Raw genomic sequence first — 55,628 nt, 5'->3', positions numbered from 1 at the left:
GAATGCGAATCACGGCCGACCAGCTGACGAAATCACTGGAAAGCACGGGCATTCGTCCTGACACGCTGAAGGCGCGCGTGAGAGCCGATATGGTTTGGACCAACCTGGTCCGCGGCCGATACAAGGAAAGCCTCCAGGTCAGCGAAAAGGACGTTGCCGCCGCCGTCCAGGAAAAGGGCGGCGACGAGAAACCGGATACCCCGAGCTTCGAATACAAGATGCAGCCGATCGTGCTGATCGTCCCGCGAGGATCCGCGCCCGACGCCGTCGAAACAAGAAAAAAGGAGGCCGAGGCTCTGCGCGGACGCATACAGACCTGCGTCGAGGCGAACGCGTTCTTCAAATCGATGCAAAACGCGGCGATACGCGAGGCCGTGGTCAAGACGTCGGCCGACATACCGCCTTCGCTTCGTGAAGTGCTCGACAGCACTCCGGTCGGCCATTTGACTCCGCCCGAGGTGACCAAACAGGGCGTGGAGATGGTGGCGTTGTGCGCCAAGGACCCGACCACCGTCGACACGCCGAAAAAGAAAGAGATCCGGGAAAAGATGTTTGCCGAAAAATACGAGGCAAAATCGAAATCGTACCTGCGGGATGTCCGCGGAGCCGCAATGATCGAATATCGTTGACGTATGGCACCGCTCGCGCTGACATCCGGCGAACCCGCGGGTATCGGGCCTGATATTACCATCAAGGCGTGGCTCCGCCGCAACGAGCTGAAGCTCCCGGCGTTCTACCTGCGCGGCGATCCCGACCTGCTCCGGCATCGGGCAAAGGCGATTGGACTCGAGCTCAGGCTCGCTGAAGTTCGCGCGGAGGAGGCCTGCGATGCGTTCGCGGACGCTCTGCCGGTGGTTGTCACCGGCGATCCGGCGACGGCACAGCCCGGTATCCCGGACGGCACCAGCGCCGAGGCCGCCATGGCCTCGATTCGCCACGCGGTCGGCGATGTCATCGCCGGACGGGCCAGCGCGGTGGTGACCAATCCGATTGCCAAGAGCGTTCTTTATCGGGCCGGGTTCCGGCATCCCGGTCATACCGAGTACCTTGCCGAGCTCGCGGCGACGGACGGCCATTCGCCGCAACCGGTCATGATGCTGTGGTCCCCTGCCCTCGTCGTGGTGCCCGTGACGATCCATGTTTCGCTGCGTGAGGCGATCGCGCAGCTTTCCAGTGAGCTGATCGTCACCACGGCCCGGATCGTGGTCGCGGCGTTGAAAGCCCGTTTCGGCCTCGCCAATCCGCGCCTCGCAGTATCCGGTCTCAATCCGCATGCCGGCGAAGAAGGCTCGCTCGGGACCGAGGAAAAAACCATCGTGGCGCCCGCCATCGATATCCTGCGCGGCGAAGGCATCGCGATCAGGGGGCCGTTGCCGGCGGACACCATGTTCCACGAGGCGGCGCGCAAGACCTATGATTGCGCGATCTGCATGTATCACGATCAAGCGCTGATCCCGATCAAGACGGTGGCATTCGAGGATGCCGTCAACGTGACGCTGGGGTTACCGTTCATTCGGACATCGCCCGATCATGGCACGGCCTTTGACATCGCCGGAACCGGCAAGGCGAATCCGGCGAGTTTGATCGCGGCGTTGCGGCTGGCCGCCCGCATGGCGAATGCGCAGCCGGAATGAGCGCGATCGATGACCTTCCGCCGCTTCGCGAGGTCATTCGCCACTATGCCCTGTCAGCTCGCAAATCGCTCGGCCAGAATTTTCTGCTGGACCTCAATCTCACCGCGCGGATCGCGCGCGCCGCGGGGCCGCTTGAAGATGCAACCGTCGTCGAGATTGGCCCCGGCCCGGGTGGGCTGACCCGCGCCTTGCTGGCGTTGGGTGCGCGGCACGTGATCGCGGTGGAGCGCGACCAGCGCGCCGTTCCGGCTCTCGAAGAGATTTCAAGGCGATATCCGGGACGCCTGGAGATCGTCTGCGCCGACGCGCAGCATTTCGATCCGCGGCCACTGCTGGGGGCTACCCGCGCGAAAATCGTCGCCAACCTGCCCTACAACATCGCAACCGCGCTGTTGATCGACTGGCTGTCGATCGAGCCGTGGCCGCCCTGGTACGACATGATGGTGCTGATGTTCCAGCGCGAAGTAGCCGAACGCATCGTCGCGCGCGAGAACGACGAAGCCTATGGACGGCTGGGCGTGCTCGCGAACTGGCGCGCCGAGACCAAGATCCTGTTCGATATTTCTCCGGCCGCTTTCGTGCCGCAACCCAAGGTCACCTCGTCGGTGGTGCGATTGGTGCCGCGCCTCGCCCCGGAGGCGTGCGACCGCCGCGCGCTGGAGCAGGTGGCGGCGGCGGCATTCGGCCAGCGGCGGAAAATGTTGCGGCAAAGTCTCAAATCACTGGCGGTCGACCCGGCCCGGCTGGCCACGGCAGCCCACGTCGATTTGACCCGACGCGCCGAAACCATCCCGGTTGGCGGCTTTGTTGCCATGGCGCGGGAATTGACCGATATACGCAGTACTGGTTGAACGTCCCCTGAGGAGGAAACGCCATGGCGCTGATGCGTCGTCAATCGCTTGTCAAATTCGATGCGCCGCTGTGCGAAACCATCATCGAGACACCGAAGCCGATGGCCAGGGAAGTGCTGGTCCGGATAGAGCGCTGCGGACTGTGCCATTCCGACCTTCACATCCAGGATGGCTATGCTGATCTCGGCGGCGGCAAGAAGCTCGATACCACGCGCGGCATGACGCTGCCGTTCACGCTGGGGCACGAGATTGCCGGAATCGTCGAGGAAGTCGGCCCCGACGCATCTACGGACCTGATCGGCGCAAAGCGAGCGGTATTCCCGTGGATCGGCTGCGGACAATGCCGCGACTGTCTCCTGGGCAACGAAAATCTCTGCGCCAAGCAGCGCTTTCTCGGCGTCGCCATCGACGGCGGTTTCGCCAGCCATGTGCTGGTGCCCGATGCAAAATACCTGCTGGAGTACGATCCGCTGCCGGTCAATCAGGCGGCCACCTTGATGTGCTCCGGCGTGACCGCCTATGGCGCGCTGAAGCGCCTGGTCGATCGGCCGCGGCAGCGCAACCTGCTGCTGATCGGCCTCGGCGGCGTCGGCATGATGGGGCTGGCATTTGCCCATGCCATGTTCAAGCAGAAGGTCTCGGTGGCGGATTTGAGTCCTGCCGCGCGCGAAACGGCGCTGCAGAACGGCGCCGATGTCGCCTACGATCCCTCGGAAGCAGACGTGGCAAAGCGCATCCTCAGGGAAACCGAAGGCGGCTTCGACGAAATCGTCGATTTCGCCGGCAACGAGAAATCGATGGCATTTGCGGTTTCGGTGCTCGCGCGCGGCGGCAAGATCGTGGTTTCCGGACTGATGGGCGGCAATTTCAGCCTGCCGATGGTGCAATGGATCTACAAGCGCATGACCATCGAAGGCTTCATGGTGGGAACGCTGGCCGAGGCGCAGGAGTTGATGGCCCTGGCACGTGCCGGGAAAATCAAACCGACGCCGATGAAGGAGGAGCCGATGACCGATGTCCAGAAATGGATCGATGCATTGCGGGCTGGAAAGGTCGTCGGGCGCATCGTGCTGAAAAACTAAAGGTGGAGGGTTTCGCCGCCTCGCGACGGGCTCGCGAGCGAGTGACGCCGCCTCGACGCAACACAAAGACGCCCTTTTTGCGCCGCTGCCCGGCCCTTCGGAAATGACGGGAGGCCCGAATTAAGCCCCACACCGTCCGGATTTGCGGCGCATTGCGACCCAAGTTTTTGAGGAGATTTGGCATGCCAAGTATTGCGTAGGAGATGCACATGCCAAACCGAAGTGCGAGATTTGTGTCGGCCATCTTCGCCAGTATTCTGGCGGGCGCCCCGCTCACAACGACATCGCACAGCGAGACGGTCGCGGCCGATGATTGTCTTGCCGGTCCGAAAGGCCCGACGCCCGCGGGCAGCCATTGGTACTACCGCATCGAACATCCCACCAAACGCCATTGCTGGTATCTCCGCGAGGAAGGCGACAAGCTTTCGCAAACTGCACCTCAGAACACTTCGCCATCGGCGAGGCTGCCTCCGCCGGAAGCAGAAACGGCGATGCAACAGTCGGTGGCCAACGCCCACGCCGAGCTGCCCGCACAGTCCTACCGCAACGAGGCGCCGAACCCCGCTTTGCCGACGAATGCAGCCGGATTGAATGATGCCCTACGCACGAATGCTTCGGATGCGAACGGGCCGTTATCCGTGGTGGCTTCGCGCTGGCCCGAACCGTCGGGCGTGAGCCCGGCATCCGTTCCGCGGCCGGCGACCGGCAATGTGGCGGCAAACACGCCCACAAATGTAGTAGCCGCACCGCCGCCCGTGGTTGCCCCGGTTACTCTCGCCGTCGCGGATACCTCGCAAAGCCCGCCCGGTTCGATCCCGATGTTGCTGGCCGCTGTCGTCGGTGCCCTGGCTCTCGCCGGCATCTCCGCAAGCCTCTTCTTCAAATTCGGCCGCGCGCGACGAGGTCGGGTTCGTGCCCGGCGGCGCCCGATCCGGGATTCGACGGATGACGACCGCATTGCGCTGTCGGACCGGCGAGGCGCGCATGTCCTTCCGCACAGGGCCCGATTTTCCAGGGGTTTCGGCGAAGCTGGCGACCCGAACGACAGGTTTGCGGAATTTTTCTCGCGGATATCGGAGCGAGCGCCAAGGTGACGCCGAGCTATTTCTCCAGCTGCCGCTGCAGCTCCCGCACGAACGTCGTCAAACCGGTACGGCGTTCGCGCTTAAGCCGCTCGGCCTTCAGGATCGACTGCACCTCGGCGAACGCTTCGTCGACGTCGTGATTGATGACGATATAGTCGTACTCCGCCCAATGGCTCAATTCATGCGTCGCGCGGCTCATGCGCCCGCGTATCACCGCATCGCTATCCTGGGCGCGGGTATGAAGCCGCTTTTCAAGATCGGCCGCCGACGGTGGCAGGATAAACACGCTGACCACATCCGCCCGGGCCTTTTCGCGCAGCTGCTGGGTGCCCTGCCAGTCGATGTCGAACAGCACGTCCTGTCCGGCCGACAAGGCTGCTTCGACGGGCGCTCGCGGGGTGCCGTAGCGATTGTCGAACACCGTGGCCCATTCAAGCAGTTCGTCCCGCGTTGCCATCTGTTCGAAGCTGGATTTGTCGACAAACCGGTAATCGCGGCCCTCGACCTCACCGGGTCGCATCGGCCGCGTCGTCGCCGACACCGACATCTTCAGCCCGGGCATTCGCTCGATCAACAGCCGCGACAGCGTGGTCTTTCCCGCGCCCGATGGCGACGACAGCACGAACATCAATCCGCGCCGTTCCACCCTGTCAAAGCCGTGACCAGCCGCCGCCATGCCTCACTCCAGATTCTGGACCTGCTCGCGGAACTGCTCCACGACGTTCTTCATTTCGAGGCCGGTCTTGGTCAATTCGAGATCGTTGGACTTGGAGCAGCAGGTATTGACCTCGCGATTGAATTCCTGCGCCAGGAAGTCCAGCCGTCGTCCGACCGGGCCGCCTTTGCCGATCATCTCGCGGGCCTGCGCGATGTGCGAGGCAATGCGATCGAGTTCTTCGCGAATGTCGGCCTTTGCAGCGATCAGAAGCGCTTCCTGATTGAGCCGATCAGGATCGAACCGGTCGGATGAGTCAAGCAACGCGGCGATCTGCTCGGCTAGCCGCGCCTTGATGGCGTCGGGCTTGCGGCCGGGCGCGATCTCGGCCTGCTTCGCCAGCCGCTCGATCTCATCCATGCGCTGCGACAGGATCTGCCCGAGCGCGACGCCCTCGCGCTGGCGCATTGCAACGAGATTGGCGAGCGCCTGCTCGAACGCCGCCGCCGCGGCAGCCCTCGCCGCCGTGTCTTCCGCCTCGTCGCTTTCCGGCTCGACGACTTCGATGACGCCCTTGATGGCCAGCAGCCCATCGATGCTCGGCGCCACCGCGTCGATCTTGCCGGCGAGCACCCCTGCAACCTTCACGATCGACGCCAGAACCTCTTCGTTGATTCGAATGCCCGACGCCGCGTTGGCACGCTTGACGCTCAAATTGGCGTACACGGTGCCCCGCGACAGCACTTCGCCGGCCCGCTTCTTTGCCAATGCCTCGAGGTCGTCCCATCCGGGCGGCAGCCGCATGCGAAGGTCGAAGCCCTTGGCGTTAACCGACTTTAGTTCCCATTCGAACGCGTACGGTCCGCTGGCGCCGTGGCTTCGGGCAAAGCCGGTCATGCTCGACAGGGCCATCGCGTGAAATTCTCCGATAAGGCTTGGCGCTTGAGATTCGCAAGCGCGAACTGTGCGAGCTTAGCGCGTATTCGGCAAAAGTGGATACCGCTTTTGCGACCGGGACAAGCGCCAGTCAAACGGCAGGCGTGTTTTCGGGTCAGGTGGATTTTGCTACCGGCGTGCGGCCTGTACAACTATTGCTGAACCACCGGGGGCGACACCGTCGGGGGCAACACCGTCGATTGGGCCGCGCCCTGCCGGGCCGGCGAAGAACTACGCGCCGGTTTTTTTGCCGGGACCGGCTTTGCCGTCGTTGCCGTTGGGGCGGCGTCGCCCGGTGTGCCCGCCGCGGCCGGCGCGGGATCGTCGGCCGGTTCGACCGTATCGTTCTGGATCTGCTTTTCCATCGTCCGAAGCTTGGCGACGTTTTTCTGATGCAGATCGTACGTGTCGCTAAAGGCATGGCCACCGGTACCATCGGCGACGAAGAACAGATCGCGCGTTCGCGCCGGATTGGCAGCCGCTTCCAGAGAGGCGCGCCCCGGATTGGCGATCGGTCCAGGCGGCAGCCCGTCGACCACATAGGTATTGTATGGCGACGGCTGCTGGATTTCGCTGCGCTTGATCGGACGACCCAGCGTTCCCTTGCCACCGACCAGCCCATAGATGATGGTCGGATCCGATTGCAGCTTTATTTTCTGGCGCAACCGATTGACGAAGACCGCGGCAACCCGGCTGCGCTCGTCCGCCTTTCCGGTTTCCTTCTCGACGATCGAGGCCAGCGTCACCAGCTGCTCCGGCGTCTTGATCGGGATGTCCGGATTGCGGCGCTCCCAGATTTCCGCCAACACGCGTTTCTGCGTCTGTTGCATGCGCGCGATCACCTGATCACGCGGAGTGCCGCGCGGGAACTTGTAGGTTTCCGGCAACAACGTGCCTTCGCGCGGCACCTCACGCACCGAACCGGAGAAAATATCGTTGTCGGAGAGCCGGGCCACGATCTGTTCGGAGGTCAAGCCCTCGGGAATCGTGACGGCGTGCTGAACCACCTTGCCTTCCACCATGGTGCCGATGACATCGCGCAGACTGGCGTTCTTCTGAAACGAATATTCGCCGGGCTTGAGCTCGGAGCGCGCCTTCAGCGCGAACACGCTGCCGATGAACGCCCAGCGATTGTTGTCGATCACGCCTTCACGCTGCAGAATATCGGCAATGTCGGTCATTCCCGCCCGCGCCGGAATGTTGACGACCTTGTCCTCTTGCAAGGGGCCGGGAGCCTCGATCTTCTGCTTGCCGTAGATGTAGGTGCCACCGACGCCGATCATCAACACCAGCACGACGGTGATAATCGCGTTGCCGACGACGACGAATGGATTGCGGGCACGCTCGGATCGCTTCGGCGGCGGTGGAACCTGCTCTGGCTCCAGCGCGGCGCGCGGACTCCGTGGCGAAATGGGCGGCCTCTCACTCATCGATGCAACCTGAATCCTGTCGGTTCAATCGTGGCCTCGCAAAACTCCTGCATCGGCCGGTAGTTTACGCCCGCATCTAGGAATTATCACCGAATGCGGCGAAACGGTGGACTTCTACTTTGATAGAACGCGTCAGTTGGCCACGCGCTGCACGATCACGGACGCGTTGGTGCCCCCGAAACCGAATGAATTCGATAGCGCGACGTTGATTTCGCGCTTACGCGGCGTTTGCGGCACGAGATCGATCGCCGTTTGTACCGACGGATTCTCAAGATTGATCGTCGGTGGCGCGATATTATCGCGAATCGCCAGGATACTGAAAATGGTTTCGATCGCCCCGGCGGCGCCCAGCAAATGTCCCGTGGACGACTTGGTCGACGACATCGATACCCGCGAGGCGGCGTTGCCGAGGAGCCGCTCCACCGCACCCAGTTCGATTTCGTCACCGACCTGCGTCGATGTTCCGTGCGCGTTGATATAATCGATATCGGAAGAAGTAATTCCAGCGCGCTTCATGGCGGCGCTCATGCTGCGGAACGCACCGTCACCGTCCGGCGACGGCGAGGTGATATGATAGGCATCCCCGGACAGTCCGTAGCCGATCACCTCCGCGTAGATCTTTGCTCCGCGATTTTTCGCATGTTGATATTCTTCAAGCACCACGATGCCGGCGCCTTCGCCCATCACGAAGCCGTCGCGGTCCCTGTCATAGGGGCGCGATGCCTTCTCCGGCGTTTCGTTGAACGCGGTCGATAACGCGCGCGACGCGCAAAAACCCGCCATCGACAGCCGGCAAATCGGCGATTCGGTTCCGCCGGCCACCATCACCTCGGCATCCCCAAGCGCAATCAGCCGGCTTGCATCGCCGATCGCGTGCGCTCCGGTCGAACAAGCCGTCACCACGGCATGGTTGGGACCCTTGAGACCGTGCTCGATCGACACATAACCCGAGGCGAGATTGATCAGGCGCCCGGGAATGAAGAATGGCGATACCTTGCGCGGTCCGCGCTCCTTTAGAAGCAGCGCGGTATCGGCGATGCCTGACAAGCCGCCGATCCCGGAGCCGATCATGGTCCCGGTGGCGCAGCGATCGTCTTCGGTGACCGGATGCCAATTGGCATCATCAAGCGCCTGGCGCGCGGCACACATGGCAAAAATGATGAAATCGTCGACCTTGCGCTGATCCTTCGGCTCCATCCACTGGTTGGGGTTGAATGTGCCGTTCGTGCCATCGCCACGCGGAATCACGCAGGCGATCTGGCTGGTCAGATCGGAGACGTCGAACGTGTCGATTTTCTTCGCGCCACTCTCGCTGTTCAGGATACGTTTCCAGGTCGGCTCGACGCCGCAGCCAAGTGGCGACACCATGCCGAGGCCCGTGACGACAACCCGCCTCATATCGACCACTCCAGCTCACGATTCGCGGCCCCCGACGACAAGCGGATGGACCGCATAACTGCGGCCCATCCGGCTTCGTCAGCACCGCGCGGGGGCGTCAGCTTTTCGCGTTCTTTTCGAGAAATTTTGTCGCGTCGCCGACGGTCAAGATCGTCTCCGCGGCATCGTCGGGAATTTCACAGCCGAACTCTTCCTCAAACGCCATCACAAGCTCGACGGTATCGAGGCTGTCGGCGCCGAGGTCGTCAATGAAGCTCGCGTTGTCGACCACTTTTTCGGGTTCAACACCAAGGTGTTCGACCACGATCTTCTTAACCCGCTCGCCAATCTCACTCATCGTTCAACCTCGTGCTTGTTCCATTGGACCCGACCCCAAGACGTACGAGCCATCGTGGTCGTTAGATTTCCTTCGCAATCGCGCATAGTCTTGATTTGGCCCCGCCATGGCCGACACGGACCCAGCGAACGACGGCAGGCTCCGCACCGCCAATATACAGGGTTTCGATATCCTGCAATGGTGTTCTTTGCCCATCCGCCGGTGGTTCGGTTATCATACTTCCCATGCCTTGACTATAAGCCTGGATCGGCTGCCACCAGGGGCGTTTCGCCTCGCCGAGGGGACCGGCGACCGCCTCAGATCATGGCCATTCCGCCGTTGACGTGAATGGTCTGCCCGGTGACGTACGCCGCTTCGTTCGAACTGAGATAGACTGCCGCCGCAGCGATTTCCTGTGGCGTCCCGAGTCGCCCGGCCGGAACCTTGGAAAGGATCGTTTCGCGCTGCTTTTCGTTGAGCGCGTCCGTCATTGGGGTCGCGATGAATCCGGGGGCGATGCAGTTGGCGGTCACGTTGCGCTTGGCATATTCCGCGCCCAGCGTCTTGATCATCCCGATCAGTCCGGCCTTCGATGCGGTGTAGTTGCCCTGGCCGGGGTTGCCGGTGACGCCGACGACGGACGTGATCGCGATAATGCGTCCGAAACGCTTGCGCATCATCAGCCTGGTCGCGGCGCGGGCCAGGCGGAAGGTCGCGGTCAGATTCACCTTGATGACCTCGTCCCAGTCTTCGTCACGCAGTTGCACAAACAGATTGTCCCGCGTGATACCGGCATTGGCGACGAGAATATCGACCTGGCGCATGGCTTGTTCTGCCGACGGCACCAGCGCCTCGACCTCCGCGGCATCGGAGAGATTGCAAGGCAGCACATGAACCCGCTCGCCCAGGCTGGCGGCAAGCGTGTCCAGCGCCTCGCGCCGCGTCCCGGAAATGGCCACCGTCGCGCCTTGCGCGTGCAGCGCCTGCGCGATCGCGCCACCGATGCCCCCGGTTGCACCCGTGACGAGCGCCGTCCTGCCAGTGAGATCGAACATCATGTCTCCGCCCCCCGCTCAGGCCGTCTGCGCGGCAACGAGCGCGTCTTTCGCCGACGCAATATCGTTAGGCCCGCCGACCGAAATGCCGACCGCGCCGTCCGCGATGCGTTTGACCAGCCCGCTGAGCACCTTGCCCGCGCCGATTTCGAAAAATCGGGTGACCCCGTGGCTCGCCATGTAAGCCACCGACTCGCGCCAGCGCACCGTTCCGGTGACCTGCTCGATCAGCCGGCGGCGGATCTCTTCCGGCTCCGTGATCGGCGCGGCCAAGACATTCGACACCAGCGGCGACGCCGGTCGCCTGATGGTGACGCCGGCAAGCGCTTCCGCCATCGCGTCGGCGGCGGGCTGCATCAGCCGACAATGAAACGGCGCTGACACCGGCAGCAGCATGGCGCGCTTGGCGCCTCTGGTCCTGGCGATCTCGAGCGCGCGCTCGACAGCCGCTCTGTCGCCGGAGACCACGACCTGTCCGCCGCCATTGTCGTTGGCGGCCTGGCAGACCTGGCCTTGCGCGGCCTCGTTCGCCACCGCGACCGCGGCTTCGTAATCTAGGCCGAGCAACGCGGCCATTGCGCCGACGCCGACCGGCACCGCTTTCTGCATGGCAAGGCCGCGGGTGCGCAACAGCCGCGCAGTGTCGGTGATGCTAAGGCTACCTGCCGCAGCGAGGGCGGAATATTCGCCCAGCGAATGTCCGGCAACGAAGGCTGCGTCCGCCGCAACCGAAAAGCCGGCTTCGCTCTCCAGCACGCGAAGGGCGGCGAGCGAGACCGCCATCAATGCCGGCTGGGCATTTTCAGTGAGTTGCAAGGTCTCGGCCGGGCCGTCCCAAATGATGGCTGTCAGCTTTTCGCGGAGCGCCGCATCGACCTCGTCGAACACCGCGCGGGCGGTCGGAAAGGCCTCCGCCAGCGCCTTGCCCATGCCGATTGCCTGGGAGCCCTGCCCTGGAAATGTGAATGCTGCCGTCATCAATGCCCCTGGGCACCTCAATCCCCGCCTTGATCCGCGGGCGTTCGCAGATAGGTAAGAAGATCATGTGCTGTTTCAATAGTTTAGAGCGCAATCGGGCGCAAAGCCGAACTTCCCCTCGCCGATCACGCTCCAGAGTTGCGCCGAAAGACACCGCTGGAGCCGCTTGTGTCAAGCCACTGCCGGTTCCCGGCTTCGACCCACCGTCGACTGATCCCGTGCCTTTCCCTTGCCACCACGCTCAAAATCCGTATAAACCGCGCTATCCGCAGATCCCGGCCGGGAGCTGAACGGACGGTCTCACCAATTTCACCTTATCGGCGACGTTGATGTGGCAGGGCCAGTTGGCCCGTCGTCCCGTGCTTCCGCCTTCTGAGCATATCGAGTCCTTTCCGAAGGGTTCGAAGGGCTTGCCGCCGGGGACTGCGCCAACACTAGGAAAGGACACCCATGCCTCTTTATGAGCATGTTTTTCTCGCGCGTCAGGATGCGAGTACCCAGCAGGTCGAAGAACTGACCACCCAGATGACCGGCATCGTCGAGCAGCTCGGCGGCAAGGTCGTGAAGATGGAAAACTGGGGCGTACGCTCCCTCACCTATCGGATGAACAAGAATCGCAAGGCGCATTTCGTGCTTCTGAACATCGACGGCCCTTCGGCCGTGGTTGCGGAGATCGAGCGGCAGGAGCGAATCAGCGAAGACGTGATCCGCTATCTCACCGTTCGCGTCGAAGAGCACGAGGAAGGTCCCTCGGCGATGATGCGCAAGGCCGACCGCGACCGCGACCGGGACGATCGCGGCGGTGGTTTCCGCGGCGATCGTGATGGTGGATTCCGTGGCGACCGCGACGGTGGCGGCTATCGCGGTGACCGTCCACGCCGGCCGCGTGACGATGCCGACGCAGTGATCGAGGAGTAATAATCATGGCCGAAGCTGGTGCACGCCGTCCGTTTTTCCGCCGTCGCAAGACCTGCCCGTTCACGGGTCCGAACGCGCCGAAAATCGATTACAAGGATTCCAAGCTGTTGATGCGTTACGTGTCCGAGCGCGGCAAGATCGTGCCGAGCCGTATCACCGCCGTGTCTGCCAAGAAGCAGCGTGAGCTCGCGCGCGCCATCAAGCGTTCGCGTTTTCTCGGTCTGCTGCCTTACGTCATTCGCTAAGACCAATCCACGATCCGCGGCCCCGGCGCCGCGGATCGAAAATCTTCATAAGGCTCCGGGTCGTCCGGTTGCCGATGGTTGGGGTTCTCAAAAACCTCTAACCGCTCGGAAGGAGCGGGACAGCTGATGATCGCGATCGTTCTCATTGCCATAGCCGCCGGCTGCGCGTCGGCCCTGATGTTCGCCTCGATTGTCTCGGGCGCGCTGATTTCATTGCTGCTGTTTTATCTGGCGCCGCTGCCGCTCATGGTGGCCGCGCTCGGCTGGGGTCCGCTCAGCGCCACCATCGGCGGCATCGCCGCGGCGACGGTTCTCGGCGCGATCTTCGGGCTTCCCTATTGCATCGCCTTCGTTGTTGCCACCGCGCTGCCCGCCTGGTGGCTCGGTTACCTTGCGCTGCTCGGGCGGCCGCTCGCGACGGGCACCCAGACTGCCAACGATGCAGCGGCGCTCGAATGGTATCCCGTCGGTCGAATCCTGCTCTGGATCGTGATTTTTGCAACGTTAATGATAACCGCCACGCTGCTCACGATGGGCTCCGACGGACCCTCCATCACCGGGACGATGCGCTCCGCCTGGACGCACCTTCTGGAAACGGTGGGTGTTACACCCACCGATCGCGCGCTCAATGCACTGGTGGCGATCGCGCCGGCGGCAGCGGCGATCTTCGTCACGATGACGCTGACGCTCAACCTCTGGCTCGCCGCAAAAATCACCGCGACGTCGGGACGATTGCATCGCCCGTGGCCTGACCTGAGGAGCGCGGCGTTGCCCCCGTTGACGCTCGCAGCGCTGTGTGTCGCAATCGCATTTTGTTTTTCCGGCGGACTGCTTGCGATCCTGGCGCAGATCGTCACCGCAGCCTTGCTGATCGCCTTCGCCCTGACCGGTTTCGCGGTGCTGCATACACTGACGCTCGCGCTGAAAAATCGCGCCCTCTGGCTTATCTGCACCTACGCCATCGTGGTGATATTCAGCTGGCCGGTTCTCGCCATGGTGATTCTCGGGGTTGCCGACGCCCTGTTGGGAATCCGTCAGCGCTATCTGCAGGGGAGACCGCCGCCGCTCCCCGCGTCCTGAACCCTGCCCTTCAACCCAACCACTTAATTCCCGATTACATCAAAAGGAGAACGAACATGGAAGTCATCTTGCTGGAACGCGTCGCCAAGCTCGGCCATATGGGCGAAGTCGTCCGCGTCAGGGACGGGTTTGCCCGCAATTTTCTGCTGAAGCGCGGCAAGGCGTTGCGCGCCACCGCGGACAACCGCGCCAAGTTCGATGGCATGAAGGTCGAACTCGAAGCCCGCAACCTGCAGGCCAAAGGCGAGGCAACCAAGGTCGCGGAGAAGATTGACGGCCGCAACGTCGTCGTATTGCGTCAGGCATCCGAAACCGGCCAGCTGTTCGGTTCGGTGAGCGTTCGCGACATCATCGCGTCGTTCCAGAGCGATGGCGTCACCATCAGCCGCAGCCAGATCATGCTGGACGCGCCGATCAAGACCATCGGCAAGCACACGATCGCCATCGCCGTGCATCCGGAAGTCGAAGTCGGCGTAACCGTCACCGTCGCGCGAAGTGCGGATGAGGCCGAGCGCATCAACCGCGGCGAGGACATCTCCACGCGTCAGGAAGATCAGGATGCGGCCGCCGAGGCCATCGCTGCCGCCGGAGAATTCTTCGATCCCGAGGCCCGGCGCGACGACGTCGAGCCGCAGGAAACCGCCGCTTCCGACAAGTGACGCGGCCCTAAGTCAGGTTGTCTGCGCCAAAGCCCGGCCCGGTCAGGCCGGGCTTTGCATTGCCCGACGATCGGCGGCTGCTATTCGATCCCGCCGCGCCGTTTAGCCGACCGGGCCTCAAATGGGCGCTATTGCGAGATGGGCGGTACGGGCGGACCCGCGGCGGCAACGGGCGGTGCCGGCGGCGGTGCCGAAGTCGTCACCGCGGTTGGCGTGTCAGACGGCGCCGACGGCCGTACGGCAGCCGGCTGAGGCGCTGCGATGGGCGCAGCTGCGGACACCGCAGCTGAGGCCGTCGGCGGCGCCGGGGTGACGGGGGGCACGGGATCGGCCCGCAGCACGGGGGTCTCGCCGCCGCTCTCCTTCGGCGCCTCGATCCTGGCGGCCTCAGGCTTGGCTTCGCCCGCCGGTTTGGTTCCTTCGGGTTTGGTTCCCTCGGGTTTGCCGTTGTCTTCCTTGGCGGTTTCGGCCTTGGCCTTGTCGTCTGCCGACGGTTCGGCCTTTGGCGGCTCATCCTTGGCGGCGTCGGTCTTGGGCGATTCTTCACCGCCCGGCCTGGCGGGCTTGCTCAGCCTCTGCTTGGCGGTCAACTTGCGGCCGTCGGGGCCGCGCTCGATCGCCGCCTGGGCCGGTGCTTGTCCATCCACAGCGGGTCTCGCCGCGTCGGGCGCCTCCCCCGGCCGGGCCAGGCGCTTGCCATTGCGGCCCTGGCGCCCGGCCTCGCCCTGCGCCGGAGGTTCCGCGGAATCGGGCCTGACGGCCTCCTGCGAGGGCGCCGGCCGCAATCTGCGGCCCTGCCGGTCGAGCTGTTCGGTTGCACCAGCGGGTTTCGCATCGCCCCCCTGCTTTGCCTGATATCGGGTATCGCTCGCGCCGTTGGAGATCAGGAAGCTGCTGAGCAGCGAGGCCATATCGCCGCTGGTCGTGTAATGTTGCCGCAGGAAACCCGGCAGCGATCCGGCCGACACCGTCTTCAGCAGGCCCCGAGGACTCTTGTGACAAGCGTTGCAGGTGCCGGCAAAAATCTGCGAAGGACTCTTGCCGGCCTCAAGATTTTGCGCCTGCGCCCACGCCGGGAACACCGCCCAACAATTGATCAGAAGCGTCACCGCCGCTAAACTGAGCGCTCGGCTCAACATTCCCTATTCTCCAGATGCGGAATTCGCTCCCAGCGCCCCAAAATCGGGCACCGGCGGCGGTCAACCTTTTAGCCGATTATCGCGCGAATGGAAGCGCGCTTGTGACGCAACTGCGTGAACGCGGCGTTCCGGAATATCCGCTTTGTGTACAATGCACTAGCGCGCAGGTTCCATCACCCCTATGATCCCCAAACACGCGGAACAATTCTGTTCCCCGTGCGTCGGGTGTGACGGCCGGGACGTTAGCTTCTACGGGATCGCTTATTCGGTGGTTTCGATGGACCGATTGTTGCGTTATTTCCTGCAGCAGTTCATTCGCCGCGGCGCGATGACATTTACCACCGCGCGCGGGGCGAAATTTAGCTGCGGCGATGGGACCGGCGAGCCGGTTTCCGTACGATTCCTGACCACCGATGCCGAACGCCGGGTTCTGCTCAACCCCGAACTGGCGCTCGGCGAAGTTTACATGGAAGGCACCTTCGTCGTCGAGCATGGCTCGATCGCGGACGCGCTGGCGATCCTGATGGACCAGCCGGAAATATTGCCGCGCTTTGCCAAGCTGCAATGGTGGCTGCGATATCTGGTCAGGCATATCAGGCAGTTCAATCCGCGCCGTCGCTCGAAAGACAATGTCGCCCACCATTACGACCTCGACGGGCGGCTCTATTCGCTTTTCCTGGATTCCGACAAGCAGTACAGCTGCGGCTATTTTGAGAAGCCGGAGGCGACGCTGGACGATGCTCAGCTCGCCAAGAAGCGACACATCGCCGCCAAGCTCCTGATCCGGCGCGGCGACAAGGTGCTCGACATCGGCTCGGGGTGGGGCGGCCTTGGTCTGTATCTGGCCGAAATGACCGGCGCCAACGTGACCGGCGTCACCCTGTCGACCGAGCAGCTGCAGGCCTCGAACGCCCGGGCCGCCGAAAAGGATCTGACGCAATCGGCGAAGTTTTTCCTCGAAGACTATCGCGACATCCCGGGCCCGTACGACCGTATCGCATCGGTGGGCATGTTCGAGCATGTCGGCGTCGATTTCTACGACACCTACTTCAAGCGATGCGCCGAACTTCTCACCGATGACGGTGTCATGCTGTTGCATTCGATCGGCCGCTCGGACGGCCCCGACGTCACCAATCCATGGATCGCGAAATACATTTTCCCCGGCGGCTACATTCCCGCGCTTTCCGAAGTGATGCCCGCGATCGAACGCGCCGGACTGCTGGTGTGCGATATCGAAATACTGCGGCTGCATTATGCGGAGACGCTGAAGGCGTGGCGCGAGCGCTTCATGGCGCGGCGCGAGGAGGCGGTGCGGCTCTATGACGAGCGCTTTGCACTGATGTGGGAATTCTATCTCGCCTGCTCCGAGATGTCGTTCCGCAAGCAGAACCTGATGAATTTCCAGATCCAGCTCACCAAACGCCAGGGCGTGGTGCCGATGACACGCGACTACCTCGTGCGCGAAGAAGCAAATCTGCGCGGGGCCGAGCGCGGCAAGCGGCCGCGGCTGCAGATTGCGGGCGAGTAGCCCAGCGAAGGCGGCCTGAGTGCTAGTTTCGCAGGCTGAAATGAGAGCCGTATGCCGGGTAAGCCGCAGCGGGTCGGGCAAGCTGAGCGCGCACCGCAGCCAATTCCAGCCGATCACAGGGAATCGCGCGCAATTCCGGACGGGAAACCTTCTCCATGGTGTCGACCAGCGTCGACAGCCACAGATTCTGGCCCCTTCCCGATCGCCATGACTGAAGTTGCTGGCCCATCGCCTGTCCTTGCCTAAACCGGCATCCGCCAACCGACTCTTATCAATTCCAGCGCCACCAACGGGTTCCCGCCTCACTCGAATGAGTAAGCCCCATGCGGGATTAGGTTCACCCCAGGACCTGAATTTCCCGATTTTTCCATCGAGGACGCGTCCGAACAGCCCAAGCTCCGGCAAAACCCGTCAAGCGCCCCACGTCCTGTGGCCGGGAATCATCCACTTGTTTTAATGAACGGTGCATAAGCTGCGGGCTGTCGCTTCCGCTTTCCGCGGGACAGGCGCTTTATCCCTGCCCCTCATCCGACAAAGTTCCAAGAACACTCAACCCTCATGGCCGCATTTGATTCGAACGTCCTCAAGCTCGCCCCCGACGCGGGAACTCCGGCCTATCGGAGCGCACCGCACAATATCGAGGCGGAACAGAGTCTGCTGGGTGCGATCCTGGTCAACAACGACGCGTTCTACCGGGTGTCGGATTTCCTCGAGCCCAGGCATTTCTTCGAACCGATCCATCAGACCATCTACGAGACGTCGGGCAGCCTGATCCGGATGGGCAAGGTCGCAACCCCGGTCACGCTGAAAACCTTTGTTCCGGCCGAAACCGACATCGGCGGCATGACGGTCGGCCAATACCTCGCCCGCCTCGCCGCCGAAGCGACCACCATCATCAACGCCCACGACTATGGCCGCACGATCTACGAACTGGCGCTGCGCCGCGATCTGATCCGGATCGGCGAGGACATGGTCAATGTCGCCTTTGACGCGCCGGTCGATTTTGCCCCGCGCGCGCAGATCGAGGATGCCGAGCGAAGGTTGTACGAACTGGCGGAATCCGGCCGCTACGACGGCGGCTTCCAGCGTTTTGCCCAGGCCCTCACCATCGCCGTCGACATGGCGGCCAAGGCCTTCCAACGCGACGGCAAATTGTCGGGTATCGCAACCGGGCTGCGCGATCTCGACATCAAGATGGGCGGCTTGCAGCCATCCGACCTGATCATCGTGGCGGGACGTCCCGGCATGGGCAAGACCGCGCTCGCCACCAACATCGCCTATAATGTAGCAAAGGCGCATCGCGCGGAAGTTCAGGCCGACGGCACCATGAAGTCGGTCAATGGCGGCATCGTCGGTTTCTTCTCCTGCGAAATGTCAGCCGAACAGCTCGCCACGCGTATTCTGGCCGAACAGACCAGCATTGCCTCAAGCACCATCCGCCGCGGCGGCATCAGCGAGACCGATTTCGAGAAAATCCGCGACTACTCGATCGAATTGCAGTCGCTGCCGCTCTACGTCGACGAAACCGGCGGCCTTTCGATTTCCCAATTGACCGCGCGCGCGCGCCGGCTGAAGCGGCAGAAAGGCCTCGATCTGATCGTGGTCGACTATATTCAGTTGTTGCAGGGGTCCGGCAAGCGCGGCAACGACAACCGCGTGCAGGAGGTCACCGAGATCACCACCAGCCTGAAGGCGCTCGCCAAGGAACTCAACGTGCCCATCATCGCGCTGTCGCAGCTATCGCGTCAGGTCGAGAGCCGCGACGACAAGCGCCCGCAACTGTCCGACTTGCGTGAATCCGGCTCGATCGAGCAGGACGCCGACGTGGTGATGTTCGTGTTCCGCGAGGAATATTATCTTGCCAACAAGGAACCGCGGGTCGGCACGCCGGAATACGAAAAGTGGCAACTCGACATGTCGCTGGTGCACGGCAAGGCCGAAGTGATCATCGGCAAGCAGCGCCACGGCCCCACCGGCACGGTCGAACTGCAGTTCGAGGGTCAATTTACCCGGTTCAGCGACCTGGCGCACGACGGCCACCTGCCCGATCGGTCCTGAGCGGAGGCGTCGCCCGGTTGAACCGGCGAGGCCTCACGCGTAAAACGGCGCCATGAACATCGTCTCCGAACCGAACTCGATCCCGGCCGGCTCCGTGCTCTCGCCGGAAGCCAATCAGGCGGCTGCGCTCGCCACCGCCACCGGCGTGCTGTCAGTCGATCTCGATGCCGTCGTCGCCAACTGGCGCAAGCTTGAAAAGACCGCGGTGCCGGCCGAATGCGCCGGCGTCATCAAGGCCGACGCCTATGGCTGCGGTCTCGAGCCGGTCGCGCGCGCGCTGGCCAACGCCGGATGCAAGACATTCTTCGTCGCGACACTCGATGAAGCGCGCGCCGCGCGCGCCGCCATACCCTCGGCCGCGCTTTATGTGCTCGATGGCTTCATCCAGAACAGCGGCGAGGCCTACGCCAAGATCGACGCCAGACCCGTGATCGGCGATCTCAACGAGCTTGCCGAATGGGACGTGTTTTGCCGCCGCACCGGCTGGGCCGGAGGTGCTGCCATTCATATCGACACCGGCATGAACCGGCTCGGCCTTACGCTGGCGGAGGCGCAGGGTATCATTCCCAGGATCAACGCCGGCGATCACGGCATTACGCTGGTCATGAGCCACCTCGCCTGCGCCGAAAGCCTCAACCATCCGCTCAACGCCAGGCAGCTTGCAAGCTTCCGCCAGATCGCCAGCGTGTTTTCCGGCGTCCCGGCGTCGCTGGCCAATTCCTCGGGCATTTTCCTGGGCGCCCCCTTCCAGTTCGACCTGGTGCGGCCGGGGGCTGCGCTTTACGGCGTCAATCCGACGCCGGAGTCCGACAATCCGATGCAGCCGGTCGTCGAACTGAAAGCGCGGGTGGTGCAGATCCGCGACGTCGAGCGCGGCGAAAGCGTTGGATATGGCGCGACCTGGACAACGCGACGGCCGACCAGGCTGGCGATCGTCTCGGCCGGCTATGGCGACGGTTATTTCCGCGCCGGCGGCAGCAACGACGGCACGCGCGGCGCCGAGGTGATGGCCGCCGGCAAACGGTGCCCGATCGCCGGCCGCATCTCGATGGACCTGATGGCGATCGACATCACCGATCTCGAGAAGAACGCGGTGCGCCGCGGCCATCTGGTGACGCTGATCGGCGACGGTATCACCGTCGACGAACTCGCACATCATTTCGGCACCATTGGTTATGAGGTGCTGACAAGTCTCGGTTCACGCTACGCGCGGGTCTATAAGGGCGGCACGGCCGACGGCGCCGTCGGCTAGCTTCCCCCTACTTCTTCTGTGCGTCGAGGACCTTCTTGCAGGCATCGCTGAGCGCGTCGTGTTGCTTATTGAGACACGCAACGATCCGGCCACCGCCAGGAATGGTGCCTGTGCAGTACTTGTCAAAATCCGGCTTGCAGGCCGCACGCTGTTCGGCGGTCAGGCTCTGCGCAAAGGCCGTGGCGGAAAACCCAGTGGCCAATACGGCAACGGCGATCGCTAGCCTCTTCATGAAATCTCCTGTCTTGTTTGTTCGACCATAGCCGATCTACCGATGAAAATCGCAACCTTCAACATCAACAATATCAACCGGCGCCTGCCGAACCTCTTGCTGTGGCTGCATCAGGCCAAACCCGACATCGTCGCCCTGCAGGAGCTCAAATCGACCGACCGTGACTTTCCGCTTTCCGCGATCGAAAAGGCCGGCTATGGCGCGGTATGGCGCGGACAAAAGACCTGGAACGGCGTTGCGATCCTGGCGCGGAACGCCGATCCGGTGCTGATCAGGACCGAACTGCCGGGCGATCCCGGTGACAGCGAGGCGCGCTACATCGAGGCCGCCGTCAAGGGCATCATCGTCACCAGTATCTACTTGCCGAACGGCAATCCGCAGCCCGGACCGAAATTCGACTACAAGCTCGAATGGTTCAGGCGGCTCAGATCGCACGCCGCGAAATTCGTCAAGCAGGAAATCCCCGCGGTGCTGGCGGGCGACTACAACGTCGCGCCGACGGAGCTCGATATCTATCCAACCAAATCATGGGACAAGGACGCGCTGATCCAGCCGAAAAGCCGCGCCGCGTTCAAGTCGCTGGTGGCGCAGGGCTGGACGGATGCGATCCGCCACCTTCATCCGACCAGGCCGATGTTCACGTTCTGGGATTACAAGCGCAACCGCTGGCCGCGCGACGCCGGCCTGCGGCTCGATCATCTGCTCGTGAGCCCGGCGCTCGCACCTCGGCTGAAGAAGGCCGGCGTCGACCGCACGGTGCGCGGCGAGGAAGGCGCCAGCGACCACGCGCCGGCCTGGATCGTCATCAAATAGCCAACAGACGCCTGGCGTTCGCCGCGACATGCTCGCGGTAGCGGTCGATGATATCGGCGGTCGACGCGCCCGCCATCAGGCTGGCGGTGGCCTCAAACATCGCATCGACCTTTTCGCTGACCATCAGCTGCGCCTCGCGATCGGAATCCTCGCCGGTGACGGCGAGTTTTGCCAATCGAAGAGAGATGACCTCACAGGCTTCGAAGGCCAGCATGGCACCGGCAAGCCACGGGAAGCCGTCGACGGAGCGTGCAGAGAAATTCATCGCGATACCCAACTTTCTGAAACTCGTAATGACTTCAATACGCGTCAAATTTTAAGGACCCGGGCGCGAGACCTACGACATTTTGGACTTTGCGGTGACGGCTGATTAACCAAGTGGCCGATGGGAGCTGCCGTCGGTGCAGGAGGCCCGACGCGAACTGGTCCAGCGTTCGCAGGAAAGGCGACGGTGCGCTGGCACGGGACGAATGACGCGGTTTCAAATTTCAAACCGCCAGTCCGACCGTCATTGCGAGCGTTAACAATCCATTGGGCAACAAGAAAAAGTCGTTTGCTTCGTTGCGGGCTCCGCGCAACGACGTCAGGATGGAGTTCTCCGGCGTCGCCCGCTGCCACGCCCGCAATGTTGCGGTGCGCTATCGCCGGTAACCGGCGACTACCGCTATTGGGTTCACGTTTGGATCGAGCACCGCCCGCTTAGTCAATGGTTAGGGAAGTTGCCGTACCATGGCCGATTATTACTGGTCTTGATTTGAAATTAGGCGGCCACAACTTTTCCAATGGCCCTGAAATGCTCGTTCATTTCGTTACCGACGAACCTGGGAAGATTCCGGCCATCCGCGCGATGCTGGAGCCACGCTATGACGTGGCGCCCCAGCTCCTGGGACGTGATGAAATGCAAGTCATCTCAAACGCCGTGCTGATGGTTGACGCCGACCTGCGCAAAGCGGCTCGTGTCGAGCAGATCAGGCTTGTCTTGCGCGGGCTCAGCTGCGTCACCGAGAAGCTGTTTATCGTCCAGAGCCACCTTCAACAGATGGTCGCGCAGGCCTACGCACTTGGGGCGACCGCGGTGCTTCGCAGTTCCAGGGAAATGGTATTCAAGCTTGCGGAGATCGAAGTCGCGGAGAAGGCGGTAAAAACTGATTTTGCCGTTGCCTCACCTGGTATCGCAGATGCCGCGGCGGCCTTTGCGTCGATGTTCGCGGCGATCCGCAACGGCAAATCCATCAACCTTTCAGATGCGGAAACCGCCACATCCCAAATCATCAATGGCATCGACAAAAACGGGCTTGGCGCATGGCTGAACGACGTTCGCCGATACCATGAGGGAACGTTCCAGCATTGCCTGCTGGTAACAGGCGTGGCGGTTGGCTTCGCTCTGGATCTAAGCTTCGCCTATCCGGACTTGAAGCGGCTCGGAATAGCGGCAACCCTGCATGATATCGGGAAGGCCAGAACTCCCCTGTCGATACTTGACAAGCCGGCGCGCCTCGACCCGGTTGAAGAGGAAATCATGCGACGCCACCCGGTGATCGGACATGATTTGCTGAAGGATATCCAGGGCATCCACCCGGACGTTCTCGACGGGGTGAGGCACCACCACGAATACCTCGACGGCTCCGGTTATCCCGATGGGCTGACGGCGCCGAAGATTTCGGATCTGGTGCGATTGCTGACCATCTCCGACATCTTCGCGGCACTTATTGAGCAGAGGCCGTACCGGCCGCCAATGCCCCGCGCAAAAGCCTACGAGATGCTGTGCGGGATGGACGGAAAACTGGAAGCATCGCTTGTCAGGGCCTTCCGGAAGGTAGCGCTCGTGGCGTGAGGCAGGTGATTTTTTTGATGTTTCGACCGGCGGTTTCTTAAATCCGGTCGTTCGTTTGGGGCAAAATTGTCATGGCTACGGCAGCATCGACGCGTTTGATCGGCGAACTGGATGACGTCATCGAACTCGGGACGCCCGCGCGACGGGTGCAAATTCTGCGAAAGGTGACAGACCTGTTCCGGGCCGATGCCGATCGCCTTGAAGAAACCCAGACCAAAGTTTTCGACGAGGTTTTCGTTCGGCTGATCGAGCGCGTCGATATGCCGGCGTTAGCCCAGCTCAGCGCCATTCTTTCCGAATTCGACATCGCCCCGAGCGAGACGGTCCGCCAGCTTGCGTTTCATGATGATGCCGCGGTCGCCGCGCCGATGCTGGCAAAGTCCAACTGTCTGCCCGAACAACATCTCGTCGAAATCGCCAATACGCACAGCCAGCAGCATTTACTGGCCATTTCGGCGAGAAAGACTCTCAATGAAAGGCTGACCGATACGCTAATAAGACGTGGTGACGTCAACGTCACCAACGCGCTCGCCCGGAATGGCGGAGCGCGTTTCTCCGAATGCGGTTACGCGACGCTTGTCGGAAGGGCAGAACGTGACGAAAGCCTGACAGAAAAGCTCGGCCTTCGATGGGACATTCCAGCGAGGGTCTTGCGGGAGCTTCTTGCAATGGCCAGCGACGCGGTGCGGGCGCGATTTCTGACGGCGACGCGACCCGTGCCGCACGAGCAGTCCCAGGCACCGATTGCGGCCAGCGTCGTTGCGCCGGCGCGGATCGACTATACACAGGCGATCAGCGAGGTGAATACGCTCAATCGCGCCGGCAAGCTGAGCGACTCGGTGGTGAACCGGTTCGCGGTAAAGGACAGATACGCCCATGTGGTGGCCGCGCTTTCATTCATGGCGGAAGTAAAGATCGAAGTTGTTGAATTTCTGATGAAGAGCGACCGGCTGTATGGCCTGATCGTGGCCTGCAAGGCCTCCCGGCTGAGCTGGTCAACCACGACCATGATCATCCGCGCCCGGCCAGGATGCCCGCCGCTCACCGAGCGGGAGTTCGAACAGGGTCTGGAGGTTTTCGACGCGCTGCTGCTATCCGTGGCGCAATGGACCACTCGGTTCGGATCGGATGCAATCGCGGCGGAGAAGGATCGCGCCCATACCGCGGTCGCCTGATTTGGCCCAAGCCACGCCGTCGAGCGGCGCGTTGCGCCAGGGCATAGCGAGCGGCGTCGGCATCGCGGGACTCAAGCAACAAATCGAAACAGCCCGTGCGAGCGTCCATTGAGGTCAACGAAACGCCGACAGATTTGACCAAAAGAGGTGGTTCATTGACCGGATGCCGCTGACTTTATTCATCAGCGGTGCCATTTACTTCTGCCTCGGCCATCCCCACATAAGGTTTATGGCGAACTGGCAAAAAAGCTTTACGAAAGAACCGGCGAAGACGAAGGCTGAGCTGCGCCAGATGCTGACCGAAGCCGTCCGCAACACCCCGTCCGGCGCGGACCATGCACCTCAGCCGAAGGCCGAAGCGATCGCGGCGGGCGCGGCCAGCGCCGATTAAACCTGCCGGGCCCCCAGTCACCACCCCCCATCGCTGCCAATTCCAGCCGGGATGCGACCGATTTCATTCGCGATTAGCGCGAAAGCTCAAAAAGGAAAAGTGTATGCGGAAGCTTCCCGAGCCTACTGAACAAGAGATCAACGAGGGACCCCAAACGGTGTCTTTTCAGATTGCGAATGGGAACACGCGGCAGGGCTGCATTCTGCAAACCAGGTTCCCGACGAAGCTGCAGGCGCAGAAGTACCTTCTCACAAACTGGCCGATCATCGAAAGGATGGCCCGCAACGCTCTTGCGGCCGGAACCTTTGAAGGCGGCCAGATCAAACTCGTGATGGTCTGACCGGCCGATGCGGACACCCGCCAGAGCCTGTTGACGCAAGCCCCCGATTTGGCAAAGGCGTCGCCGAATGCGAAACCCTAGACTAGAGCCTCGGTTCCGATTCAATCGGAACCGAGGCTCTAGCTTTTTGTTTTGACGCGTTTTCTTTACGCGAACCGGGATCCACTTCGATCCACTTCTTCTTTACGCGAACCGGGATCCACTTCGCTGGAAAACGCTCTAAATGCGATCTGGAAACCGGATGATGAAGTTGTCGTGGTTGGGCATCTTCACCTTCGGCAGGGTCTGCGCATTCATCTCGTCGCTCGGACCGATCAGCTTGTTCTCGGCGAGAATATAAGCCGTCAGCGCGTAGACTTCATCATCACCCAGCGAACGCGGCGCCTGGAACGGCATGGCGCGGCGGATGAAATCGAAGATCGTCGTCGAATCCCCGATGAAGTTCTTGATGGTTTTCTGCGCCGCGGAGATGCCCTCGATCTTCTTGTCGCTCACGAGCGCTGCGGCGGCGCCACCCTTGCCGCTGTCGCCATGACAGGCTGAGCACTTTTCGGCATAGATCACCGCACCTTTCGCCGGCGTGCCACTGCCCTTCGGCAGTCCCGTGCCATCGGGCAGAATGCTGATGTCCCAGTTGGCGATGGCTGCCTCGTCGATCGGCTTGCCGAGATTGGGCGTCTCGGCCAGTGACGCGGAGGCCGTGATCGCCAACAGCATGGAAGCGGTGAAGATCGCGCGCTTAGGCGTAAACATGCTTGACCTCCCCGCTGCTCGCGACGCCCCAGCTGGTGATCGAATTGTAGTGCTGGTTGGGAAAGGCCAACACCGGCGCCGGTTTATCCAACTGGCCGCGCGCGGCGACGAATTCGGCGCGGGTCGGTTGCACGTTGCCGGATTCATCCCAGGCGCGGCTCTGCAGCGTGGCAGGACCGCCGTCCCAGCGCCACGGCAGGCGGAAACGGGTGAAGGCCTTGCTCAGCACCGGTTCCTGAAGCGCTGCCTGCGCCCAGCTCTTGCCGCCGTCGGCGGAGACCATGACTTTCTCGATCCGGCCGGTGCCGGAATAGGCGATGCCCGAAATCTCGTGGAGACCGGGCCCCTTCAACGCCATGCCGTGGGACGGATGGGTGATGAAGGATTTCACCTCCTGCAGGAAGTAGAACCGGTAGGCCTTGCCGCTTGGCAGGATCGGCGAATAGGTCCGAGCCTCGTAGTAGCTCATGCCGGGTTGTTCCACGAGCTTGAGCCGCCGCAGGAACTTGACGTTCATGTTGCCCTCGTAGCCGGGCAGCAGCAGGCGCATCGGATAGCCGTTGCCGGGCATGATGCGCTCGCCGTTCTGGTAGAGCGCGATCATGGCGTCATCCAGCGCCTTCTGCATCGGCACGCTGCGGCTCAGATGCGGCGAGTCCGCGCCCTCCGCGATCAGCCATTTCGCGCGTGGATCGACGCCGGTTTCCTCCAGCAGGGTGGAAAGCTTGACCCCGGTCCACTCCGCGCAGGACGCGAGCCCGTGCAGCGCCTGCACGGTTTCCTGCATCGGCTCGGGCGCAAACATCGGAGCGCTGTTGCCGCCGCATTCGACGAACGACACCCGCGAGGTCATGGGATAGCGCGACAGCGTTTCGAGCGTGAACTCCAGCGGCTGCTTCACGAGGCCATGGATCACCAGCCGATGCTTGTCCGGATCGATGGTGGGAATGCCGCCATGATTGATCGTGAAATGCAGCCCGTTCGGTGTGGTGGTTCCCTCGAGAAAATGGTGTGGCGTGCGGGAATGCGAATTGCGCGCCTCGTGATTGGGATTGCTCAGCGTGCGCACCACCTTGGCCTCGAACTTCGACGGCACCTGGTAGAGCGGCGTCGGGTCGCCGACTTCAAGGCTCCACGGACCATCGCTGAGCGGTTCGGCGCCCGCGGCCGCCGACGGACCAATGCCTGCGCCCATCGCGCCGGCGATCACCATGCCGCGCCCCAACAGCGCGCGGCGGTTGATCAACCCGTTTCCCGCAGCAGCTTCCAAAGTCTGACCGCGCACGTCGCGGTCGCCAGACCTCGCCATCCAAGCCTCCCCTGGTTTGAAGGACGTTATCGATCGCCATCGACCGTCCCTTTTTGCTGATCCAACACGGTATCCCGTTCCGATATGGCCGTCTACATCCCGCGAACCTGTCGCTATTCTTGACGCCGTGCGAGCAAATGCCACCCGTCAGGCTGAAAATCACAGCCGATTCGCAGGAGACGCCACTCTTGAACTTCCTGTTTGTGCTGGCAGTCGGGCTCGTCGCGGGCACCCTCAGCGGCATTGTCGGCACCGGCTCGTCGATCATGCTGATGCCGGTTCTGATCTATCAATATGGGCCGAAACAGGCCGTGCCGATCATGGCGATCGCCGCAGTGATGGCCAACCTGTCGCGTATCCTCGCCTGGTGGCGCGAGGTCGACTGGCGCGCCTGCGCCGTCTATTCCGTGACCGCTGTTCCGGCGGCAGCGCTCGGCGCGCGCACCTTGCTGGTGCTGCCGTCGCGCGCGGTCGATATTTCCATCGGCGTATTTCTGATCGCGATGGTGCCGGCGCGACACTTCCTCGCCCGGCACCAATTCAAACTCTCGCTCTGGCATCTTGCGATCGGCGGCGCAGTGATCGGCTACCTCACTGGCATCGTGGTGTCGACCGGCCCCTTGAGCGTGCCGCTGTTTCTGTTTTACGGCCTCACCAAGGGCGCGTTTCTGGCCACCGAGGCCGCAAGCTCGCTCGGAATGTATCTCAGCAAATCCGTGACCTTCCAGCACTTCGGTGCCCTGACGCTCGATATCGCGATGCAAGGCCTGATCGCCGGGTCCTCGCTGATGTTCGGCGCCTTCATCGCCAAGCGGTTTGTCTTGCGGCTGGAGCCGGAGGCGTTTCGGCTGGTGATGGACGCGATCATGCTCGTGGCGGGGGTTGCCACGCTTTGGACGGCATTTTCATAGAATCGGCTGACGGCGTCGGCCGATCTGAACCAACTGCTGCGAATCGCCGACGAAGGGACGCGTCTTGCATCGAATTATAACCGGCCATGGACATTGCAGTGGCCCGGATTCAGTCCCTTTGAACCCAGGAGCATTAGATGAACAGGGAAATTATTGCCGCGGCCGTCCTTGGCGTGATTGCGATCGTGGCACTTCTTGGCAGCTGGTACACGGTCGATCAGACCGAGCGCGCGGTCCTGCTCCGCAACGGCGCCGTCGTCGGCACCGCGCAGCCAGGTCTGGGCTTCAAGATTCCCTTCATCGACAGCGTCGAGAAGATCAGCGTCAGGACCTCGACCTACACGTGGGACAAGATGAATTCCTACTCCTACGATCAGCAGCCGGCGGACCTGAAGATCAGCGTCACCTTGCGCGCCTCGCCGGACAAGGTCGCCGACCTCTACGCCAAATTCGGCCGCCTCGACACCGCGGTCAATCAGGTCGTCAACCCCGTGGTGAACCAGCAGGTCAAGGTGGTGTTCGGCCGCTATACCGCGGTGAAGGCGATCCAGGAACGCGGCGCGCTCAACGGTGCGATCAAGGACGCCATCACCGAGACGCTGAAATATGATCCCATGATTATTATCGAAAGCGTGCAGCTGGAGAATATCGAGTTCAGCGCCAACTATCTGCACTCGATCGAGTAGCGCATGCTGGCGGAGGTCGAGGTGCAGAAGCTGCAGCAGAACGCCGAGCGCGAAAAGGTGCAGGCCCAGATCACCGTCACCCAGGCCAATGCGAAGGCCAACGCCGTTCGCGCCGAGGCGCAGGCAAATGCCGACGCCACGCGGCTGAACGGCGAAGCCAGGGCCTCCAACATCAAGATCACCGGCGAAGCCGAAGCGGCCGCTATCGAAGCCCGCGCCAAGGCGCTCGGCACCAACCCCAACCTCGTCACGCTGGTGCAGGCCGAAAAATGGAACGGCGTGCTGCCGACCACGATGGTGCCGGGCTCGGCGGTGCCATTCGTGTCGGTGAAGTAAGGCTGGACGAAAGCGATGGCGCCGGTGCCGGAGGCGGAGATCTCCGGCATTGCCGCCCCTCATTCCATGCTATGGGAAGGCAATCGGATTCGAATCCGTTGCCAAACCAAGCTCCCCGATGGCCAAATCCGCCCTTTCCTTTGTCTGCCAGAACTGCGGCGCGGCGTATAATCGCTGGCAGGGCAAGTGCGAATCCTGCGGCGAGTGGAACACGCTGGTCGAGGAGGATACTACCGGCGCCACCACGATGCCGGTGTCGATCCGCAGCAAGCGCAAGGGCCGGCTGTTTCAACTTGAAAGCCTGACCGGCAAAAGCACGGAGGCCCCTCGCCTGCCCTCCGGCATGGCCGAACTCGACCGCGTCACCGGCGGCGGTTTTGTGCGCGGCTCGGTGCTGTTGGTCGGCGGCGATCCCGGGATCGGCAAATCGACGCTGCTCACCCAGGCCACCAGCCTGATGGCGCGCGCCGGCCACCGCGCGGTCTATATTTCCGGCGAAGAGGCCGTCGCCCAGGTGCGGCTGCGCGCCGAGCGGCTGGGATTGGCGGATGCGCCGGTGCAGTTGGCCGCGGAAACCTCGGTCGAGGATATTGTTTCGACGCTGTCCGAAGGCGCGGTGCCGCGGTTGATCGTGATCGATTCGATCCAGACGATGTGGACCGACACGGTGGAATCCGCGCCGGGCACGGTGACGCAGGTGCGCGCTTCGGCGCAGGCGTTGATCAGGTTTGCCAAGAAATCAGGTGCTGCGATCATTCTGGTCGGCCACGTCACAAAAGACGGCCAGATCGCCGGCCCCCGCGTCGTCGAGCACATGGTGGACGCGGTGCTGTCATTCGAGGGCGAAGGCTCGCAGCAATTCCGCATCCTGCGCGCGGTGAAAAACCGTTTTGGCCCGACCGATGAGATCGGTGTGTTCGAGATGACGGGCTTGGGGCTTCGCGAGGTCTCCAACCCTTCCGAGCTGTTTTTATCCGAGCGCGATCTCGGCAGTCCGGGCACCGCGGTGTTCGCCGGAATCGAGGGCACCCGCCCGGTGCTGGTGGAATTGCAGGCGCTGGTGGCGCCGACCACGCTCGGCACGCCCCGCCGCGCCGTGGTCGGCTGGGACCCGAGCCGGCTGTCGATGGTGCTGGCGGTGCTGGAGGCCCATTGCGGCGTCAAACTGTCCGGCCATGACGTCTATTTGAACGTCGCGGGCGGCCTGCGCATCCAGGAACCGGCGGCCGATCTTGCCGCCGCCGCCGCCCTGGTGTCGTCGCTGGTCAATGCGCCGTTGCCGACGGATGCGGTGTATTTCGGCGAGATTTCGCTGTCGGGCGCGGTCCGGCCGGTGGCGCAGACCTCGGCCCGGCTGAAGGAAGCGGCCAAACTCGGCTTCGGCCGCGCCGTGCTGCCCGAATCGGCCCGCGGCGAGGTCGGCGGCGACGCCGGCCTCTCCCTCACGACCGTGGGCGGATTGACCAGCCTGGTCGCCGATATCGCCGCGCGCGGTGCGCCGAAAGCCAACCGGGAGAGCTCCGCGACGGAGAAAAATGCCACACCTGCACGATTCCGGCGTCAGGAGGGCTAGCCCGACGTCAGGTCACCGGTCCCCGCCGCCAGGGTCTGAATCAACCCAGTAGATCAGACTCCAGCGGTATCTTTTTGTTGAGTATGATCTTTTTGGAAAACCGGTTTCCACTTTTCCGGATCATGCTCTATACAACCCGCGCACCGGGCTGGATGGCACGATTTCCGGCCTTGCGGGACAACCCGTCTGACCGTCACCTAGGGCGGCACCGACACGCCGATTCGCGGTTTTGAACTTTGATGCGGACCTGACCAGCCGATGCCGATAACGATCCTTGATCTCGTCCTGCTCGCCGTGATGCTGATCTCAGGCCTGCTCGCGATGGTACGCGGCTTCATGCGCGAAATTCTGTCGATCGCAGCGTGGGGCGCGGCCGCGCTGGTCACGCTGTACGCCTTCGGCAAGCTGCTGCCGACCGCCAAGACCTATTTCAACAACGACACGGTGGCGAGCGTGGTGGTTGTGGCCGGCGTCTTCATCGGTACCCTGATCGTGGTCTCCATCGTCACGGTGCGGATCTCCGACATGATCCTGGATTCCCGGATCGGGGCGCTGGACCGCACCCTCGGATTCCTGTTCGGACTGGCCCGCGGCTTGCTTATCGTCGTTGTCGCCTTCCTGTTTTTCAGCTGGCTGGTTCCGGACAAGCAGCGGCCCGATTGGGTAACCAACGCAAAATCCCGGACCGTGCTGGATGGAACCGGGCAATGGCTGATGGCGCTCTTGCCGGACGACCCCGAGAACACCATCTTGAAGAGATTCAAGAAGAATAAACCAGACGATGAGCAGACTGACACCGATCAGGCAGCGCCGCCGTCAGGTGATGGCTACAGCAAGCCTGCCCGCGACAGCCTGAAAAAGCTGATCGAAAAGCCCGCGGGACGTTGATGCTTGGCTAGTTGATACTTGGCTAGTTGATATTTGGCCAAAAGAGAGGCGCGATGGACGAGATAAAGGGCCCTTCCGACGACGCCGAACAACCCGGGCTGAATCTCGGTCCGCTCTATCTCGAAGATACCGACCTTGAAGGCGACACGTTACGCGAGGAATGCGGCGTGTTCGGCATTTTCGGTCATCCCGAGGCCGCGGCGATCACCGCGCTCGGGCTGCACGCCCTTCAGCACCGCGGCCAGGAGGCCGCGGGCATCGTTTCCTTCGACGGCGCCCGGTTTCATTCCGAGCGCCGCCTCGGCCTCGTCGGCGACACCTTCTCCCGCCGCGAGGTGATCGAGCGCCTCCCCGGCAATGCCGCTGTCGGCCACGTCCGCTACTCCACCACCGGCGAGACCATCCTGCGCAACGTGCAACCGCTTTTCGCCGAGCTCAATGCCGGCGGATTTGCGGTCGGCCATAATGGTAACTTGACCAACGGGCTGACCCTGCGCCGCGACCTGGTGCGGGGTGGCGCCATGATGCAATCCACCACCGATACCGAAGTGATCCTGCATCTGGTCGCGCAATCCAAACGCAACCGTTTCATCGACCGCTTCATCGAGGCGCTGCGCGCGATCGAAGGCGCCTACTCGCTGGTGTCGCTGACCAACAAGAAGCTGATCGGCGCGCGCGACCCGCTCGGCATCCGCCCGCTGGTGCTGGGCGAACTCGACGGCTGTCCGATTCTGGCGTCGGAGACCTGCGCGCTCGATATCATCGGCGCGAAATATGTCCGCGACGTCGAGCCGGGCGAGATCATCGTGTTCGACGAGCGCGGCGCGCAAAGCCACAAGCCGTTTCCGCCGAAGCCGCCGCGGCCCTGCATCTTCGAATACATCTATTTCTCGCGGCCGGATTCGATCGTCGGCGGCCGAAGCGTGTACGAAGTCCGCAAGGCGTTCGGCGCCCAGCTCGCGCGCGAAAGCCATGTCGAGATCGACGTGGTGGTGCCGGTGCCAGATTCCGGCGTGCCGGCCGCACTCGGCTACTCCAGGGAATCCGGGGTGCCGTTCGAACTCGGCATCATCCGAAACCACTATGTCGGCCGCACCTTCATCCAGCCGACCCAGAGCGTGCGCGAGCTCGGCGTGCGCATGAAGCATTCGGCCAATCGCGCCGCGATCGAAGGCAAGCGCATCATCCTGATCGACGACTCGCTGGTGCGCGGCACCACGTCGAAAAAGATCGTCCGCATGATGCGCGACGCCGGCGCCAGCGAAGTCCACTTCCGCCTCGCTTCGCCGCCGATCATCCACCCGGATTATTACGGCATCGACCTGCCGGATCGCGGCGGTTTGCTGGCTGCGACGCATAGCCTTGAAGAGATGCGGGAAATCATCGGCGCCGATTCCCTCGCCTTCCTGTCGATCGACGGCATGTATCGCGCCATGGGCGAGCCCGGCCGCGATCCCGCCAATCCGAAATTCTCCGATCATTGTTTCACGGGCGCCTATCCGACGCATCTCACCGACCAGACCCAGGTCGAGCCGCAGCCGCGGCAATTGTCGCTATTGGCGGAAGCGAGCTGACGCGAGGCGCGAGATGCAGCCGTTCATCGCAATTCTCTGTGGAGTGTTTCTGGTCGGATTCATCGACTTTGCTTTCAGGCAGGGCATGAAGGTGACACCCGACGGCTCGAGGAACGGAACCAATAGCGACAACATGCTGCCAGGCGGCGGCAGCTAAAGCTTAACAAGCAAGAAATTTCCGTCATGGCCGGGCTTGTCCCGGCCATCCACGTCTGTAAAACCCGCCGCAAAGTCGTGGATGCCCGGGACAAGCCCAGGCATGACGGAGAGAACTATTGCCATGACCCTGCCCCTCGCCTCCCGTATCGCTCTCGTCACCGGCGCCTCACGCGGCATCGGCTATGCCACCGCGCGCGCGCTGGCCAAGGCAGGCGCGCATGTGGTTGCGGTGGCGCGCACGCAAGGCGGCCTTGAGGAACTCGACGACGAGATCCGAAAAGACGGCGGCAACGCCACTCTGGTGCCGCTCAACCTCACTGATTCCGACGGCATCGCACGGCTCGGCGCGGCGCTGCACGAACGTCACGGCAAGCTCGACATCCTCGTCGGCAATGCCGGCGTCGCCGGCCCCTCCTCGCCGCTCGGCCATATCGAGCTGAAGCCGTGGAACGAGGTGATGGCGATCAACGTGTCGGCAAACTTTCAATTGATCCGCTGCATGGAGCCGCTGTTGAAGAAGTCCGATGCCGGCCGCGCCGTGTTCATCACCTCAGGCGCCTCCAACAAGGCATTGGCCTATCTCGGCCCCTACGCGGCCTCCAAGGCCGCGCTTGAGACGCTGGCGCGGGTATGGGCCAATGAGACCGCCTCGACGGCGCTTCGCGTCAACCTGTTCAGCCCCGGCCCGATCCGCACCCGCATGCGCGCCACGGTATTTCCCGGCGAGGATCCGCTGACGCTGGATACGCCGCAACAGGCCGCGGAATTCATCGTACCGATGTGCCTGCCGTCATGGAACGAGACCGGGAAGTTCTACGACTATCCGACGCGCACGCTGATGAGCTTTCGCGCGCCGGGGTAGTTGCAAGCTCTGGATCGTGTCCCAGACGCTGCGCAGCGCATAGCGCACCGCTATGCGCTGCGCAGCATCCGGGCACGTCGAAGCGCAATTGACTCCCGAACCTCCCCGCGATTGACTGCGCCTCAATCAAAAAACACCAAGAAAATGCACGGGAGAACTCCATGATGACGACCAAGGCCCGCGGCCATTTATGGCGTATCGCGGCTCTGTCCAAAATCGCTGTCATCTGCATCGCCACGGCCATTCTGCTCAGCGCACCGCGGCCAGCGAATGCCGGCGAGATTCCGAGGTTTGCCGTTGAGCCGTCCTGGCCCAAGCCGCTGCCGAACAACTGGATCCTCGGCCAGGTCGGCGGCATCACCGTCGATTGGCAGGGACATGTCTGGCTGATCCACCGGCCGCGCTCGCTGACCGACGACGAGAGGGGTGCCGTATTGTCGCCGCCGCGCTCGAAGTGCTGCGTCCCGGCGCCGCCGGTCCTGGAATTCGACGCCGACGGCAATCTCCTGCGCGCCTGGGGCGGCCCGGGCGAGGGCTATGAATGGGTCGGGCGCGAACACGGCATCGAGGTCGACGAGCGGGGTTTCGTGTGGATCGGCGGCAATGCCGACAACGACAACGCCATCCTGAAATTCACGCTCGACGGCCAATTCGTCATGCAGATCGGCAAGATCGCGCCGAGCAAGGGAAGCAACGACACCACCCAGCTCGGCAAGCCCGCCGAAACCGCGATCGACAAGGACGCAGGCGAAATCTATGTCGCCGACGGCTATGGCAACCACCGCGTCATCGTGTTCGACGCCACGTCAGGCGCCTACAAGCGGCACTGGGGTGCCTATGGCAACCCGCCGAACGACGACAAGCAACCGCCCTACGATCCCAAGGCACCGGTATCGCAGCAATTCGCCAATCCCGTGCACTGCGTGAAGATCGCGCATGACGGGCTGGTCTATGTCTGCGACCGCATCAACAATCGCATCCAGGCGTTCCGGAAGGATGGCACTTTCGTAAAGGAGTGGTTCTACGAAAAGAACACGCTCGGCAACGGCGCGGTGTGGGATCTCGCGATCTGGCCGGATCCGAAGCAGAGCTATCTCCTGAGCGCCGACGGCGAGAACAATGAGATCCGGATCATCAACCGCGCGGACGGCACGATCGTCGGCAGCTTCGGGCGGGGCGGCCGCAACGCCGGGCAATTTCACTGGGTCCATGCCATGGCGGTCGACGCCAAAGGCAACGTCTACACCGCCGAGGTCGACAACGGAAAGCGCATCCAGAAATTCCGGCTGACCTCGGACGCGTTACGCTGAGCGCTGCACGCTCGCCAGCGTGCGAACGGCGATCACAAGCGCCAGCAGCAACAGCGCCGTCGCCAGCAGGAACGGCGCGCCCGGCAAGTTCAGCGGCGCCTGCGCGCCGATGAAATAGGCGAATATCAGGGTAAACAGAAACGGTCCCAGCAGCTGGGACACGCTCTGCACGCTCGCCGTGGCGCCCTGCAACTGGCCCTGTCGCTCCGGCGTGACCCGTTGTGTCGTGAGCGCCTGCAGCGCCGCCCCCGACACCCCCCACAACGCCATCACGGGAATGCCGAGCCAGAACAGCGGGCCGCTCGGCGCCGCGCCGAAAATCAGAAAGCCGGCGGCGCCGCAGCCAAGCCCGAACAATAGCGCCCGGCGTTCGCCGAAACGCCGGACGATCGGCCCGATCGCCGCGCCCTGCACAGCCATCGCGCAGACGCCGACCATCGCCAGCGTCAGCCCGACGGTGGTCGCATCCCAGCCATATCGATAGGTTGCGTAAAGCACGAAGGTTGAGGGCAGCACCACATGGGCGAGCTGGGCAAAGAAATTCACCACCGACAGACCGGCCAGAACCCGGTCGGAGCGCAACAAATGCAGCGCGCCAAGCGGATTTGCGCTTTTCCAGCGGAATGGGGAGCGGCGATCGTGCGGCAGCGACTCCGGAAGGATCAGCAGGCCGTAGAGCGTATTGGCGAAGCTCAAACCCGCCGCCGCCCAGAACGGCAACCGGGGATCGATGCCGCCGAGTAGTCCGCCGATCGCCGGCCCCAGGATGAAACCGGCGCCGAACGCGACGCCGATCTTGCCGAACACCGCGGCGCGCCGTTCCGGCGGCGTCATGTCCGCGATGTAGGCGAAGGCGGTTGAAACACTCGCCGAGGTGATGCCCGAAATCACCCGGCCGACGAAAAGCCAGATGAGGGACGGCGCCAGCGCCATCAGGACATAGTCCAGAGCGAGTCCAAAGTTCGACAGCAGCACCACCGGCCGCCGCCCGAACCGGTCCGATAGGCCGCCGAGGATCGGCGAGAATAAAAACTGCATCAGGGCCCATGCCGTGCCGAACAGGCCGAAGATGCGCGCCGCGCTCGCGGTGTCGTTGTCGACGAAGCTTTCCACAAGCTTGGGCAGGATCGGCATGATCAGGCCAAGCGCGAACATGTCGAGCAGGATGGTGACGAAGATGAAAGCCACCGCGGCGCCGCGCCCCGGTGCGCTTACCAATGGCGCCCCGATGATACTCGCGGGCGGTTCGTCGACCATGATTTACGCTTGCGTTTGCGGGCGGAAGGACTGCTACCGGGCCCAGATTAACGCACGCACCGGCGTCGATAGCAATGCAGAGCAGCCGCAGGTTCCGGGGGGGCAGGTGCCCGCCTAGAACTCCAGTTCACGCGTGACGACTATCGTTCAGTTGGCCTCTGACGGAAGCCCGCCGCCCGATTATCGGCTAGTCGCCGTTAACCGCGATCGCAACTGACGTCGGGTTTGCTGCCTGCTGCACAGCATTGAGCCGGTACACTGCAAACAAATGGGCAAATCCAAAACCGACGATCAAAGCGGCCAACAGAACACGCTGAAGCATATATCTACTCCGTACCATCGGCTTTAATTTCCCTTCAGCCTCGACGCATCCCGGCGCCCAAGACGGTCAAGGCCTGATCATCTTGAAGGAGGTGCCGATACCGGTGCAGCTCACGAGTGGCGAGGCACGCTCGCGATTGATGCAACGCCTCCAGCAGCGCTGCCAACAGCCGAGCAGGCACTGCTGGGCGCGCATACATTGGAGCAATTTGACTATTTAATTTTTGAGTGGCAGCCGCCACCAATTTTGCAAGCGAGTGCATTCGGTATCCCTCGACAAGCGCCGTCACGACTGCAACACTGAGACGATTGCAAGCACGACACTTCCGTGCGCGCTCCCACCGCCCCCTAGAAGACATTAAAACCATTCTTCGAGTGTGAAGGGAACGACGATCAAGAACGCTAACGATAAGAGAAGGCCAACTGCACAAAAACGAACTACTTCGGCAAACGGACTGCTTTCGTAGACGTTTGCGCTCTTGGACGAGGTAGTCATGTGGCCTTCCTGGTTAACTTGAGTTACGCCGCGATGACTTACTCGGCGAACGAGACACTTCTCCCAAGCAATGCAACGCTGGCGTCGACATCCGCAAACCTACCCACCGTCGGATCTTGAATCTTGGACAGTGGCGACAGCAGCTAGTCGAGAGACGCCATCACAGGGTCTTGAATAATCACGGAGTCTTTGTAGAAGGCTGCCGCAAATTTTCGACATTCCACTCGCGGGCCAATTCCTAATTCACGGCGGCTTGTCGGATCTCCATAGGCGTGGCGCCGTAGAGCCGTCGAAAGCAGCGGTTAAAATACGAAAGGTCACCAAAGCCAACGTCGTAGGCAATCGTACTCACCTGCCTTTGCACGGACTGAGGCTCGCAGAGCATGCGGTAGGCGCGTGCGAGGCGCCGCCCGAGCAAAAAGGCGGAAAACGTGGTGCCATCGCTCTCGAACAGTCTTTGTAGATAGCGCGGCGTCACTCCGAGATGCGACGCGACGCTGCCGATCGAAATATCCCGACAGCTAACATTTTCCATAATATGGATCTTTGCTGCTCTCAATCGGGCAGCCCCCATCCCGCGCCTTTTTGCGACGTCTGCGGCTTCGCGAGTCGCTCCGAGCGTGAGCGCCACTAAATCGTGCAGGTGGGTCGCAACATGATGTCGAAGAGCCGGCGTCGCCAACGCATGATCGTCACCCAGCAACGTGTTCGCGTAACTTGTCAGAAGCTTAAGCGCGGCCGTATTTCGGGGAATTTGGTGCATGATTGCATCATCGACATCAACGACCATCGACGACAACGTCGCGTATGGAATTCGAATCGCGATAGATTCGCCGAAAGAACGCCGGTCGAACACGATGGTCTCCCCGCTGCTGATTAACACCGCGTCATTCTCGCAGAGCGCGACCTCATGGCCGCGCGCAGAAACGGTAACGTTACCTGTCTGATTCACAAGGAGTGAAAGATCGTCGTTGCCGTCTGCGATCATCTCACGCGTTCGCACTATTCGGGCGGCCGTAAATCTCCCCGACACCAGTTGCAGTCCCGGCAGAACACGTGAAGCCACAGCTGCCTCGAACGAGGCGTCGTCACTAGGCTCAATGGCAGCCCTAAGCACCGTGTGGCCGTAATGCTCGCGCCACTTGGCAACCCGGTTGTCTTCTGAAAAATCGGCTGTCGAGAATCGAACTGTCGCGGAGCTGTCTGGATCGGTCATCCGGGTTGCTTCCTATAGGGGCCGGTCATGATTGCGGCGATATCAGCCATCATTCCGCGATTTGTCGGCCGCTCAGGCCGATCCGGCGTTGATAGATCACAGCGGAATTCGCCGCTTCCATCGATCGGGGGACACCTGTTTTTTGTTGCAACGCAACGATAAAAATAAGTCGAATACGGGTTCTGAGGTGATCGGCCTGATGGCGGAAGTGGTTCAGAGCCACTGTCTCGGCGCTGCTAAGGACGATTTATGCGCCCATCATCGTCGCCGGTGGGCCAAGCAAATGAGCCCACGATTTCTGGATCGAAGGCCGCCCGACCAAGCAGAGCCTGATCATGCATGATTGAACGAAAGCGGCCTTGGCGAAGTCATGCTGGCCCAACGTCGCAAGAACTCGCAACGTCAGCAATGACACCGACGGGACTTCGCCACCGACGGCTCAACTGCGCTTCGCACAACGCGGTTCCCAGCCCGCGGTGCGACGTCAAAACGCGACGCGCACCCCGCCCCTTGCGGTGACGATGCGGCTCTGGTCGGACATCGTCATGCCCTCGACCGCGCCGAACACCGCGACGTTCCCGCGGGTGTGGTAGTCGAAGCCGGCGCCGAGCACTGCGCCGATGGCGGAGCCGGCGCCCGGTGTCACGAAGGCGAGGTTTTGGCCGAGCAGCACGGCATTGACGGCGGTGTCCCCCACCCGCTGCAGCGCGATCACGCCGCCATGCGCGTTGGTCTTGAGGGTGTGGTCACCGCCGAAGAAAGTCGTCACCCTCGAGATGTCGAGTTCGCCGCGCTCCTCGAGGTCCTGCAGCGTGCGGCTGCCGATCGTCAGGCGCTGCGCCGATCCGGTTTCGCTGTAACCGTCGAACACGCCCGCGACATAGCGCAGCCGCGCCGTCGGCGTCAGCACGTAGCCGTTGCCGACGTCGTAACGAAAGCCATAGGCGATCTCCGGGCTGACGAACCAGCCGTTGTAATTCGCGCTCGCCGTCTCCGTACCGCCCGCCGCGAGGTTGTTGAGCACAAGCCGCTTCGACCTGTTGGAAGCGTTGCCGCCCTGCAGCGTGAAGTCGAAGAACTGCGAAGCCCATTCGAAGCGGCTATAGCCGCCGACGAACACGTAGTCGGTGTTCACCGTTTGCGAATTCAGATCGACCGAAAGTCCGCCGGAGCCGCCGCCGATGAACGCGCCGACCAGCCAGTCCGGTCGCACCCTGCGGTCGATGCCGATGGCACCGGCCCAGGCCGTCGAGGTGGAACGCAGCGTCGTATCCGTCGCATCCTGGGTGCGCTGGCCGCCAAAACTGTTCGCCCATACCGTGATCGGCGCGGGGCTGAGCCAGTTGGTATCCCTCACCGGACCCTTGGCGAAGGGCCCGCCAGTGTCACTCTCCGGCGCGTAGCTCATCGCCATCATTGCGCCGCTCGCTGACGGAGAGGCGCCGTTGAGCCGGCCCTGCACCAGCGACGAGACCCCGCCGGTGAAATCCATCAAGGTGCGGTCGGTTTGCGCCAGTGCGGTTGGATCGAGGGTAGCGAGCTGCATCCCGGCCTGCGCCGCCGGACCGGTGAAGCCGCCGCCGGAGAAGTTGGTGGTCAGCGTGCCGGTGAAGTTGATGAAGGTCGGCAGCACGAGGGTCGTGAGCGATGACACCTTGCTGCTCGGCGCGACGACGGATGCATTGACGACGTCAGCGCCGCCGCCCATGTCGACCACGCCGACGATCCGCGAGCCCGGCAACAGCGTCAGCGTATCGGCGGCGTTCGACAGCTTGATCGCGGTGCCGCCAGTGCCGATGATGGTGCCGGAATTGGTGATGGTGCTGCCGACGCCCAAGGCGTTGTCGACCCTGATGCCCGTGCTCCCCGAAATCGTGCCGGAATTGGTCACGTTGGCGGCGTTGGCGGCGAAAATGCCAATGCCATCCGGGCCTGTCGCCTTGATCAGACCGGAGTTGACGACGGAGGCGTTCGTGGTGTTGGTGCCCTCAAACACGCCGGAGATCGTGCCCGAATTGGTAACCGTGACAGTGCCGCTGGCGCCAATGCCGACCACGCCGCCAATGATGCTGCCGGAGTTGGTTCCTGTCACATCGCCGTTGCTGAGAATGCCGTCTCCCCCACCCAGGATTGTGCCTGTGTTGTCCACCTTGACTCCAGCGCTGCCTACCACGCCAAAGAACCCGGCCGAGATCGTGCCGGAGTTTCTCACCGTGGCAGTGCCGTTGGTGGAAATGCCAAAACCGTTCGAGCCGGTCGCGGAAATAATGCCGGAATTGATCACATCGGCTGCGCCGCTGGCGAAGATGCCAAGGCCGTTCGCGCCCGTGGCAGAAATAGTGCCCGAATTGGCAATCGTGACAGTGCCGCCAGCGTTAATGCCGGCCACGCCGCCAATGATGCCGCCGGAGTTGGTTCCTGTCACATTGCCATTGCTGACAATGCCGAATCGCCCGCCCAGGATGGTACCGGTGCTGTCTACGTTGACCGCAGCGAAGCCTTGCACGCCAAAGAACCCGGCCGAGATCGTGCCGGAATTCGCGGTTATGTTGACGGCAGCAGTACCAAGAATACCGATGCCGCCCGCGCCCGCTGCTTGTATCGTGCCGGAATTACCGGTGACGTTGACGGTGTTGGCGCTGATGGCAATGCCATTGGCGCCGTTTGCTTGTATCACCCCGGCGCTGGAATTGCTCACCGTGACGGTGCCGTTGAGGGCGGAAATGCCGGTGCCATTTGCACCCGTGGCGGTAATGGCGCCGCTATTGAATACGACGCCTCCGCCGTCCTGGAACAAGATTCCGTGTGTACCGCCCGTGACGGTGCCGGCATTGGACACGGTAGCCGGATCCTGATTAGTCAGACCGAAGTCCTGGAGAAAGATACCATCGATCCCTCCGGTGATCGTGCCGCTGCTCATGTTCGTCACGGCGCCGTTGGCGAGATTAACGCCGGCGTCGTGTCCTGAGATCGTCCCGGAATTGAAGACGTCGCCAACACTACTGCCAAAGACGCCGATTGCGCCCGTTCCGGAAATGGCACCGAAATTGTTGACTGTTCCAACAAGAAAAACGACACCATTGTCCGTTCCTGTCACCGACGCGCCGGGCTGGACGTCGGACCCAACGTTGATGGTATTGCCTTTGTCGTTGATGGTACCGTAGCCGTTGGTGCCGTTTTGATTGAAGACCGTGCCACTGCAGGTGACGATCGCGTTGTTGACCGGTGAGGCCGGCGTGCACTGGGCCTCTGCCCGATCGACTATCGCGAACGACGCAATCACCAGTGCCAACGCAAATATTTGTGCCAGGCAGCGTCGTGCAAATTCACGGTGCGCAAGAATATTCAGAGCAGCCCAGTTCATTTCCATTCCCCAGTCAGACCTTGTCGATACGCCAGAGCTGCGCTTCGACGCGTTCACCGAAGCTGCGCAGACACGGCCGCCTCCGCCGAACACGGGAGGCTGCGACGCGCGCGCAGCGGCGCCAGATTCGTTCTGCACAAACCCTAGACGTCACGATGATGTGAGGCTTGGATGGAGGCGACGACGACTTGGACCAAAGTGAACCGGTTAGCTATTGTCGGTGGCTGGTGCAATTTTGCGACACCAAGCAGAGCCGTCTGGCCTAGATCGACTCAACCGTTGTCATTCCGAAGGCGTCAACCCGGCGCCGATGGCGCAGACCCACAATCCATGCACGACGCCTCGGATCGGTCATGACGGGAACGGGATACAGGGCAATGCTGCAACGATCTTCCAGTCAGGGCATGTCGCCCTGGCCCCAAACATCATGCCGTGCCGCCACCGGCTGGGGCAGGATCGATCGATGATCGGTAGACTTCCTTCTTGCGCTCGTCCCTGACGCGTATCCAGCTGCCGCTATTGCGCAGTTCGGCTCGCGAAACGAGAAGATGTCGCGCCAGTTCGTCAGCGGCCGCAGTGGCGCTGGCGGGGTACTCGAACAACATTCCTCCCGGATCCAGAACAACATAGTGATCGAAGAAGAGATCGAAGAAGAAACGAGGCATACTCTGTTCACCATAAACAGCGGACTCAGCTGAAGATAGAATGCCGCATCGATGACAATCGGTTCACGGACGAAACCCTGTCTATACCTGCACGCGACACGGTCCGCGTCCTCCCAACGCAGGAGACCGCGACGCGCACGCTGCGGCGAACTTCGCCGCAAACCTTAAAGCGCGGCGATGGTACGACGCTTGGGCAGCAGCGACCGCGCCTTGGACCACAATGAACCTCGACCGATTATCCGCGGCCGGTGTCAATTGATGGCACTCGCTAGCCGATCAGCGGAGACGCAAATCCCCCAACGATCTTGACAAGATCGGCCTGGCGACCGGTGCCGGTTTTCACAAACAAACGGCCGAGATGCGACTTGATCGTGCTTTCCGCAACGCCGAGGGCCGCCGCGGTTTCGGGAACTCCGCCGACCTCAACGATGGCGAGCAGCACGCGCAGCTCGGTCGGGGTCAGATTGTACGCGCGCGCGATGATTTCCGGAGCAGAAGGGGTTTCCGTTGCCACCTTGCGAATGAACAAAGCCGCGGTTGCAGAGTAAGCGATCCCGGCAAGGCGGCGGGCCCCGGACGTCAGCGGCAGCACATGCACGACATAATGCGAGCCATCCTGCGCCATCAGTGGCAAGGCAATACCCTGAGTTCCGATTGCCGCATCGCCGCTGCCGGCGGCTGCAAACAGCTCACGAAACGTCTGGTCGATCTCCGTATCGCGCGCGACGATCCGCCCCGCGATCGCTGACAGGAAATCGCCGGCGTCGAGAATGACGTGACAGGCGATGTTTGCATGGACGATGCGCCCAACCGCATCGACAAGGCACATCCCCGCGCTAAGGCCATCGAGCGTGTCCGCGAGGCTCGCAGCCTCCGCGGACTTAAGATCGATCAATCTGCTGACCAGCACCGCCCGGCGAATGTGCGGAACGATGAGGCGCATGCGGCGGCGCGTTTCATCGTCGACAATACCGTCGCGTTCGTGGCGAAACACCCCGAACAGTGCCGCGCTGGTTACCGATTTATCGAGCACCGCCGATACGAAATCCACCAGGCATTGTGGGTGGGCCCACTCCTTATAAAACCGCGTGTCCAGGAACTCGGGGTAAGGCATGAGATCCGCTACTGCGATCGGTTGCCCGACATCAGCGAAGTAATGGCCGGTCGTGGAAGGGTCGAGTTTTACATATTTGTCGAAATAGAGTTGTCGATAGTACGGGTCAGTGCCGGACTCGTAATAGACATTGCCGTTCCCGGCGATTGGGCTCTTGGAAAAGATTGCCGCCGCCGAGCCGCCGACGAAGCGCCCGGCCTTGCCGACAACGTCACTCCACAGCGAGGGATCCAGCGCTGCATCATAGATCTCCCCGATGAGTTCAGAGAGCTGCTCAGCCTGATCCATGGTCATCCTCGAAGACGGACACCCGCACCGGCGGTTGTCGATATATTTGCCCGCTTGCGAAATCTGAAATCGCAGCAGCCCCCGCCTTCCATGATCGTCTGACTTCGGGACAGTTCGAATTCACCGTTGAAGCCCACCACCATGGCGTGGTCCCGATTGCAATGGACGCGAAAGCCAAGGTCAGTGAGACCCAGCTCTTTGTAGAACTCGGCGTATCGACAGCGAGTCACATTGAAATCAAGATAATCTTCAGACTCACCGACAATCTCGACATCCATACTGCCGCCACCTGCCCAAAGTTCTTGGGCCACCTTTCGCAGTGACGCAGTCGTTCGCCCGTAGGTTGCAGCCCATCTTGCACCGTCCTCGGCGGCGAGCTTGCGAATTGTCTCGTCAACGACCTCGCGCGTTGCGCTTTCGCCGAATTTATCCCGCAACGCCTGAATGAATGGGATGAGCACACGCCCTTCGATCTTGCGGCGCTGTAAGTGACTGATGGCAACTTCGTTCGTGTCAACCATGGCCGCTGGTCCATTAAATGGTCCTGTCGTTGTTCCTTGCAGCCAAAGCGAGCATGGATCAAATCATTTCTTCTGTCGGGTTGACTTAGTTTTTCTATGCCAGGAAGATGCACGCATCGAAGCAATGGCTGTCTGCACGATGAGCTATCGGCTTCCTCCCCTTAACGGCCTCCGTGCGTTCGAGGCGTCAGCACGCCACTTGAGTTTTAAGCGGGCAGCCGACGAACTATGTGTGACTCCCGGAGCCGTCAGCCAGCAGGTCAAGAGCCTCGAAGCGAGCCTGGGTGTGCAGCTCTTTCGACGATTCCACCGCGGCTTCCTGCTCACGGCAGCGGGTGAAAACTACTTGCCTTCGATAAGCGTGGCCTTCCACACAATCGCCGACGCGACGGAAGGCGTGGCGCCTGCGCTCAAAGGACGTAAACTGCGCGTGGGCGTCTCACCTACGCTGTCGGAGCAAAGCCATCCAGCGATAGAGAATTTGCGGCGATCTGGAGAATGGTCCCGCACCAAGCTCGTCGCCACGGACGACTTGTGCGAACTGATCGACGGAAAAGTCGACGCATTGCTCCGCACATCCCTGCAATCGCCACCGGGCCTGCACATTGATCGCATCGAGTTGCGAACGTCCACAGGAGCCCTTCTGCCAACGACGCTCGTTACGCTACCTGGACTGGCCGGGAGCACCGGGCACTCGTCAAGTTTCTCAGGAGTGTCTGACCGAGCCCTCGTTGGTTTTGCCTTTGACTGCTTCTGGCATATCGCGTCATTTCGCTGCAAAACTTAGGCAGCTATCGGACCCAAGGCGGAGTCCGGCAAAGCATCCATGGGCGCGTTTTATGATGGGTTCACGCCCTAGGACAGAAGCGGCGGTGGGTTGGACCAAAACGAACTACTGCACTTCTGCGTGTGCCAAAGGCATACGCGTTACCCGCGATCTGGATAAGCCCAACACGCACCAGCCGCGACCACCGCGCAGTCTCGATCAAACCCGGTCTGCGGCCGCCGTCTCTCAAAACGGCAACGTTCCAGACGTCTGCCGGAGACTAACGATAGATTTGCCCGTTAAATGCCAAATCGGGAGTTTGGAGACCATCTACAGGCAGCTCACGACGGCCGCCTGCGCTTGTGGGCGAACGGATTGGCCTTCTCGCGCAGCGAAATCCGCACCGGCGTGCCCGGAAGCTCGAAAAATTCACGCAGGGAGTTGACGAGATAGCGCAGATAGGATTGCGGCACGGCGTCCGCGCGCGAGCAGAACAGGATGAAACTCGGCGGCCGTGCCTTGGCCTGCGTGATGTAGTTCAGCTTCAGCCGGCGGCCCGAGACCGCGGGCGGCGGGTTGGCGTCCACCGCCTGCTCGAACCAGCGATTAAGCGAAGCCGTCGGCACCCGCCGATTCCACACGGCGTAAGCCTCCTCGATCGCGCTCATCAGCCGGTCGATGCCCTCGCCCATCAGGCCGGACACCGCGACGATCGGCATGCCCTTGACTTGCGGCAACAGATGATCGGCGTCGGTGCGCAACGCCGAAATCAGGCTTGATTGGCGTCCCATCAAGTCCCATTTGTTGACCGCGATCACCAGGGCGCGGCCCTCGCGCTCGATCAGGTCGGCGATGCGCAGGTCCTGTTCCTCGAACCTGTTCTGCGCGTCCATCATCAGCACCACGACTTCGGCGAAGCGAACCGCGCGCAGCGCGTCCGCCACCGAAAGCTTCTCCAGCTTCTCCTCGATCCGCGAGCGCCGCCGCAGGCCCGCGGTATCGAACACCCTAAAATCGCGGCCCTTCCAGTTGATTTCAACGGAGATGGAATCGCGCGTGGTGCCGGCCTCGGCGCTGGTCAACAGCCGCTCCTCGCCGAGCAGGTGATTGATCAACGTGGACTTGCCGGCGTTGGGGCGGCCGACAATGGCAACCCTGATCGGGCGTTTGGAAATGTCCTCATCCGGATCGATGACGTCGTCATCGTCGAATTCCGCGTCTTCGTCCGCGGGCTCCGGCATCAGGACGCGCAGCGCATCGTAGAGATCGCTGAGGCCCTCGCCATGCTCGGCCGAGATCTGGATCGGTTCGCCCAGGCCGAGAGCGTAAGATTCCATCGCACCGGCATCGCCCTGCTTGCCCTCGCTCTTGTTGGCGACCAGAACCACCGGCTTGTTGGCGCGGCGCGCGAAATCGGCAAAGGCGCGATCGTTCGGCGTCAGCCCGGCGCGCGCGTCGATCACGAACATCAGGGCGTCGGCGAGGCCAATGGCGGCTTCGGTCTGTTCCTGCATTCGCGCGGTCAGCGAGCCCTTGGCGCCCTCATCGAGGCCAGCGGTATCGATCACGGCGAATTCGAGATCGCCAAGGCGCGCCGCGCCTTCGCGGCGGTCGCGGGTAACGCCGGGTTCGTCGTCGACCAGCGCAAGCTTCTGCCCGACCAGCCGATTGAACAGCGTCGATTTTCCGACGTTAGGCCGGCCGATGATGGCGATCGTAAAGGGCATAAGCGATCCATGCGCGCGGGTAATCTATTAGAACATCTTCGGCAACGTCTGTTCTGATTCAATCAGACCAGACGCTGCCGTCTTGGGCCGTTGACGCGCTTTCTTCACGCGAACCGGTACCACACCCGGATCAAGTCCGGGGGCATGCTTCGCTCGAAAACGCTCTCACGACAAACCGCACCCGACTTTGCCGGAAAATGCGCCGTAGGACGCGCGTATCGATGAGACGGGAAGCCCGAAATCAGCGCTGGAAGGTGCCGCCCGGCAGCGGCGCCGGGAATGGCGCGGCCGATTGCTGAGTCGGTTGGGCCTGCTGCGCCGGTTGCGCATCGGCCGGCTGGTCGGACGGCGGCGCGGTGGTGCGCTGGCGGACAATCTTCTTGGGCTTGGGAGCCGGGGGCACTGCCGCGGTACCATCCTCATCCGGCGTTGCGGCGGGGTCCGTGCCGGCCGTGTCGGGTTGCTTGCTCTTGGATTTGGCTGATCGTTTCGGCTTGGCCTCCTGCGGAGGTGGCGGCGCGGCGGCGGCCGCCGCCGCCTGGGCATTCTGCTGGTCGATTTCCTGCTGCGAAGCCCCTTTGTAAAGTGACTTGGGTACGCCTTGCTCCAGACCCGGCACGCCATCGGGGAAAACCGGCTTGCGTTCGCCCGGCAGCTTCTTCTTGGTGTCGAGCCAATCGAGCATATCCATCGGATCCCAGCTGCTGATGCCGCTCGAGCAGCCTGCCATCACGCCCGAGAGCGCGATGAGGACGAAAGCCGCGATCAGACGTTGCGGACGGCGCATGGTCGATTTCTCGTTCAACTCGTTTTCCTGCCGTCAGCTCTTCGCGACCGGTGGAAGCAACGCCTGCAGCGATTCGGCGCGCGAACGCAGGCCCGACGGTGTCTCGCCATCATTGGCAATCATATCCAGCCACTGCCGCGCCGCTGTCGTGTCATTGGCGCGCCAGGCCGACAGCGCCAGCAATTCACGCGCGGTATGGCGAAAGGTCGCCTCCGGCCCGGTCGAGGTCTCAAGGCGCTGGAGTATGTTGGGATAGCTCGCCGTCTCCAACAGCAAGCCGGCGGCGCGGATCCTGGCGAGATCCTGCTCCACCGCTCCGACGCTGCGATCGGCCGAGATGTCGTCATAGATCTTGGCCCCGGCCTGCGGATCCCGCGTCGCGACTTCCGCCGCCGCACGGAACCGCGCCAGCATGCGATAGCCGGACGGCGCGGTCGCGGCCAGCTTGTTGAAGGCCGCTTCGGCCTCGGCAGGCTTGTTCTGCTCGGCAAGGTCAACCGCGGCGTCGAAGGCGCTGCCGGCCTCGGCCGCCTTCTTGGCCTCCAAATACTGATAACCGCGCCAGCCGCCCACCGAGGCGATGATCAGCAGCGCGCCCGCGACGATATAGATCGAATACTGGTCCCACAGCCGCTTGAGCTGGTCGCGGCGGACCTCCTCGTCGACTTCGTCAAATAATTCAGTCACTTACAGATATCCCATCCCCAATAGGCCGCGCCTCAATCCGGCGTTGCCACAAACCTGATCCCCGCGTGGCGGCGGCGATATCCTAGCGATATGGCGGTGGCAAGGCAAAGCTAGCCCCGTCAGAGCGTTAACGCTGCCGCGCAGCGGTTCCCCGCGGTGCCCCCGGACAGCCTTGCTACCGTGCCGCGACCCTCAGGCAGCGCTTATCCTGCCTGTGGGCGCGACCGGTCCGCCGCAGTGTGCCGGTCAGCCCTTCGCCTTCATGCCGTAGACGTGCTCGGGTCCTGGAAAAGCGCGCGAGCGCACATCGGTGGCATAGCCCTCAATCGCGGCCTCGATCATCGGGCCGAGATTGCCGTAGCGGCGGACGAATTTCGGCGCCCGCGGCGACAGCCCCAGCATGTCCTCCAGCACCAGGACCTGACCGTCGCAGGCGGCGCTGGCGCCGATACCGATGGTGGGAATGGCGATGGTCTCCGTGATCTTCCTTGCGAGCGGCTCCGCGACCGCCTCGACCACGACCGAAAAAGCGCCGGCTTGCGCTACCGCGCGGGCATCGTTCTCGATCGGCTCCCAGCTGCCCTCCTCGCGGCCTTGGGCGCGAAACGAGCCGAGCGTATTGATCGACTGCGGTGTCAATCCGATGTGGCCCATCACGGGAACGCCGCGCTCGGACAGAAACGCGATGGTCTCGGCCATCCGCGCGCCGCCTTCGAGCTTCACGGCGCCGCAATGGGTTTCCTTGAGGATTCTCACCGCGGCGTGAAACGCCTGCTCTTTCGAGGCTTCATAGGACCCGAAGGGCATGTCGATCACCACCAGCGCATGCTGCGAGCCGCGCATCACCGCATGCCCCTGCAGGATCATCATGTCGAGCGTCACCGGCACGGTGGTCTCGAAGCCGTGCATCACATTGCCAAGGGAATCGCCGACCAGGATGACATCGCAATAGCGGTCGACCAATGCGGCGGTATGGGCATGATAGGACGTCAGCATCACGATCGGTTCGCCATTCTTGCGGGCGCGGATATCCGGTGCAGTCTTGCGCCTGATCGCGGACTGGACTGACATTTTCTAAACTCCTACGACGGGAACGCCGATCACGACGGGATGGAACGCGAATGCCAGCGCCAGATAGGCGACGATCCCGACCGCGACAGCGATCAGGTCGTTACCCCAGCCGCCGACCGGAATCGGTGGCGCGCCGGCATCGGTTCGATGCTTGAGCGAAATCCGGTCGAACACCGCCCATCCCAGGAACGAGCCGAACAGGATGATGCCGCCGAGATCGCCGTTGGCGAGCAGGTGCGCCGCCGCCCACAGCTTGACGCCGGCGAGCATCGGGTGCTTCAGCGTGGTGTAAATGCGGCCGCGGATGTAGGCTGCCGCCACCAGGATGACGGCCGGCAACATCAGCGCCATGGCGAGGTGCTTGAGCGCCTTTGGCGGGTCCCAGACAGCGATCCACCCGGTCGCGCGATAATGGGCAAAACCCCAAACGATCAGCGCGAGGCCCAGCAGCGACACCACGGCATAGCCGCCCTTGTAACCTCCCTCGCCCATCGAGGCGATGACGCGGGCGCGCAACTCGCGTTGCGCCGGTAGCGTATGAACGCCGAGGAACACGACGAGGCCCAGGATCATCACCGCCAGTCCCATGATGTTCTCCTCCGCATGCCGGCTTTTGTGGGCATCGGGTAACACTTTCGGGGCACAGGCTGCAATGCGCCAAAAGCGCAGGGCAGTCCCGTCGCCTAATCGGAAAACGCCTTCTCGGCGGCTGACAGAACGTTGTCACCGGGCTGCTTGGCGCAGTAGTCGGCGAGAGCCTTGGTCTTCTCGGTAAAGCTCGCGGGGTCGAGGACGGGAGAGCTTTTCTTGTGCCCGAAATAGCCGCTTAGCCAGAACAGGAAAGGACCGCGATCAGACGCAGGCGTTCTCTGCCAGAATTGTTCACAGCTCATCGTCGAAAAGTCCACCGCGGACAGCGCTGGCGTCGCCGCTGCTGCCTCCTGGCAGGTGACGAGCATCGTTGTGCAGCATATCGCGATGACCAATTTCATGAAACTTCCTCCGGGAATTTTGTTTATTTCTTGCGGCCTGGGTGCAGCATCACCAGCCTCCCATACCAACGCCTGCTTTTACAAGCCTTTGGCTCTACGGATTTGATGCCCCCGGTTGCCGCCACGGCGTGGCGCGGACCGCGCAGGCTCTCCTTCACTCACGGCGTCGCCTTCTGCTTGTCGATTTCGCGGTTATCGACGTAGCGGATCGCGATCGGCCGTCCGGCCAGCGCGCCGCCGAGACTGCCGGTGAATTTCAGTGGCACGCAGGCGTCTAGCGAGGCGTTGATCGCCTTGAAATAGCCGTCGCGGACATCCGCAGGCACCCCTGCCGTGGCGTAGGTCACACGCGGCGGGCCAATCATGTCACCGGATCGCTTGAAACTGAAGCGCACCGTCATCTGCATGCCCTCTTTGGCGGCTTGCGCCTGTGGCGGCGTCCAGCAGGAGCGCAGCGCGGCGAAGAGGTCGCCGATATTGTCGAGATCGTGGTCGGGCTTCTGGTACTTGGCCTCGTCATCCTTCGCAGGCGCGCTCTCGATTGTCAGCTGCAGGTTCTCGCCATAGGGATAGTCGATCTCGGGAATGCAGGGTCCGCGATTGAGCACGCTGCAGAACGACGGCGTGCACGGCCGCCCGGAAAGCACGCTGCAGGGAGCATGCGAAAACGGGGTGGCATCGATCGGGTGCCGTCGCCGGGCGTCGGCCGAGCCGGCGATGGTCAGTCCGGCGACGGCAACGATGAGACCGATGGCGATGCGACGGAACACGACAAGCCCTCGGAAACAGCACAACCAGGGTGGAACAAGCTCAAAATGATACGCTCCGTGAGCCGTATCAAGCCTGGCCTCGTTCACATCCGCGCGTTCATGGCCGATGGCTTCCGCAGATCGCGCTTGTCCGGCACGTTTTGCCGAATGAGCCGTGCTGCCGGGAAATTGCTCTGCGTGATTGATTTGGAACAACTCGCCGCCAGCGCGAATCACTTAACAACTTTAGGTCGTGACTGCGTTTCGGTCTCAAGCGACCAAGGAACCTGCGATGAGCCACGATCTTGCGCGGAAGCCATCGATTTCGGCGCAACGGAGTCGAACTCTCGCCGCTTGCGGCAACGCCGCTCTACCAAGACGGTCTATCGAGCGGAGAGTGACGTTTGGCGACGTCGTGGCGGCGACGCTTATGTCCGTCGTCATACTGGGAGCCACGATCTTGCCGGCCAAGGCGCAGTTCACCGCGCTTTACGGCTTCGGCGATAGTTACGCTGACACCGGAGCCGCTCCGGGCGGTGCGTTCCAGCTTGCGGGCATAACCTGTATCTACCATCCCAATTGCACCTTCACCGGCAGCACCACTTTCGTCCAGTCGCTGCAATCGATCTATGGCCTGCCGGGGATGACCAATTATTCGATCGGCGGCGCGCGAACTGACAATACCAACACGCTCCCCCCTATCGCTTCGGGCTACGGCTTCAGTTACGAACTCGCCCAGTCGGCAGGCCGGCGCTACAGCAGCAGCGACCTGATCGCGTTGTCGATCGGCGGTAACGATCTGTCGGCCATCAGCCTTACGAGTGCGCCCGATCCGCATGCGCTGATCGTCTCGGGCGCGACCGTTTCGGCCGGTAATGCGGCGGCCGGCGTGCAACAGATGGCGGCGCAGGGCGCTCGCAACATCGCCTGGCTCAGCACCGGCAGTTCGAAATGGTTTCCCGAGAAGCCCGGCGACCCCTTGCTGACCGACGCCCTGCGCGACACCTGGGCGAACACCTATTACCAGCAGACCCAGCAATTGCTGGCGCCTCTGGCGCAATCCGGCGTTCGCATCTTTCTATTCAATTTCGGCATCCTGCAGGAGCGCGTCGCCAACAATCCCGGGATGTACGGCTTCACCAGCGCCACCAATTGCGAGGCCGGGCCGCCCTCGGGAACCACGCCGGCCAGCGTCAATTCGAATTTCGCAGGCTGTTTCTACCAGAACTCCGTGCATCCCACTGGCGCCGCGATGGCGCTGATCGCGACCTACATGGCGAACCAGATCGACGCGCCGACCACGTTGGTGCCGCAGGGTGCCATCACCACCAGCATTGCCACCGGCTTCGCCGGCTCGGTGCTTGGCCGGCTCGACGCAACCCGTAGCTTGCAGCCGTTCGGGATCGGCAACGCAATGGCCTATGCGGGCCCGACCAAGGCGCCGGCGCCGCTCAGGCCGGAGGACCGATGGTCGGTCTACAGCGACTTCGGCTACGCCAGCGCCAGCCTCGACAAGCAGTTCCTCAATGCCGGATATGATTATCACGCCGTCGCCGGCACTTTCGGACTCGAGTACCGCTATGATTCGAGGTGGCGGCTCGGTTTTGCGCTGGGCTACTCGCAACCCGATGTCGCGCTTGGCGTTCAGAACGCGCATGACCACCTGAAATCCTATCAGCTCGCCGGCTACAGCTCGTTCACCGACCTCCACTGGTTCGCCGACGCAGTGATTGTCTATGGTCATCACGATTTCGCGCTCGACCGCCAGGGCGTGATCGACGTGATCCAGGGCAGCACCAGCGCCGACACCTTCACGGCGGCTGGCGAGACCGGTTATCTGGTCAACGCCGGAGCGTTCCGCGTCGGGCCGATCGCGGGATTCAGCTACACCTACGGGGTCATCGGCGCCTACACCGAGAGCGGCGACGTCCTGCTGACCATGATCGTCGACAGGCAAACGATCAGCGCCTTGACCGGCAACGCCGGGCTCCAACTGCGATTGCCATTCGTCGCGGGGACGACGCTGTACAGCCCTTTCATCAACCTCACTGCCGAGCAGGATTTCGCCGGCTCGGGCCGCAACGTGACGACGACGCTGGTGACGGCGCCGCTGCTCCCGATCCTGACGCCGGTCTCCGCGCATGACCAAACCTACGGCAAGGTCGCCGCCGGCATCGGCGCTGCATTTGGCGGCAATATCAACGCAACACTCACGGCCTCGACCACCTTCGCGCGCGATGGAGGCAGCGACTTTGCGGTCAGCGGGAGCGTCCGGGCTGCGTTCTAACCGCCATGACCGCCACGAAACGGAAGCTCTCCGGATGGCTATTTCACGTCGCGGCTTTGCGATCAGCGCAGGTTCGGAGTTTCGCCTTACGCCTTCTTCTTCACATCCTTGATGCTGGAAAACGTAATTCCCTCGGCGCGTTCCCTGGTGTAGCCGAGATAAAATTCATTCTTGGCCAGAAACACCGGATCGCCGTCGACGTCATCGGCGACGCCGGAACTGTTGGCCGCAATAAACGCGTCGAGCTTCTTGCGGTCATCGGACGAAATCCAGCGCGCCAGCTGGAACTCGGAGATCTCGAATTCCACCGGCAGCGTGTATTCGGCGTCCAGCCGCGCCTTCAGGACGTCGAGCTGCAGCGGGCCGACCACCCCGACCAGCGCGGGCGCCCCGTCGCGCGGGCGGAACACCTGCACTACGCCCTCCTCCGACATCTGTTGCAGGGCTTCCTTGAGTTTCTTGGCCTTCATGGCGTCGGTCAGCCGCACCCGGCGCACGATTTCCGGCGCAAAGGAGGGCACGCCGACGAAGGTGAGGTCTTCGCCCTCGGTCAGGGTGTCGCCGATCCGCAACGTGCCGTGATTGGGGATGCCGACGACATCGCCGGCAAAGGCCTCGTCGGCCAGCGCGCGATCCTGCGCGAAAAAGAATTGCGGGCTCGAGAGCGACATGTTCTTGCCGGTGCGCACCAGTTTCGCCTTCATGCCACGGGTGAGCTTGCCCGAACACAGCCGCGCGAACGCGATGCGGTCGCGATGGTTCGGATCCATATTGGCCTGGATCTTGAACACGAAGGCGCTCATGCGCGGCTCGGCCGCTTCCACCTTGCGCAGATTGCTTTCCTGCGCGCGCGGCGGCGGCGCGAAACGGCCCAGGCCTTCCAGCAGATCGCCGACGCCGAAATTGCGCAGCGCGCTGCCGAAATAGACCGGCGTCAGATGGCCTTCGCGAAACGCCTCCAGTTCGAACGGTTTGCAGGCTTCCGACACCAGCGCGAGTTCTTCCTTGATCGCGCCGACGTCGAGATTGGCGTTGCGGCCGGCGAGTTCGGCAACGTCGATCTGTTGCGCCGCGCCGGTCTTGGCGCCGCCGCCTTCCAGGAGGCGCACGCCGCCGGTGGCAAGATCGTAGGTGCCGAGGAAGTCGCGGCCACGGCCGACCGGCCAAGTCATCGGGGTGGTGTCGAGCGCCAGCGTCTTTTCGATTTCATCCAAGAGATCGAAGGTGTCGCGGCTCTCGCGGTCCATCTTGTTGATGAAGGTGATGATGGGAATGTCGCGGAGCCGGCAGACCTCGAACAGCTTTCGCGTGCGGGCCTCGATGCCCTTGGCGGCGTCGATCACCATGACGGCGCTATCGACCGCGGTCAGCGTCCGGTAGGTGTCCTCGGAAAAATCCTCGTGGCCCGGCGTGTCCAGCAGGTTGAACACCAGACCCTCGAATTCGAAGGTCATCACCGAGGTGACGACCGAGATGCCGCGCTCGCGCTCGATCTTCATCCAGTCGGAACGGGTGTTGCGACGCTCGCCCTTGGCCTTGACCTGCCCGGCCAGATTGATCGCGCCGCCGAACAGCAGCAGCTTTTCGGTCAGCGTGGTCTTGCCGGCGTCGGGGTGCGAGATGATCGCAAAGGTCCGCCGGCGCGCCACCTCAGCGGCGAGCGGCGAGCGGGACGGCGATTCGGCTGTGAGGGCGAGGTCGGACATCGGATTTGAGCGTTTGGCAGGGAAACCGGGCCGGATCAAGGAGGATCGGCGCTAGCCTATATATGCGCTGCGCGGCGTTACTCCAGTCAGGGCGCCGAAGATCGCAGCAGCAGCGTGCCCCAATAGGCCAGCGCCGCGACGCCGGCGGAGGCCGGAATGGTGATCACCC

General features: G+C 62.6%; 57 protein-coding genes (2 of these 57 cut by a window edge). 28 read left to right on the top strand and 29 right to left on the bottom strand.

The window, feature by feature from the left end:
* The 5 genes from E8A46_RS06510 to E8A46_RS06490 form a co-directional block, all read left to right on the top strand.
* Positions 1-629: the 3' portion of a SurA N-terminal domain-containing protein gene (locus E8A46_RS06510; RefSeq protein ID WP_291558902.1), read on the top strand. 307 nt of this gene lie to the left of the window's left edge; only the last 629 of its 936 coding nucleotides appear in the window; the start codon falls outside the window, past its left edge; the stop codon is at positions 627-629.
* A 3-nt stretch (positions 630-632) separates the two neighbouring features.
* Positions 633-1,634: a 4-hydroxythreonine-4-phosphate dehydrogenase PdxA gene (pdxA, locus tag E8A46_RS06505; RefSeq protein ID WP_291558900.1), complete on the top strand. Its 1,002-nt coding sequence runs from the start codon at positions 633-635 to the stop codon at positions 1,632-1,634.
* On the top strand, positions 1,631-2,485 hold the full coding sequence (rsmA, locus tag E8A46_RS06500) for a 16S rRNA (adenine(1518)-N(6)/adenine(1519)-N(6))-dimethyltransferase RsmA (RefSeq protein ID WP_291558898.1): 855 nt from the start codon (positions 1,631-1,633) through the stop codon (positions 2,483-2,485). Before pdxA ends, rsmA begins: the two co-directional genes overlap by 4 nt.
* 23 nt (positions 2,486-2,508) lie before the next feature.
* Positions 2,509-3,567: an alcohol dehydrogenase gene (locus tag E8A46_RS06495; protein ID WP_291558896.1), complete on the top strand. Its 1,059-nt coding sequence runs from the start codon at positions 2,509-2,511 to the stop codon at positions 3,565-3,567.
* A 209-nt stretch (positions 3,568-3,776) separates the two neighbouring features.
* Positions 3,777-4,661 (top strand): hypothetical protein, encoded by an 885-nt coding sequence (locus tag E8A46_RS06490; protein ID WP_291558894.1) that lies wholly within the window; start codon positions 3,777-3,779, stop codon positions 4,659-4,661.
* 7 nt (positions 4,662-4,668) lie between these two features.
* Here E8A46_RS06490 and gmk read toward each other — a convergent pair whose 3' ends face one another.
* The 7 genes from gmk to fabD all read right to left on the bottom strand — a co-directional run bounded on the left by gmk (position 4,669) and on the right by fabD (position 11,420).
* The gene (gene gmk / locus E8A46_RS06485) at positions 4,669-5,328 is read right to left on the bottom strand and encodes a guanylate kinase (RefSeq protein WP_291558892.1); all 660 of its coding nucleotides are present in this window, start codon (positions 5,326-5,328) and stop codon (positions 4,669-4,671) included.
* Between the two features lie 3 nt (positions 5,329-5,331).
* Positions 5,332-6,219, bottom strand: coding sequence for a YicC/YloC family endoribonuclease (locus E8A46_RS06480; protein WP_291558891.1), 888 nt, complete (start codon positions 6,217-6,219; stop codon positions 5,332-5,334).
* Positions 6,220-6,395: 176 nt separating this feature from the next.
* Complete coding sequence (gene mltG / locus E8A46_RS06475) at positions 6,396-7,673, bottom strand: endolytic transglycosylase MltG (protein WP_291558889.1); 1,278 nt, start codon at positions 7,671-7,673, stop codon at positions 6,396-6,398.
* A 132-nt stretch (positions 7,674-7,805) separates the two neighbouring features.
* Positions 7,806-9,071, bottom strand: a complete 1,266-nt coding sequence (fabF, locus tag E8A46_RS06470; RefSeq protein WP_291558887.1) for a beta-ketoacyl-ACP synthase II — start codon at positions 9,069-9,071, stop codon at positions 7,806-7,808.
* Positions 9,072-9,168: 97 nt separating this feature from the next.
* Positions 9,169-9,408 (bottom strand): acyl carrier protein, encoded by a 240-nt coding sequence (locus E8A46_RS06465; protein WP_006610957.1) that lies wholly within the window; start codon positions 9,406-9,408, stop codon positions 9,169-9,171.
* A gap of 296 nt (positions 9,409-9,704) precedes the next feature.
* Complete coding sequence (fabG, locus tag E8A46_RS06460; RefSeq protein WP_291559007.1) at positions 9,705-10,442, bottom strand: 3-oxoacyl-[acyl-carrier-protein] reductase; 738 nt, start codon at positions 10,440-10,442, stop codon at positions 9,705-9,707.
* An 18-nt stretch (positions 10,443-10,460) separates the two neighbouring features.
* Positions 10,461-11,420, bottom strand: coding sequence for an ACP S-malonyltransferase (gene fabD, locus E8A46_RS06455; protein ID WP_291558862.1), 960 nt, complete (start codon positions 11,418-11,420; stop codon positions 10,461-10,463).
* A gap of 450 nt (positions 11,421-11,870) precedes the next feature.
* On the opposite strand from fabD, the gene rpsF reads away from it, so the two are divergent.
* From rpsF to rplI, 4 genes are all read left to right on the top strand, one after another.
* Positions 11,871-12,338: a 30S ribosomal protein S6 gene (gene rpsF / locus E8A46_RS06450; RefSeq protein ID WP_291558859.1), complete on the top strand. Its 468-nt coding sequence runs from the start codon at positions 11,871-11,873 to the stop codon at positions 12,336-12,338.
* A 5-nt stretch (positions 12,339-12,343) separates the two neighbouring features.
* A complete protein-coding gene (gene rpsR / locus E8A46_RS06445) occupies positions 12,344-12,583 on the top strand; it encodes a 30S ribosomal protein S18 (protein WP_002711478.1) in 240 nt (79 codons plus the stop codon).
* A gap of 126 nt (positions 12,584-12,709) precedes the next feature.
* Entirely contained in the window at positions 12,710-13,663 is a 954-nt protein-coding gene (locus E8A46_RS06440; RefSeq protein ID WP_291558826.1) for a DUF2232 domain-containing protein, read from the top strand.
* Positions 13,664-13,719: 56 nt separating this feature from the next.
* A complete protein-coding gene (gene rplI / locus E8A46_RS06435; RefSeq protein WP_291558825.1) occupies positions 13,720-14,322 on the top strand; it encodes a 50S ribosomal protein L9 in 603 nt (200 codons plus the stop codon).
* 128 nt (positions 14,323-14,450) lie between these two features.
* On the opposite strand, the gene E8A46_RS06430 is transcribed toward rplI, so the two are convergent.
* Positions 14,451-15,461: a hypothetical protein gene (locus E8A46_RS06430; RefSeq protein ID WP_291558823.1), complete on the bottom strand. Its 1,011-nt coding sequence runs from the start codon at positions 15,459-15,461 to the stop codon at positions 14,451-14,453.
* 277 nt (positions 15,462-15,738) lie between these two features.
* On the opposite strand from E8A46_RS06430, the gene E8A46_RS06425 reads away from it, so the two are divergent.
* On the top strand, positions 15,739-16,989 hold the full coding sequence (locus tag E8A46_RS06425) for a cyclopropane-fatty-acyl-phospholipid synthase family protein (protein ID WP_291558821.1): 1,251 nt from the start codon (positions 15,739-15,741) through the stop codon (positions 16,987-16,989).
* 22 nt (positions 16,990-17,011) lie between these two features.
* Here E8A46_RS06425 and E8A46_RS06420 read toward each other — a convergent pair whose 3' ends face one another.
* On the bottom strand, positions 17,012-17,218 hold the full coding sequence (locus tag E8A46_RS06420; protein ID WP_291558819.1) for a transcriptional regulator: 207 nt from the start codon (positions 17,216-17,218) through the stop codon (positions 17,012-17,014).
* 329 nt (positions 17,219-17,547) lie between these two features.
* Here E8A46_RS06420 and E8A46_RS06415 point away from each other — a divergent pair, with 329 nt between their 5' ends.
* Entirely contained in the window at positions 17,548-19,047 is a 1,500-nt protein-coding gene (locus E8A46_RS06415) for a replicative DNA helicase (protein WP_291558818.1), read from the top strand.
* 52 nt (positions 19,048-19,099) lie between these two features.
* Positions 19,100-20,299, top strand: coding sequence for an alanine racemase (gene alr / locus E8A46_RS06410; protein ID WP_291558816.1), 1,200 nt, complete (start codon positions 19,100-19,102; stop codon positions 20,297-20,299).
* A 7-nt stretch (positions 20,300-20,306) separates the two neighbouring features.
* Here alr and E8A46_RS06405 read toward each other — a convergent pair whose 3' ends face one another.
* On the bottom strand, positions 20,307-20,531 hold the full coding sequence (locus tag E8A46_RS06405) for a cysteine rich repeat-containing protein (RefSeq protein ID WP_291558814.1): 225 nt from the start codon (positions 20,529-20,531) through the stop codon (positions 20,307-20,309).
* A 42-nt stretch (positions 20,532-20,573) separates the two neighbouring features.
* On the opposite strand from E8A46_RS06405, the gene E8A46_RS06400 reads away from it, so the two are divergent.
* Positions 20,574-21,344, top strand: coding sequence for an exodeoxyribonuclease III (locus tag E8A46_RS06400; RefSeq protein WP_291558812.1), 771 nt, complete (start codon positions 20,574-20,576; stop codon positions 21,342-21,344).
* Here the strand turns inward: E8A46_RS06400 and E8A46_RS06395 are convergent.
* On the bottom strand, positions 21,337-21,609 hold the full coding sequence (locus E8A46_RS06395) for a hypothetical protein (RefSeq protein WP_291558810.1): 273 nt from the start codon (positions 21,607-21,609) through the stop codon (positions 21,337-21,339). The two genes, E8A46_RS06400 and E8A46_RS06395, sit on opposite strands and share 8 nt — an antisense overlap.
* 441 nt (positions 21,610-22,050) lie before the next feature.
* Between E8A46_RS06395 and E8A46_RS06390 the strand changes: the two genes are divergently transcribed.
* The 4 genes from E8A46_RS06390 to E8A46_RS06375 all read left to right on the top strand — a co-directional run bounded on the left by E8A46_RS06390 (position 22,051) and on the right by E8A46_RS06375 (position 25,084).
* Positions 22,051-23,178: an HD domain-containing phosphohydrolase gene (locus E8A46_RS06390; protein WP_291558808.1), complete on the top strand. Its 1,128-nt coding sequence runs from the start codon at positions 22,051-22,053 to the stop codon at positions 23,176-23,178.
* Positions 23,179-23,249: 71 nt separating this feature from the next.
* The gene (locus E8A46_RS06385; RefSeq protein WP_291558806.1) at positions 23,250-24,353 is read left to right on the top strand and encodes a DUF2336 domain-containing protein; all 1,104 of its coding nucleotides are present in this window, start codon (positions 23,250-23,252) and stop codon (positions 24,351-24,353) included.
* A 163-nt stretch (positions 24,354-24,516) separates the two neighbouring features.
* Positions 24,517-24,744: a hypothetical protein gene (locus tag E8A46_RS06380; RefSeq protein WP_291558805.1), complete on the top strand. Its 228-nt coding sequence runs from the start codon at positions 24,517-24,519 to the stop codon at positions 24,742-24,744.
* Between the two features lie 103 nt (positions 24,745-24,847).
* Positions 24,848-25,084, top strand: coding sequence for a hypothetical protein (locus E8A46_RS06375; protein ID WP_291558803.1), 237 nt, complete (start codon positions 24,848-24,850; stop codon positions 25,082-25,084).
* A gap of 219 nt (positions 25,085-25,303) precedes the next feature.
* Here E8A46_RS06375 and E8A46_RS06370 read toward each other — a convergent pair whose 3' ends face one another.
* Together E8A46_RS06370 and soxC are read right to left on the bottom strand one after the other, a co-directional pair.
* On the bottom strand, positions 25,304-25,837 hold the full coding sequence (locus E8A46_RS06370) for a cytochrome c (RefSeq protein WP_291558800.1): 534 nt from the start codon (positions 25,835-25,837) through the stop codon (positions 25,304-25,306).
* Positions 25,824-27,146 carry a sulfite dehydrogenase gene (gene soxC, locus E8A46_RS06365; protein ID WP_291558798.1) on the bottom strand — a complete coding sequence of 441 codons (1,323 nt, stop codon included), beginning with the start codon at positions 27,144-27,146 and terminating at the stop codon, positions 25,824-25,826. The genes E8A46_RS06370 and soxC overlap by 14 nt, the downstream gene beginning before the upstream one ends.
* 188 nt (positions 27,147-27,334) lie before the next feature.
* Between soxC and E8A46_RS06360 the strand changes: the two genes are divergently transcribed.
* From E8A46_RS06360 to E8A46_RS06325, 9 genes are all read left to right on the top strand, one after another.
* Positions 27,335-28,057, top strand: a complete 723-nt coding sequence (locus E8A46_RS06360; RefSeq protein ID WP_291558797.1) for a sulfite exporter TauE/SafE family protein — start codon at positions 27,335-27,337, stop codon at positions 28,055-28,057.
* A gap of 137 nt (positions 28,058-28,194) precedes the next feature.
* Positions 28,195-28,743, top strand: coding sequence for a prohibitin family protein (locus E8A46_RS30415; RefSeq protein ID WP_363251200.1), 549 nt, complete (start codon positions 28,195-28,197; stop codon positions 28,741-28,743).
* 3 nt (positions 28,744-28,746) lie between these two features.
* A complete protein-coding gene (locus E8A46_RS30410; RefSeq protein WP_363251198.1) occupies positions 28,747-29,079 on the top strand; it encodes a hypothetical protein in 333 nt (110 codons plus the stop codon).
* A 118-nt stretch (positions 29,080-29,197) separates the two neighbouring features.
* Positions 29,198-30,652, top strand: a complete 1,455-nt coding sequence (gene radA, locus E8A46_RS06350) for a DNA repair protein RadA (protein ID WP_291558795.1) — start codon at positions 29,198-29,200, stop codon at positions 30,650-30,652.
* A gap of 258 nt (positions 30,653-30,910) precedes the next feature.
* Positions 30,911-31,540 carry a CvpA family protein gene (locus tag E8A46_RS06345; protein ID WP_291558793.1) on the top strand — a complete coding sequence of 210 codons (630 nt, stop codon included), beginning with the start codon at positions 30,911-30,913 and terminating at the stop codon, positions 31,538-31,540.
* 53 nt (positions 31,541-31,593) lie between these two features.
* Positions 31,594-33,114, top strand: a complete 1,521-nt coding sequence (gene purF / locus E8A46_RS06340) for an amidophosphoribosyltransferase (RefSeq protein ID WP_291558791.1) — start codon at positions 31,594-31,596, stop codon at positions 33,112-33,114.
* Positions 33,115-33,127: 13 nt separating this feature from the next.
* Positions 33,128-33,271 (top strand): hypothetical protein, encoded by a 144-nt coding sequence (locus E8A46_RS06335; RefSeq protein ID WP_291558789.1) that lies wholly within the window; start codon positions 33,128-33,130, stop codon positions 33,269-33,271.
* A 123-nt stretch (positions 33,272-33,394) separates the two neighbouring features.
* Positions 33,395-34,135, top strand: coding sequence for an SDR family NAD(P)-dependent oxidoreductase (locus E8A46_RS06330; protein ID WP_291558786.1), 741 nt, complete (start codon positions 33,395-33,397; stop codon positions 34,133-34,135).
* Positions 34,136-34,296: 161 nt separating this feature from the next.
* Positions 34,297-35,445, top strand: a complete 1,149-nt coding sequence (locus tag E8A46_RS06325) for a hypothetical protein (protein WP_291558785.1) — start codon at positions 34,297-34,299, stop codon at positions 35,443-35,445.
* Here E8A46_RS06325 and E8A46_RS06320 read toward each other — a convergent pair.
* From E8A46_RS06320 to E8A46_RS06290, 7 genes are all read right to left on the bottom strand, one after another.
* Positions 35,437-36,702: a TCR/Tet family MFS transporter gene (locus tag E8A46_RS06320; protein ID WP_291558783.1), complete on the bottom strand. Its 1,266-nt coding sequence runs from the start codon at positions 36,700-36,702 to the stop codon at positions 35,437-35,439. The two genes, E8A46_RS06325 and E8A46_RS06320, sit on opposite strands and share 9 nt — an antisense overlap.
* A gap of 187 nt (positions 36,703-36,889) precedes the next feature.
* On the bottom strand, positions 36,890-37,024 hold the full coding sequence (locus E8A46_RS06315; RefSeq protein ID WP_291558781.1) for a hypothetical protein: 135 nt from the start codon (positions 37,022-37,024) through the stop codon (positions 36,890-36,892).
* Between the two features lie 733 nt (positions 37,025-37,757).
* Entirely contained in the window at positions 37,758-38,735 is a 978-nt protein-coding gene (locus tag E8A46_RS06310; RefSeq protein WP_291558779.1) for an AraC family transcriptional regulator, read from the bottom strand.
* Between the two features lie 484 nt (positions 38,736-39,219).
* Positions 39,220-42,099, bottom strand: coding sequence for an autotransporter domain-containing protein (locus tag E8A46_RS06305; protein ID WP_291558777.1), 2,880 nt, complete (start codon positions 42,097-42,099; stop codon positions 39,220-39,222).
* Positions 42,100-42,524: 425 nt separating this feature from the next.
* Positions 42,525-42,764 (bottom strand): hypothetical protein, encoded by a 240-nt coding sequence (locus tag E8A46_RS06300; protein WP_291558775.1) that lies wholly within the window; start codon positions 42,762-42,764, stop codon positions 42,525-42,527.
* A 268-nt stretch (positions 42,765-43,032) separates the two neighbouring features.
* Positions 43,033-44,166: a helix-turn-helix transcriptional regulator gene (locus E8A46_RS06295; protein ID WP_291558773.1), complete on the bottom strand. Its 1,134-nt coding sequence runs from the start codon at positions 44,164-44,166 to the stop codon at positions 43,033-43,035.
* A 2-nt stretch (positions 44,167-44,168) separates the two neighbouring features.
* Positions 44,169-44,687, bottom strand: a complete 519-nt coding sequence (locus E8A46_RS06290; RefSeq protein WP_291558771.1) for an L-2-amino-thiazoline-4-carboxylic acid hydrolase — start codon at positions 44,685-44,687, stop codon at positions 44,169-44,171.
* 139 nt (positions 44,688-44,826) lie between these two features.
* Between E8A46_RS06290 and E8A46_RS06285 the strand changes: the two genes are divergently transcribed.
* The gene (locus E8A46_RS06285) at positions 44,827-45,474 is read left to right on the top strand and encodes a LysR family transcriptional regulator (protein WP_291558769.1); all 648 of its coding nucleotides are present in this window, start codon (positions 44,827-44,829) and stop codon (positions 45,472-45,474) included.
* 320 nt (positions 45,475-45,794) lie between these two features.
* On the opposite strand, the gene der is transcribed toward E8A46_RS06285, so the two are convergent.
* The 7 genes from der to E8A46_RS06250 form a co-directional block, all read right to left on the bottom strand.
* Entirely contained in the window at positions 45,795-47,180 is a 1,386-nt protein-coding gene (gene der, locus E8A46_RS06280) for a ribosome biogenesis GTPase Der (protein ID WP_291558767.1), read from the bottom strand.
* A 241-nt stretch (positions 47,181-47,421) separates the two neighbouring features.
* Positions 47,422-47,967, bottom strand: coding sequence for a hypothetical protein (locus E8A46_RS06275; RefSeq protein WP_291559005.1), 546 nt, complete (start codon positions 47,965-47,967; stop codon positions 47,422-47,424).
* Between the two features lie 33 nt (positions 47,968-48,000).
* Positions 48,001-48,654, bottom strand: a complete 654-nt coding sequence (locus E8A46_RS06270) for a tetratricopeptide repeat protein (protein WP_291558765.1) — start codon at positions 48,652-48,654, stop codon at positions 48,001-48,003.
* 246 nt (positions 48,655-48,900) lie between these two features.
* Positions 48,901-49,725: a 3-methyl-2-oxobutanoate hydroxymethyltransferase gene (panB, locus tag E8A46_RS06265; RefSeq protein ID WP_291558763.1), complete on the bottom strand. Its 825-nt coding sequence runs from the start codon at positions 49,723-49,725 to the stop codon at positions 48,901-48,903.
* Between the two features lie 3 nt (positions 49,726-49,728).
* Positions 49,729-50,313: an NnrU family protein gene (locus tag E8A46_RS06260; protein ID WP_291558761.1), complete on the bottom strand. Its 585-nt coding sequence runs from the start codon at positions 50,311-50,313 to the stop codon at positions 49,729-49,731.
* A gap of 95 nt (positions 50,314-50,408) precedes the next feature.
* On the bottom strand, positions 50,409-50,717 hold the full coding sequence (locus E8A46_RS06255; protein WP_291558759.1) for an HdeA/HdeB family chaperone: 309 nt from the start codon (positions 50,715-50,717) through the stop codon (positions 50,409-50,411).
* 158 nt (positions 50,718-50,875) lie between these two features.
* Positions 50,876-51,475 carry a hypothetical protein gene (locus E8A46_RS06250; protein ID WP_291559004.1) on the bottom strand — a complete coding sequence of 200 codons (600 nt, stop codon included), beginning with the start codon at positions 51,473-51,475 and terminating at the stop codon, positions 50,876-50,878.
* A gap of 421 nt (positions 51,476-51,896) precedes the next feature.
* Here E8A46_RS06250 and E8A46_RS06245 point away from each other — a divergent pair, with 421 nt between their 5' ends.
* Entirely contained in the window at positions 51,897-53,753 is a 1,857-nt protein-coding gene (locus tag E8A46_RS06245; protein WP_291558757.1) for an autotransporter domain-containing protein, read from the top strand.
* 86 nt (positions 53,754-53,839) lie between these two features.
* Here E8A46_RS06245 and E8A46_RS06240 read toward each other — a convergent pair whose 3' ends face one another.
* The gene (locus E8A46_RS06240; protein ID WP_291558755.1) at positions 53,840-55,459 is read right to left on the bottom strand and encodes a peptide chain release factor 3; all 1,620 of its coding nucleotides are present in this window, start codon (positions 55,457-55,459) and stop codon (positions 53,840-53,842) included.
* 86 nt (positions 55,460-55,545) lie between these two features.
* Positions 55,546-55,628, bottom strand: the end of a protein-coding gene (locus tag E8A46_RS06235) for an inorganic phosphate transporter (RefSeq protein WP_291558753.1). It continues 934 nt past the right edge of the window; 83 of the gene's 1,017 nt are visible here — the last part of the coding sequence; its start codon lies off the right edge, out of view; it ends in the stop codon at positions 55,546-55,548.

Source organism: Bradyrhizobium sp. (assembly GCF_004799445.1).
Classification (GTDB): domain Bacteria; phylum Pseudomonadota; class Alphaproteobacteria; order Rhizobiales; family Xanthobacteraceae; genus Bradyrhizobium.
This window is presented reverse-complemented; position numbering and strand designations above follow the sequence as displayed.

Excerpts from the sequence above, each read along its gene's own strand:
- E8A46_RS30410 (WP_363251198.1), top strand. The coding sequence starts at position 28,747 with ATGCTGGCGGAGGTCGAGGTGCAGAAGCTGCAGCAGAACGCCGAGCGC.
- rsmA (WP_291558898.1), top strand. The coding sequence starts at position 1,631 with ATGAGCGCGATCGATGACCTTCCGCCGCTTCGCGAGGTCATTCGCCAC.
- E8A46_RS06260 (WP_291558761.1), bottom strand. The coding sequence starts at position 50,313 with ATGGGACTGGCGGTGATGATCCTGGGCCTCGTCGTGTTCCTCGGCGTT.
- E8A46_RS06495 (WP_291558896.1), top strand. The coding sequence starts at position 2,509 with ATGGCGCTGATGCGTCGTCAATCGCTTGTCAAATTCGATGCGCCGCTG.
- E8A46_RS06330 (WP_291558786.1), top strand. The coding sequence starts at position 33,395 with ATGACCCTGCCCCTCGCCTCCCGTATCGCTCTCGTCACCGGCGCCTCA.
- purF (WP_291558791.1), top strand. The coding sequence starts at position 31,594 with ATGGACGAGATAAAGGGCCCTTCCGACGACGCCGAACAACCCGGGCTG.
- mltG (WP_291558889.1), bottom strand. The coding sequence starts at position 7,673 with ATGAGTGAGAGGCCGCCCATTTCGCCACGGAGTCCGCGCGCCGCGCTG.
- E8A46_RS06370 (WP_291558800.1), bottom strand. The coding sequence starts at position 25,837 with ATGTTTACGCCTAAGCGCGCGATCTTCACCGCTTCCATGCTGTTGGCG.
- E8A46_RS06430 (WP_291558823.1), bottom strand. The coding sequence starts at position 15,461 with ATGTTGAGCCGAGCGCTCAGTTTAGCGGCGGTGACGCTTCTGATCAAT.
- E8A46_RS06275 (WP_291559005.1), bottom strand. The coding sequence starts at position 47,967 with ATGCGCCGTCCGCAACGTCTGATCGCGGCTTTCGTCCTCATCGCGCTC.
- E8A46_RS06380 (WP_291558805.1), top strand. The coding sequence starts at position 24,517 with ATGCCGCTGACTTTATTCATCAGCGGTGCCATTTACTTCTGCCTCGGC.
- E8A46_RS30415 (WP_363251200.1), top strand. The coding sequence starts at position 28,195 with ATGAACAGGGAAATTATTGCCGCGGCCGTCCTTGGCGTGATTGCGATC.
- E8A46_RS06425 (WP_291558821.1), top strand. The coding sequence starts at position 15,739 with ATGGACCGATTGTTGCGTTATTTCCTGCAGCAGTTCATTCGCCGCGGC.
- E8A46_RS06320 (WP_291558783.1), bottom strand. The coding sequence starts at position 36,702 with ATGGTCGACGAACCGCCCGCGAGTATCATCGGGGCGCCATTGGTAAGC.
- E8A46_RS06375 (WP_291558803.1), top strand. The coding sequence starts at position 24,848 with ATGCGGAAGCTTCCCGAGCCTACTGAACAAGAGATCAACGAGGGACCC.
- fabG (WP_291559007.1), bottom strand. The coding sequence starts at position 10,442 with ATGTTCGATCTCACTGGCAGGACGGCGCTCGTCACGGGTGCAACCGGG.
- E8A46_RS06310 (WP_291558779.1), bottom strand. The coding sequence starts at position 38,735 with ATGACCGATCCAGACAGCTCCGCGACAGTTCGATTCTCGACAGCCGAT.
- rpsR (WP_002711478.1), top strand. The coding sequence starts at position 12,344 with ATGGCCGAAGCTGGTGCACGCCGTCCGTTTTTCCGCCGTCGCAAGACC.
- fabF (WP_291558887.1), bottom strand. The coding sequence starts at position 9,071 with ATGAGGCGGGTTGTCGTCACGGGCCTCGGCATGGTGTCGCCACTTGGC.
- der (WP_291558767.1), bottom strand. The coding sequence starts at position 47,180 with ATGCCCTTTACGATCGCCATCATCGGCCGGCCTAACGTCGGAAAATCG.
- radA (WP_291558795.1), top strand. The coding sequence starts at position 29,198 with ATGGCCAAATCCGCCCTTTCCTTTGTCTGCCAGAACTGCGGCGCGGCG.
- E8A46_RS06255 (WP_291558759.1), bottom strand. The coding sequence starts at position 50,717 with ATGAAATTGGTCATCGCGATATGCTGCACAACGATGCTCGTCACCTGC.
- E8A46_RS06420 (WP_291558819.1), bottom strand. The coding sequence starts at position 17,218 with ATGGGCCAGCAACTTCAGTCATGGCGATCGGGAAGGGGCCAGAATCTG.
- E8A46_RS06315 (WP_291558781.1), bottom strand. The coding sequence starts at position 37,024 with ATGCTTCAGCGTGTTCTGTTGGCCGCTTTGATCGTCGGTTTTGGATTT.
- E8A46_RS06290 (WP_291558771.1), bottom strand. The coding sequence starts at position 44,687 with ATGGTTGACACGAACGAAGTTGCCATCAGTCACTTACAGCGCCGCAAG.
- E8A46_RS06490 (WP_291558894.1), top strand. The coding sequence starts at position 3,777 with ATGCCAAACCGAAGTGCGAGATTTGTGTCGGCCATCTTCGCCAGTATT.
- E8A46_RS06345 (WP_291558793.1), top strand. The coding sequence starts at position 30,911 with ATGCCGATAACGATCCTTGATCTCGTCCTGCTCGCCGTGATGCTGATC.
- E8A46_RS06305 (WP_291558777.1), bottom strand. The coding sequence starts at position 42,099 with ATGAACTGGGCTGCTCTGAATATTCTTGCGCACCGTGAATTTGCACGA.
- E8A46_RS06240 (WP_291558755.1), bottom strand. The coding sequence starts at position 55,459 with ATGTCCGACCTCGCCCTCACAGCCGAATCGCCGTCCCGCTCGCCGCTC.
- E8A46_RS06390 (WP_291558808.1), top strand. The coding sequence starts at position 22,051 with ATGGTTAGGGAAGTTGCCGTACCATGGCCGATTATTACTGGTCTTGAT.
- E8A46_RS06335 (WP_291558789.1), top strand. The coding sequence starts at position 33,128 with ATGCAGCCGTTCATCGCAATTCTCTGTGGAGTGTTTCTGGTCGGATTC.
- E8A46_RS06395 (WP_291558810.1), bottom strand. The coding sequence starts at position 21,609 with ATGAATTTCTCTGCACGCTCCGTCGACGGCTTCCCGTGGCTTGCCGGT.
- E8A46_RS06285 (WP_291558769.1), top strand. The coding sequence starts at position 44,827 with ATGAGCTATCGGCTTCCTCCCCTTAACGGCCTCCGTGCGTTCGAGGCG.
- soxC (WP_291558798.1), bottom strand. The coding sequence starts at position 27,146 with ATGGCGAGGTCTGGCGACCGCGACGTGCGCGGTCAGACTTTGGAAGCT.
- E8A46_RS06465 (WP_006610957.1), bottom strand. The coding sequence starts at position 9,408 with ATGAGTGAGATTGGCGAGCGGGTTAAGAAGATCGTGGTCGAACACCTT.
- E8A46_RS06325 (WP_291558785.1), top strand. The coding sequence starts at position 34,297 with ATGATGACGACCAAGGCCCGCGGCCATTTATGGCGTATCGCGGCTCTG.
- rplI (WP_291558825.1), top strand. The coding sequence starts at position 13,720 with ATGGAAGTCATCTTGCTGGAACGCGTCGCCAAGCTCGGCCATATGGGC.
- E8A46_RS06440 (WP_291558826.1), top strand. The coding sequence starts at position 12,710 with ATGATCGCGATCGTTCTCATTGCCATAGCCGCCGGCTGCGCGTCGGCC.
- panB (WP_291558763.1), bottom strand. The coding sequence starts at position 49,725 with ATGTCAGTCCAGTCCGCGATCAGGCGCAAGACTGCACCGGATATCCGC.
- E8A46_RS06405 (WP_291558814.1), bottom strand. The coding sequence starts at position 20,531 with ATGAAGAGGCTAGCGATCGCCGTTGCCGTATTGGCCACTGGGTTTTCC.
- E8A46_RS06415 (WP_291558818.1), top strand. The coding sequence starts at position 17,548 with ATGGCCGCATTTGATTCGAACGTCCTCAAGCTCGCCCCCGACGCGGGA.
- alr (WP_291558816.1), top strand. The coding sequence starts at position 19,100 with ATGAACATCGTCTCCGAACCGAACTCGATCCCGGCCGGCTCCGTGCTC.
- E8A46_RS06480 (WP_291558891.1), bottom strand. The coding sequence starts at position 6,219 with ATGGCCCTGTCGAGCATGACCGGCTTTGCCCGAAGCCACGGCGCCAGC.
- gmk (WP_291558892.1), bottom strand. The coding sequence starts at position 5,328 with ATGGCGGCGGCTGGTCACGGCTTTGACAGGGTGGAACGGCGCGGATTG.
- pdxA (WP_291558900.1), top strand. The coding sequence starts at position 633 with ATGGCACCGCTCGCGCTGACATCCGGCGAACCCGCGGGTATCGGGCCT.
- E8A46_RS06300 (WP_291558775.1), bottom strand. The coding sequence starts at position 42,764 with ATGCCTCGTTTCTTCTTCGATCTCTTCTTCGATCACTATGTTGTTCTG.
- rpsF (WP_291558859.1), top strand. The coding sequence starts at position 11,871 with ATGCCTCTTTATGAGCATGTTTTTCTCGCGCGTCAGGATGCGAGTACC.
- E8A46_RS06245 (WP_291558757.1), top strand. The coding sequence starts at position 51,897 with ATGTCCGTCGTCATACTGGGAGCCACGATCTTGCCGGCCAAGGCGCAG.
- fabD (WP_291558862.1), bottom strand. The coding sequence starts at position 11,420 with ATGACGGCAGCATTCACATTTCCAGGGCAGGGCTCCCAGGCAATCGGC.
- E8A46_RS06385 (WP_291558806.1), top strand. The coding sequence starts at position 23,250 with ATGGCTACGGCAGCATCGACGCGTTTGATCGGCGAACTGGATGACGTC.
- E8A46_RS06295 (WP_291558773.1), bottom strand. The coding sequence starts at position 44,166 with ATGGATCAGGCTGAGCAGCTCTCTGAACTCATCGGGGAGATCTATGAT.
- E8A46_RS06400 (WP_291558812.1), top strand. The coding sequence starts at position 20,574 with ATGAAAATCGCAACCTTCAACATCAACAATATCAACCGGCGCCTGCCG.